The sequence below is a fragment of the Limimonas halophila genome (assembly GCF_900100655.1).
GTDB lineage: Bacteria > Pseudomonadota > Alphaproteobacteria > Kiloniellales > Rhodovibrionaceae > Limimonas > Limimonas halophila.
In genome coordinates, this window is sequence record NZ_FNCE01000007.1 from 1 (window position 1) to 55,021 (window position 55,021).

Below are 55,021 nucleotides of genomic sequence, written 5' to 3' on the forward strand. Positions count from 1 at the left end.
GATGCTGGGCAGCCCCGACCCGGCCAGCGTCATGGCCGTGGGCGACAGCCTGCCCACCGACATCGCGGGCGCCACCGCCGCCGGCATCACGGGCGTGCTCGTGACGGGCGGCATCCACGCCGGCGATCTGGGCGTGCGCATGGGCGAGGCACCCGCGCCCGAGGCCCTGGCCCGCCTGTGCGACGCCAAGGGCATCTGGCCCAGCGCCGCCATCCCGGCGTTCCGGTGGTGACACCTTAGAGCATCGTGCGTGAAATCGTGTCTGCCGAGAAGGCCGGAAACCTCACGCTAGGTTCCTGTCTTTCCTGTGCGAGCAGATTCCGCGCCTGCGGCGCGGGACACGTCAGTCCCACGCCCTTCGGCGTGGTAGCCGTGTGGCTGTCCACGCACGAGCAAGCAGAATCACTCGCGTGATTCTGCTTTACGGCGATCTGCTCTAACCGGCGGCGGCGATGCCCGCCCTGGCGCGCTGCATCAGCTCCGCAAAGCCGGGGAAGGAGGTGGCGATCGCCCCGGCGTCGTCGATCGCCGTGCCGTGGCGGCTGGCGAGCCCGAGCACCAGGAAGCTCATGGCGATGCGGTGGTCCATGTGCGTCGCCACGGTTTCGCCGCCGGGCACCGGGCCGCCGCAGCCGTGGACGGTGAGCCAGTCGTCGCCGGCCTCGACCGGGACGCCGCAGGCCGTGAGCCCCTCGGCCAGCGCCGCGAGCCGGTCGCTTTCCTTCACGCGCAGCTCGCCCACGCCGTGCATCGTCGTCGGCCCGTCCGCGCACGCGGCGGCGACGGCGAGGATGGGGTACTCGTCGATCATGCTGGGCGCGCGCTCGGCGGGCACCGCGACGCCGCGCAGCCGGCTGGTCCGGGCGGTGATGTCGGCGATGGCCTCACCCGCCTGTTCGCGCTCGTTCGCGACCTCGATGGCCGCCCCCATCTCGCGCAGCGTGGTGAACAGCCCCGTGCGGTGCGGGTTCATGCCGATGGCCGGCAGGTGGACCTCGGAACCCGGCACCAGCAGCGCCGCCACCAGCGGGAAGGCGGCCGACGAGGGGTCAGCCGGCACCTGCACCGGCCGCGCGTCAAGCTCCGCTTCGCCCGTCAGGCGGATCTCGCGCCCGGCGTCGGTATCCTGCACCGAGAGGTCCGCACCGAAGGCGCGCAGCATGCGCTCGGTGTGGTCGCGCGTGGGCGCGGGCTCGACCACGCGCGTCTCGCCCGGCGCGGCCAGCCCCGCCAGCAGGATCGCCGACTTCACCTGCGCCGAGGCCACGGGCAGCGCCCCGTCGTAGGGCAGCAGGTCGGGCCGCCCCGTGATCGCCAGCGGCAGGCGCCCGCCGCTGCGCGCCAGGAATTGGGCGCCCATGCGCGACAGCGGCTCGATCACGCGGTTCATGGGCCGCCGGCGCAGCGAGGCGTCGCCCGTCATAAAGGCCGTGAAGGGCTGCCCCGCGAGCACGCCGAGCATCAGGCGCGCCGCCGTGCCGGCGTTGCCCATGTCCAGCACGTCGGCCGGCTCCGCGAGGCCGCTCACGCCGCGGCCCCAGACCCGTGTGGAGTCGCCCCGTTCGACGGTGGCGCCCAGGGCCTCCACGGCCGCGGCGGTGGCCTGCACGTCTTCGGCGTCCAGCAGGCCGGTGATCGCCGTCTCGCCGACGCTGAGCGCACCCAGCATGAGCGCGCGGTGGGAAATGGACTTGTCGCCCGGCACGCTGAGCGTGCCGGTCAGCGGACCGCCCGGCCGGGCGGCCATGGCGCGCGGGCCGGTGACCATGCGGCGTGATCCTCGTCGTCGTGCGGGAAAGGGCTGAGCCAGCGATTTCCCTTTTGACAGGGCTGGCCTGGGCGTGGCAATCGCCGAACCCCCGGCGATGCCGGAAGGGACGCGACCACTGAGAGAGGGGGATCGCCGTGGCGAAGCCCGAGTGGGGCAAGAAGCGTCAGTGCCGCTCCTGCGGCACGAAGTTCTATGACCTGCGCCGCGACAAGCCCACGTGCCCGAACTGCGGCGCGGTCTTCGAGCCGGAGGGTCCGGCCAGCGGGGGTCGCCGCTCCCGCAAGAGCCAGCAGCCGGCTGCCGCCCCGGCGCCTGCTGCGGCCGCCGAGCCCGAGGCGGAAGCCGAGGAGCTCGAGCCGGAGGCCGAGGCCGCCGGCGAGGAAGAACCCTTGGAGGAAGACACCGGCAACGACACCGAGGAAAGCGACGTCCTCGGCGAGGACGACACCCTGGCCGGCGACCAGGACCTGTCCGAGGTCGTCAGCGGCGAGGAAGACCCGGAAACCTGACATCCGGGCGCAAAAAGCCCCTTGCCAGCGCCGCTCACGGTGACTAGGTTCCGGGCTAGCAGCGGGGCGTTTCCCCGCGATCCCAGCACACCGCGGCGCCAGCCGCCGCGGTGCCCTTCGGTGGGGCCGTAGCTCAGCTGGGAGAGCGCTACAATGGCATTGTAGAGGTCACGGGTTCAAGTCCCGTCGGCTCCACCAACATCGCCCCAGATTAAATTAAGACAAAACGCGTTCACCGGAATTCCGAGTTCTAGCATCGTGGATTTGACCTCGTGTGTGCGCTCGCCGTGTGTTCGGCGGCGGGTAGCCGGTTCCTTCAGTGACCCGGCTGGCTTTCCACGATGATGGTGAGCTTCAGCGGCGGCTGGTCGGCGAAGTGCAGCGTCAGCGGGAAGCGGTCCCCCTTGCCCAGCGCGCGCGTCAGCCCGGTCAGGCGGATGTGCTCGCGCCAGCGCGCCAAGTTGGCAAAGCCGCCGGCGTCGATGCGCAGGCTTTCAAGCCGTTCCGCGTCCGAACCGGTTCCGTTGCGCAGGAAGGCTTCGGCTGCCACGGGCGTGGTCACGCGCACCAGTTCGCGCGGCGCGTCGCCGTCGTTGGCCAGCGGCACGAACACCATCGTGGCGCCGTCCGCCGCCGGCGGCGCCCAGGCGTGGCCGGCCTGAATGGCCCCTTCCTTCGCCGAGTGCGCGAGCGCGGCGGCGGGCAGCATCAGCGCCAGGGCGAGGGCGGCGAAACGCGGCACGGCGGACCTCCATCCATACTGGCCGTCAGGTCCTTGAGATTAAGCACGCGCGGGCGGGCGCGCACGGCGTCACGATGTCCCAGCGCCGCCGCACACGGTCCGGTCAGTCGGGGTCGGTATCCTCGCTACGCGCCAGCTCGCGGCGCTCTTTCTCCTTGCGCCACTGCTCGGCGCGGTGGCTGCCCCAGATGCGGAAGCCGAAATAGGTCACGCCCGCGACGATGGCGATGGCGAAGCCGCCGTGCTTCATCGCGGCGTTGTCGAAGTAGAGGTCGCCGGAAAGCGAGATCACGGCGGCGATCGTCACCGTCGCCATCAGCGCGTTGAGGATGCCCGCGTAGACGGGCTCCTGGCGGGGATCGCCGTTCTTGCCGTCGGCCATGGTGCGTGTCCTCAGGCTTGCGGGGACCCGCGAGCGTGCCGCACCCGCCGCCCGCAGCCAAGCGCCGGCGCGCCCGACGCCTCCCCCGGGCGTGGCGGCCGCGCGCCCGCCCGCTCCGTCGAAATCGGGATTCTGACCCGCCTCCCCCTTTATGGCGTCACGCGGGTGCTTATATGGCCGTGCGAAACGTACGGAATTCGCGCGGCGGGACGTGCCGGCGGGCCACCACCTCGCGCGCGCCCGCCGGCCTTCGCGACCAGCACGGCGGGCGGGCGATCCCCGGCGATCGCCGCCCCACAGCAGACCATCACCAGGGACCCTGGCGGCGCTTGCACAGGCCGCCGGCGCGTTCGCTGAAAGGGAGAGAGACAGGCCATGAGCAAAGTCATCGGCATCGACCTCGGCACCACGAACTCCTGTGTCGCGGTCATGGAAGGCCAGCAGGCCAAGGTCATCGAGAACGCCGAGGGCAACCGCACCACGCCCTCGATGGTCGCGTTCACCGACGAGGGCGAGCGGCTGATCGGGCAGGCCGCGAAGCGTCAGGCGGTCACCAACCCCACGAACACGCTGTTCGCCATCAAGCGCCTCATCGGCCGCCGGTTCGACGATCCGACGACCAAGAAGGACATGGATCAGGTCCCCTACAAGATCGTCGAGGCCGACAACGGCGACGCCTGGGTCGAGGCGCAGGGCGAGAAGTACAGCCCCTCGCAGATCTCCGCCTTCATCCTGCAGAAGATGAAGGAAACCGCGGAGAACTACCTGGGCGAGACGGTCGAGAAGGCCGTCATCACCGTCCCCGCCTACTTCAACGACAGCCAGCGCCAGGCCACCAAGGACGCCGGCCGCATCGCGGGCCTGGAGGTCGAGCGCATCATCAACGAGCCCACGGCCGCCTCGCTCGCCTACGGCCTGGACAAGAAGCAGACCGGCACGGTCGGCGTCTTCGACCTCGGCGGCGGCACGTTCGACATCTCCATCCTGGAGATCGGCGACGGCGTCTTCGAGGTGAAGGCCACCAACGGCGACACCTTCCTGGGCGGTGAGGACTTCGACCAGCGCCTCATCGACTACCTGGCCGACGAGTTCAAGAAGGAGCAGGGCATCGACCTGCGCCAGGACAAGCTCTCGCTCCAGCGCCTGAAGGAGGCCGCGGAGAAGGCCAAGATCGAGCTGTCCGGCGCCCAGCAGACCGAGATCAACCTGCCCTTCATCACGGCGGACCAGACCGGGCCCAAGCACCTCAACATGAAGCTGACGCGGGCCAAGCTGGAGAGCCTCGTCGAGGACCTCGTCCAGCGCACGATCGACCCGTGCAAGCAGGCCCTCAAGGACGCCGGGATGTCCGCCGGCGAGATCGACGAGATCATCCTGGTCGGCGGCATGACGCGCATGCCCAAGATCCAGGAGCAGGTGAAGCAGTTCTTCGGCAAGGAGCCGCACAAGGGCGTCAACCCGGACGAGGTCGTCGCCATGGGCGCGGCCATCCAGTCCGGCGTGCTCCAGGGCGACGTGAAGGACGTGCTGCTGCTCGACGTCACGCCGCTCTCGCTGGGCATCGAGACGCTCGGCGGCGTGATGACCAAGCTGATCGAGCGCAACACCACGATCCCGACCAAGAAGTCCCAGACCTTCTCCACGGCCGAGGACAACCAGACCGCCGTGACCATCCGCGTCTACCAGGGTGAACGCGAGATGGCCCAGGACAACAAGATGCTGGGGCAGTTCGACCTGGTGGGCATCCCGCCGGCCCCGCGCGGCGTGCCGCAGATCGAGGTCACTTTCGACATCGACGCCAACGGCATCGTCAACGTCTCGGCCAAGGACAAGGCCACCGGCAAGGAGCAGGCGATCCGCATCCAGGCCTCCGGCGGGCTCTCGGAGGAAGACATCGAGCAGATGGTCAAGGACGCCGAGGCCCACGCCGAGGAGGACCGCAAGAAGCGCGAGCTGGTGGACGCCAAGAACCAGGCCGAGGGCCTGATCCACACCACCGAGAAGACGCTGAGCGAGGTCGGCGAGAACGTCTCCGCCGAGGACAAGCAGGAGGTGGAGAACGCCGTCTCCGCCCTGCGCACCGCGGTGGAGAACGAGGATCTGGAGGACATTAAGGCCAAGACCGAGGCCCTGTCCCAGGTCTCCTCGAAGCTCGGCGAGGCCATGTACCGCAACGCCCAGGGCGGCGAGGACGCGGCCGGCGCGGCGGCCGGCGGCGACGGCGCCTCGGCCGGCGGCGAGAGCCAGTCCTCGAGCCAGGACGAGGGCGTCGTCGACGCCGACTTCGAGGAAGTCGACGAGAACCAGAAGGGCGGCAGCCAGTCCCAGTAAGGGACGGCCGCCACGCCAGGCCGGAGCGGGCGGGTGCCAGGGGCGCCCGCCCGCTTCGCGGTATTTCCAGGGGCCCGCGCCCGGCGTCCGCACCGGGAGATTCAGGGCCGCTTCATCATTGTATGCGACAACAGGGCCGCTGAGACGACTTCGCTCACGCCAGGAACAGCGCGCAGGTCGGCGTAATGGCTGAAAAGCAGGACTATTACGAGATGCTCGGCGTCTCCAAGGGCGCCAGCAAGGACGAGATCAAGAAGGCCTACCGCAAGCTGGCCATGAAGTACCATCCGGACCGCAACCCGGATGACGCCGAGGCCGAGCAGAAGTTCAAGGAAATCGGCGAGGCCTACGAGGTCCTGGGCGACGACGACAAGCGCGCCGCCTACGACCGCATGGGCCACGCCGCCTTCGAGCAGGGCGGCGGCATGGGCGGCGGCTTCGGCGGCGCCGGCATGGGCGGCATGGGCGGCTTCGGCGACATCTTCGAGGAGATGTTCGGCGACATGATGGGCGGCCGCCGCGGCCGGCAGCGCGGACGCGGCGCGGACCTGCGCTACGACATGGAAATCTCCCTGGAAGACGCCTTCTGGGGCAAGGACACCGAGATCCGCGTCCCCGCCGCCACCACCTGCGAGACCTGCGAGGGCTCCGGCGCCGAGCCCGGCTCCAAGCCCACCACCTGCGGCACCTGTCAGGGTGACGGCCGCGTGCGCGCCCAGCAGGGCTTCTTCACCATCGAGCGCACCTGCCCCGCCTGCGGCGGCCAGGGCCAGGTCATCGACCGCCCGTGCAAGACCTGCCAGGGCGCCGGCCGCCGGCAGGAGGAGCGCACGCTCCAGGTCTCCATCCCCGCCGGCGTCGAGGACGGCACCCGCATCCGCCTGGCCGGCGAGGGCGAGGCCGGCATGCGCGGCGCGCCCTCCGGCGACCTCTACATCTTCCTGGGCATCGAGCCCCACCGCATCTTCGAGCGCGACGGCGCCAACATCTACTGCCGCGTGCCCATCAAGATGACCACCGCCGCGCTCGGCGGGCAGATCGAGGTGCCGGCCATCGACGGCTCGCGCGCCCGCATCTCCGTGCCCGAGGGCACGCAGCCCGGCCAGCAGTTCCGCCTCAAGGGCAAGGGCATGCCCATCCTGCGCACCGAACGGCGCGGGGACATGTACGTCGAGGTGGACGTCGAAGTGCCGCGCAACCTCTCCAAGAACCAGAAGGAGCTGCTGCGCCAGTTCGACGAGGAAAGCACCGGCGAAAAAACCAGCCCCAACTCCGAGGGCTTCTTCTCCAAGATCAAGGAATTCTGGGAAGACCTCACCGAATAAACACGAGCGTGTTAGCGCGCCGCTGGCGCGCGAGCTGAAGCTGTCAATCGCGTATGTCTTTCGACACCAGCGTCACGCCGAAATGGACGGTTTTCTCAATTCCAACATACCCGCCGGCCTCCGGGTCGGCGGGTAAACACGTGGGTGTTTAATCCCATTCGTCATTCGACACCGGCATCTCGCGGCGATGAATGGGTCCCTCTAGCTCTCACACCCACCAGCCTTCGGGTCGGCGGGTAAACGTTTGGACGTTTCATTCCATCCGCATCCCTGTGCGACAGCGCGGCATGCCGCCGGACTGAATTTTCCGGCATGTCGGCACCGTGCACGCCTGTCAGCGTGCCGCGCGCCTTCGTCGTCCTCTGCGTCATGCCCGGGCCCCGATCCGGGCATCCAGCATTGCCCTCGGGCGCGTAACCAATTAATCCCCTGTTCAGCGCCGGGTGATATGGTTCTCCAAACGATGCATCAGCGCGACCCGTGCCGCCCATGACCGACGACGAGACCCGGCGCCTGCCGGAACTCTTCGACGCCAACATCCTGGACACGGCGGCCGAACCGGCGTTCGACCACGTCACCCGCGTGGCGGCGCGGCTGTTCCGCACCCCCATCGCCCTGGTGTCCCTGGTCGACGCCGAGCGCCAGTGGTTCAAGGCGCACGTGGGGCTGGATTGCAGCGAATACCCGCGCGAGCACGCCTTCTGCGCCCACGCCATCCAGCACGATGCCGTCTTCGTCGTGCCGGACGCCTGTGCCGACCCGCGCTTCGCCGAGAATCCCCTGGTCACGGGCGAGCCGCACATCCGCTTCGACGCGGGCGCGCAGCTCCGCACCTCGCTGGGCGCCAAGCTGGGTACGCTGTGCATCATCGACAGCGAACCGCGCCACCACTTCGGCCCCGAGCCGCTGACCCTCGGCGCCGATCATACCGGGGGCGACATGATCCCCGGCGCGGCCGCGCACCAGCTCCACGCCTTCGTGGAGACGACGCAGGACGCCGTCATCACGGCCGACAGCAGCGGCCGGGTGACGAGTTGGAACCGCGGCGCCGCCCTGATCCTCGGCTATCCCGCCGCCGAGGCCGTCGGGCCGTCGCTGAGCGACCTCATGCCGGAACGCTACCGCGCCGCGCACGAGGCCGGGATGGATCGCGTGACACAAAGCGGCCATTCCCAAGGACGGCACCGTCGTCTTCACCGTGGCCGACACCGGCACCGGCATGCGCGCCGAGGACATCCCCAAGGCGCTGGAGGCCTTCGGCCAGCTGGACGATCCGCAACAGCGCGCAGGAGGGGACGGGCATGGGCCTGCCGCTCGCCAAGCAGCTGGCGGAAACCAAGGGCGGAACGCTGACCGTCCACAGCACCCCCGCCGAAGGCACCCGCGTCCGTGTCGCCCTGCCCGCCGCCGGGGCGGGCTGACACGGCCGGCCCGATGCAACCCATTGGTGCAATTTTGAGTGGTTTTTGGTCGCCGAATGGTGTATCCGCCGGTGTCGCCGAGGACCACAGCGGACCCAGCGATGACCGACGAAACCAGCCGACTCGCTGCGCTCGCCGACACCCAGCTTCTCGACACCCCGGCCGAACCGGCCTTCGACCAGGTGGCGCGCCTGGCCGCACGGCTGTTCGACGTGCCCATCGCGCTGGTTTCCCTGATCGACGCCGAACGCCAGTGGTTCAAGGCGTGCATCGGCCTGGACGCGGCTGAGACACCGCGCGAGCACGCCTTCTGCGCGCACACGATCCAGCAGGACGGCATCATGGTCGTCCCGGATGCGCGCGTGGACCCGCGATTCGCCGACAACCCCCTGGTCACGGGCGAGCCGCACATCCGCTTCTACGCCGGCGCCCCGGTGCGCGCGGCCACGGGCGAAAAGCTGGGCACGCTCTGCCTCATCGATGACACGCCGCGGGCGCCGCTGTCGGAGGCCGAGCTGTCGCTGCTGCGCGAGCTGGCGAAGCTCGCGGAAGAACAGATCCGCGTGCGCAGCGCCGCCGCCTCGGCGTCCGCTCAGCCCACGCCCGACGGCGACCGGCTCGTGCAGGCCGCCCCCGACGCGCTCATCCAGGTCGACGCCACGGGCGGGGTGGTGGCCTGGAACGCCGCCGCCGAACGGCTCTTCGGCTGGTCCGCGGCGACGCTGCGCGGCATGCCGCTGCCCTTCCTGGACGGCGTCGCCGGGGACGCCTGGTGCGCCCTGCACCGGCGCGCTGGCTCGGGAGAAACGGTGCACGGCTGGCACAGCCACGCCGACGCCCGCGACGGCACGGTTCACCCCGTTCGCGTTGATGCCGCGCCCGGGCCCGATGCCGGCGGCGCGGTCTTCACCGTGGCGCCCGATCCCGACGCCACGGCCGAGGTTCCCGCCGAACCCGGGGGCGGGTCCACGGTGGGCGAGGCCCGTGCCCTGAACGCCTTCGTCGAGATGACGCGGGACGGCGTCATCACCGCGGACCTGAGCGGGCGTATCACCAGTTGGAACCCCGGCGCGGCGCAGATGTTCGGGCGCTCGGCCGACGACGCCGTGGGCCGCCGGCTCAGCGACCTCATGCCGGCGCGCTACCGCGCCGCGCACGAGGCGGGCATGGCGCGCGTGGCCCGCGAGCGCCGCTCGCGCCTGGCCGGGCAGCAACTGGAGATGACGGCGCTGCACCGCGACGGCACGGAATTTCCGATCGAGCTGGCGGTCACGAGCTGGCTGGAGGACGGCGAGATGAAGTTCGGCGCCGTCGTCCGCGACATCAGCCGCCGCCGCCAGGCCGAGCAGGAGCGCCGCGCGGTCATGGAGGCCCTGCACGCCGAGAAGGAGCGCGCGGAGGCCGCCAGCCACGCCAAGAGCCGCTTCCTGGCCAACGTCAGCCACGAGCTGCGCACGCCGCTCAACGCCATCGTCGGCTTCGCCGAGATCCTCGCCGACCCGGCGATGGCGGCGGTCGTGCAGGCGAACCACCGCACCTACGGCCAGGACATTCTGGACAGCGGGCGCTACCTGCTCTCCGTCATCGACACCCTGATGGACCTGAGCCGCGCCGAAGCCGGGCTGGCGAGCTTCGACCCCGGCCCCGTGGCGGTCGCGCCGGTGGTCCAGCGTGTCGCCCGCATGGTGCGCGAGCGCGCGCGGCTGGCGAACCAGGATCTGCGCGTCGAGGCCGCGGACACCCTGCCGCCGGCCCACGCCGACGAGACGGCGCTGCGCCGCATCCTGCTGAACCTGGCGACGAACGCGGTGCAGTTCACCGGGGAAGGCGGCGCGATCGTGCTGCGCGCAACGCCCGGCAGCGACGGCGTAACCATCACCGTCGCCGACACCGGACCGGGCATGGACCCGGCCGAGATCCCGCGCGCGCTGGAGCCCTTCGGCCAGCCCGGTCACCCCTTCAGCGCGCCGACCGAGGGCACGGGCCTGGGCCTGCCCATCGCCAAGCAGCTTACCCGCACACTGGGCGGCGAGCTGCACGTGGACAGCGCGCCGGGCGCGGGCACCCGCGTGACGGTCACGCTCCCCGCCGCCGAAAGCGCGGAGGCCAGCGCGGCCTGACCGCGCCGCGCGGCGGCGCCGATCCGTGCGACTCCCGTGGATGCTTGGGTTCGCCGCGCGCGCGTGCTATCCGCCGGCCACCACCGCAGTCGGCGGCGGCAACCAGCAGCGCGGGGCGGCGCGTGCAGACCAGCGACTTCGACTTCGAGCTTCCCGAGCACTTCATCGCCCAGCGCCCGGCGCGGCCGCGCGACAGCGCGCGCCTGCTGGAGGTGCGCGCGGACGGACTCAACGACCGCACGGTGCGCGCGTTGCCCGAGCTGCTCGGCCCCGACGACCTGCTGGTGTTCAACGACACGCGCGTCATCCCGGCGCAACTGACCGTGCGGCGCGGCGAGGCGCGCGTGGGCCTGACGCTGCACAAGCCCGACCCGGAGGACGACGCCGTCTGGCACGTCTTCGCCCGGCCCGCCAAGCGCCTGCGCCCCGGCAACACCGTCCACGCGGGTGATACGCTGTCCGCCGAGGTCCTGGCCCGCGACGGCGGCGAGGTCACGTTGCGCTTCGACCGCGGCGGCGCGGCCCTGCGCGAGGCGCTGGAGGAGGTGGGGCAAACGCCCCTGCCGCCCTACATCGACCGCCCCGAGGGCCCGGACGAAGCCGACCGGGACGACTACCAGACCGTCTTCGCGCGCGAGCCGGGCGCGGTGGCGGCGCCGACGGCGGGGCTGCACTTCACCGACCGCCTGCTCGCCGAGCTGGACGCGCGCGGTGTGCGCCGGGCGGGCGTGACGCTGCACGTGGGCGCGGGCACCTTCCTGCCGGTCAAAAGCGACGACCCGCGCGAGCACCCCATGCACGCGGAACACGGTCATCTCGATGCCGGAACGGCCGAGGCGGTCAACGCTACGCGCGCGGCGGGCGGGCGCGTCGTCGCCGTGGGCACGACGGCGCTGCGCCTGCTGGAAACGGCGGCGGCGGATGATGGCACGGTCCACCCCTTTGCCGGCGAGAGCGACCTCTTCATCCTCCCCGGCTACCGCTTCAAGGCCGTGGACTGCCTGATGACCAACTTCCACCTGCCGCGCTCCACGCTCTTCATGCTGGTGTGCGCCTTCGCGGGCACCGCGCGCATGCAGGCCGCCTACGCCCACGCCAAGGCGGCGGGCTACCGCTTCTACTCCTACGGCGACGCCTGCTTCCTGCACCGGCAGGAGGCGGCGGCGTGAGCATCGGCTTCCAACTTCAGGCGCGCGACGGCGCGGCGCGGCGCGGCGTGGTCGAAACCGCGCACGGCCGCGTGGACACCCCGGCCTTCATGCCCGTGGGCACGGCCGCGACGGTGAAGGCCATGCGCCCGCAGGACGTCGCGGCGACGGGCGCGCAGATGGTGCTGGGCAACACCTACCACCTGATGCTGCGCCCGGGCGCGGAGACGGTGGCCGAGCTGGGCGGTCTGCACCGCTTCATGGCCTGGCCCGGGCCCATCCTGACCGACAGCGGCGGCTACCAGGTCATGTCGCTGGCGAAGCTGCGGAAGATCGACGAGCGCGGCGTGCGCTTCCGCTCGCACATCGACGGCAGCAAGCACGAGCTGACCCCCGAAGGCGCGGTGGAGATCCAGGACCTGCTGGACGCCGACATCGCCATGCAGCTGGACGAATGCCCCGCCGCCGGGCGCCCGCGCGACGAGGTCGCCGACTCCATGCAGCTCTCGCTGCGCTGGGCGGAGCGCTGCCGCGCGGCTTTCCGCGAGCGCGCGGGCTACGGGCTGTTCGCCATCGTCCAGGGCGGGATGCACGACGACCTGCGCCGCGAGTCGGCCCATGCGCTGACCGGGATGGATTTCCCCGGCTACGCCGTCGGCGGGCTCGCGGTCGGAGAGGGGCAGGCCGAGATGTTCCGCGTGCTGGACGTCACCGTGCCCGAGTTGCCCGAGGCCAAGCCGCGCTACCTCATGGGGGTGGGCCGGCCGCTGGACATCGTGGGCGCGGTGGAGCGCGGCATCGACCTCTTCGACTGTGTGCTGCCCACGCGCTCGGGCCGCACGGCGCAGGCCTTCACGCACGGCGGCGCGGTCAACATCCGCAACGCCCGCCACCGCCGCGACCCGCGCCCGCTCGACCCCGCGTGCGGCTGCGGGGTGTGCAGCACCTTCTCGCGCGCCTACCTCCACCACCTGATCCGCGCGGGCGAGATGCTGGGCCCCATGCTGCTGACGGAGCACAACGTCTTCTTCTACCAGACGCTCATGCACCGCCTGCGCGACGCGATCGCGGCCGGTGCGCTGGCGGACGAGGCCGCGCGCATCCGCGCCGAACAGGCGGCGGGCGACATCGCGCCCATGGAGGCCAAGGCATGAGCACGGACGAGCCGTCGCATCTCGGCCGGGCGAGCGGCATCCCGGCGCGGCCGGAGGACGCCGTGCTGGACGTCGTGGCCGACCCGCACCCGGACGAGACCTATCTGGTGCGCTTCACCTGCCCGGAGTTCACCTCGCTCTGCCCCATCACGGGCCAGCCGGACTTCGCGCACCTCGTCATCGACTACGTGCCCGACCGGCACCTGCTGGAGAGCAAGGCGCTCAAGCTCTACCTGCACAGCTTCCGCAACCACGGCGCGTTTCACGAGGCGTGCACCGTCGGCATCGCCAAGCGCCTCATGGCCGCCGCCAACCCCGTGTGGCTGCGCCTGGGCGGCTACTGGTACCCGCGCGGCGGCATCCCCATCGACATCTTTTACCAGTCGGGCGAACCGCCCGCCGGGCTGTGGCTGCCGGAGCCGGGCGTGCAGCCGTATCGGGGTCGGGGCTAGGGCACCGCCACTGGCGTCATCCCCGAACCGTCATGCGCGTGCTCCGTCACGCGCATCCACGTCACGGGAGGCAGCGATCCGCTTCACCGCCGAAGGAGATGTTTGAGCGTGGGTGGCCGTGACCACCTGAACGGGGTCAGGTGGCAGGCTCGGTGCGGCCACGACGGTTTGGGGCGAGCACAGCGCTGCGAGGACAATGCCCCGATCCCACCCAATGAAAAAACCGTGCACCATCGACGGCATCCACCTCTCGACACGGCCGCGATCATGCCGCCACATCCCCAGTGTCATGGCTGACACCGACCCCAAGGCCGCCATCCGTACCCAGGCGCTGGAGCTGGGCTTCGACGCCGTCGGCTTCACCGAGGCCGACCTCGGCGAGCAGGCGCGCGAGAACCTGCACGCCTATCTGGCGCGCGGGCACCACGGCGACATGGGCTGGCTGGCGGACACGGCCGAACGGCGCGAGCATCCGCGCGCGCTGTGGGACGACGCGCGCTCGGTGGTGGTGCTGGGGCTCAACTACGGGCCGGCGCACAACCCGCTGACGGTGCTGGAGCTGCCGGACCGCGGCGCCATCTCGGTCTACGCGCAGAACCGCGACTACCACGACCTCGTCAAGAAGCGCCTCAAGCGCCTGGCGCGCTGGATGCACGAGACCCTGGGCGCGCAGGTGAAGGTCTTCGTCGACACCGCGCCCGTCATGGAAAAGCCGCTGGCCGAGCGCGCGGGCGTGGGCTGGCAGGGCAAGCACACCAATCTCGTCTCGCGCCCCCTCGGCTCGTGGCTCTTCCTGGGGGAGGTCTTCACCGACCTCGACCTGGAGCCGGACGCGCCGGAGGGGGATCACTGCGGCTCCTGCCGGCGGTGCCTGGACGTCTGCCCCACGAACGCCTTTCCGGCCCCGTATCGATTGGATGCGACGCGCTGCATCTCCTACCTGACGATCGAGCACAAGGGCCATATTCCGCGCGAGTTCCGCGCGCCCATGGGCAACCGCATCTACGGCTGCGACGACTGCCTCGCCGTGTGCCCGTGGAACAAGTTCGCCAAGCCCACGGACGAAACGGCGCTCTGGGGCCGGGTGGAGTTGCGCGCCCCGCGCCTGCGCGATCTGGTGAACCTGGACGACGCCGGCTTCCGGCAGGTCTTTTCCGCCAGCCCCATCAAGCGCCTGGGCCGCAACCGCTTCGTGCGCAACGTCCTGATCGCCATCGGCAACTCGGGCCAGCCGGCGCTCGTTCCCGAGGTGCGCGCCCGCCTGGACGACAACAGCGCGTTGGTGCGCGCCATGGCCGTGTGGGCGCTGGCGCGCTTGGCCGACGCCCGGACGGTCGAGCAGGAGGCCCGGCGCCGCCTCGCCGTCGAGGATGACGCCGAGGTTCGCGCGGAGTGGCGGATGGAGCTGGGCGAGCCGGTCTGATACAGAGCACCCAAAGAGCGCAAGGCAGCGCCTCATTCTGTCTTTCTCCTCAAGGAGAAAGAACCCTGCCGCGCTCCCGCTGATACATCTTCGGCTCACCGGCCGTGCCGATCACCGAGCCGGTCTGAACCGCCGCGCCGCCCCGCTTCAGATCACCCCGAACACCACGGGGACGAGCAGGGCATAGACCAGCACGCCGGCGACGATGATGCCGACCTGGGTGACCGGCGCGAGCGTGGTCAGCGCCTTGGTGCGGACCTGCTGCCACAGCTCCGGCCACGTGTAGGAAACGAAGTCGCCCTGCGACATCATCTTCAGCGGGCGGCCGTCGTCGTCGACGACCGGCACATGGCGGAAGCGTTCGTTGGACATCTGGCGCAGCCAGTCCACAACCTCGTCACCCGCCCGCGCGACGCGCACCTGCGGCGTCATGACATCGCCCACGCGCGTGGTGTTGGGATCGCGGCCCTCGTTCACGACGCGCTTCATGAGATCGCGCTCGGTCATGATGCCGGCCATGGCGCCGTCGCCATCCACCACCATGACGGCGCCGTAGTTGTGATCCGACATCCGCCGCACGGCGGCGGCCACGGTTTCGTCCGCGGTGGCGGTGACGGGGGCGGGTTTCTGCGCGTATTCGGGGCGCTCGTCGATGCGCATGGCGGGGCTCCGTTCCGGGCTTGCAATCGTTGTGTCCCGAAATACGTGCCCACCGCTGCGATGGATCGCCGCACCGCCGAAAATATCCGTTTTCGCGAAGCGTTGGCCCGTCGGGGCTACCCCGTCCGCGCCTTGCCGCCCGTCTCCGTCACGCAGCGGAAGGTGGCGCGCTTGGGCTGGAGCAGGGGGCAGCCGCTCCAGAAGCTGCCGGTGCCGATGCGCTTCACCGAGCGGGTGCCGTCCGGACACAGCTCGTGCGCCTTGTTGGCGACGGCGGAGGCCGCGTTCACGAGGTCGCCGTAGCACACCTGCACGACCGGGTTGCTCGGCGGTGCGGCCCAGGGGTTCTCGCCGTCCTGCGCCCCGTCCCCGTCGGCCGGCTTGGTCGCGGCGGCGCCGGTTGGCTCGGGCTGCGCGCCGCCGGCGTAACTCGTGATGGCGCCGGTTCCGCCCGGGCGCCACTGGGCGTTGGAATCGAAGGGCTCGGGCGAACAGCCGGCCGCGGCCAGCGCCAGCAGCCCGCCGAGCACGGCGACCTTGGCACGCATGCAACCCCCTGGCTCTACCCCGGGATGGGAATGGGGCGGCGCCCCGGCGAGGCGTATCGTGCCGACCCGTAGCCCACAAGACAAAACCCGCGACACCCTGGGGAGGTTGCCATGGAAGCCGTTGCCCGCATCACCGAACTCACGGCCGCGTCCAGCACCAGCTTTCAGGACGCCATCGACAAGGCGGTCGCTCGCGCCAGCAAAACGCTGCGCAACATCTCGGGCGTCGAGGTCGTCTCCCAGAAAGCCAAGGTCGAGAGCGGGCGCATCACGGAATACCGCGCGACCGTGAACGTGACCTTCCTGCTGGACGACTGACCGGCCGACATCCTGGTTCGGCGCCAACCCCCGCTGTGTCTCCCCCTTCCATTTGGAAGGGGGAGATGGCTTGCGTCCCACGGGCGCGCAAGCCAGCGGGGGATGGCCCATTCAAATAGCTGCCGCACCATATTGGCTGTGCAGCGTTCTTGACCCACCGCGCGGACGGCGGCCAAATCCGCGCGCCATGGCCCGTCCCGCTCCCGTCAAGCGCGTCACCTCGCCCGCCAACACGGCCATCAAGGCCGTGCGCGCGCTCGCGTACAAGAAGCAGCGCCGCACCACGGGCCGCTTCATGGCCGCCGGGGAGCGCATGCTTCAGGAGGCGCTCGACTGCGGCCACCGCCTGGAAACCCTCGTCATCCATCCCGACACGCGCGACACCGGACCGGGGCGCGCGCTGGAAACGGCGTGCCGCAACGCCGGCGGCGAGGTGATGGAGGCGACCGAGGCCGTGCTCGCCAAGCTGGTCGGGCGCGAGAACCCGCCGGGCGCGGTGGGCGTGCTGCCGCAGCCCTGGCAGCAGCTCGACGACCTGCCGCGCGAGGCGGCCCGCACCTGGGTGGTGCTGGACGGCCTGCGCGATCCCGGCAACGTCGGCGGCATCATCCGCTCCGCCGAGGCGGCGGGGGCGAGCGGCGTCATCGCCCTGGGCGAGACCTGCGACCCCTTCGCGCCCGAGGCCGTGCGCGCCTCCACCGGCGCCATCTTCGCCCAGCGCCTGGTGCGCTGCCGCTGGCGCGCGTTCACCCGCTGGCGCCGGGGGCAGGGCGGCAGCCTGGTGGCGACGGCGATGCACGCGCGCACCGATTACCGCGCCGCCGCCTACCCCGGCCCCGTGTTCCTGCTGGTGGGCGACGAGCACGAAGGCATCCCGGCCGAGCACACGGCCGCGTGCGATCAGGCCGTGCGCATCCCCCTGCACGGACGCGCCGAATCCCTGAACGTGGGCGTGGCCACCGCGCTGCTGCTCTACGAAGTCGATCGGCGGAGGGCCGGCCCGTGACCCCCGATCCCACGCTCCTGGTCGCCGACGGCTGGCGCGACTACGAATTGCTCGACAGCGGCGGCGGGCGCAAACTGGAACGGTACGGCGTCGTCACGGTCATCCGTCCCGAGCCGCAGGCCATCTGGCGCCCGGCGCTGGACGACAGCGCGTGGCGGGCCGCCGACGCCTGGTTCGAGGGCGGCGAGGACAGCACGGTGCGCTGGCAATACGCCCGCCCCGATGTGCCCGCCACCTGGCCCATGACCTACGCCGGCGTGGCCTTCGACGCCGGCTTCACCGCCTTCCGCCACCTGGGCGTCTTTCCCGAGCAGGCCGTCCACTGGGACTGGCTGGCCGCGCGCATCGCCGGTGCCGGGCGGCCGGTGTCGGTGCTCAACCTCTTCGCCTACACCGGCGTCGCCTCGCTGGTGGCGGCGCGGGCGGGCGCGCACGTCACCCACCTGGACGCCTCGAAGAAGGCGATCACCTGGGCCAACGCCAACCAGCACCGCGCCGGCCTGGAGGACGCGCCCATCCGCTGGATCTGCGACGACGCGCGCAAGTTCCTGAAGCGCGAGGTGCGCCGGGGCCGGCAGTACGACGTCATCCTGCTCGACCCGCCCAAGTACGGCCGCGGCACCAAGGGCGAGGTCTGGCGCCTCTACGACGATTTGGGCGAGCTGCTGGGCCTGTGCCGCGACGCGCTGACGCCGGACGCGCTCGGCCTCGTCGCCACGGTCTACGCCATCCGCCTGTCCAGCGTGAGCCTGCACACCGCGCTGGCGGCGGCGCTCGACGGCCTGCCGGGCGCGATCACCAGCGGCGAGATGGGCGCGCGCGACGGGGCCGGGCGCGTGCTTTCCTCCGCCGTCTACGCCCGCTGGGACAGCGCGGGCTGACGCCGCCATCGTTGGCCGGCCGCGCCCACGGCCCCATATCCCCTTGCAGGACGGTTCGGGGTCGCAAGCCATGTGGATGCGCGGTGTCTGTCTCGTCGCCGGGATGCTGGCGCTGGCCGCCTGCGCCCAACCGACGCCCTACCAGCCCGCCAACGGCGGCGACGGCTACAGCGAGCAGGAGCTGGAGCCCGGCCGCTACCGCGTGACCTTCACCGGCAATGCCATGACCCCGCGCGAGCGCGTGGCCAATGGCCTGCTGCTGCGCGCGGCGGAGATCACCAAGCGCGCCGGCGGGGAGCACTTCATCGTCGTGAACCGGGATGTCGAACGCGCCACGACCTACCGGTCGAGCTTCAGCGGCTTCACGCGCACGGGCTTCCACCGCTTCCACGACCCCTACGGTTTCGGTGGCGGCATCACCACCAGCACGGCGCGCCCGATCGACCGCTACGCGGCCTACGCCAACATCGTCGTCCGCGACGGCCCCAAGCCCGCCGACCAACCCAACGCGTACGCCGCCGACGCGCTTATCGAGCGTCTGAAGCCCTCGTTCACGGAGCCGGACGCGGATTAGGCGTCCCCCGGCTTCCGCGCCACCAGCTCGATCAGCGCCGACAGGCCCGCGTGGCCCGGGCCCTCGCGCACCTCGGCGTCGTACGCCGCAAAATGCAGCCATTCGAGGCCGGCGAACTGTTCGCGCAGCAGCGCTTCCGTGTACATGTGCTCCGGGTAGGGCGGCCCGCCGGTGCCGTAGTCGACCTGCTCCGGCCGGTAGCCATGCAGGAACAGCAGCCCGCCCGGCTTGAGCGCCCGCACCATGCGCCGGAACAGGTCCTCGCGCGTGCCCGGCGGCGCGAACTGGATGAAGATCGCCACCACCGCGTCGAACGCCGCCTCGCCCATGTCGAAGGTTTCCACGGCCGCGTTGTGGATCTCGGGCGAAACGCCGCGCGCGCCGGCCAGCGCCCGCGCCTTCGCCGTCGCGCGCGGGGAAACGTCAACGCTCACCACATCCATGCCCCGCTCGGCCAGCCAGACGCCGTTGCGCCCCTCGCCGTCGGCCACCGCCAACACCCGCGCGCCGGACAGCAGGCGCCACGCCTCCCGCGCCAGGAAGGCGTTCGGTTCGGTTCCGAAATGATAACGCTCGTCCGCGTACTTGGCGTCCCAGAAGCTGGCGGCGTCGTCGAACTCGGGCATGGCGGAGGCTCCCCCCGGGCGCTGATGCATGAACGCCCCATGTGGGACGCCGGCAAAGCCGCGTGAAGCCGCGGCTTCGCGCCCCGTTTCAAGCGCCGCGCCCGGGCGATTGACAGCGCACACCCCGAGTGCGAAGCATGCTCCAAACACACGCGCGCGCGAATACGCGCGATGGTCGCGAAACCCCGCGGCGGAACGCCGCCACCACCCCGCCTGAGACAAAGGGACAGACGACGATGGCCGATTCCCAGAACACCGGCACCACGCGCGGGCTGCTCGAGCGCCTCAACGAGGGCCCCGTGGTGTGCGCCGAGGGCTACCTCTTCGAGCTGGAGCGCCGCGGCTACCTCCAGGCCGGCAGCTTCGTGCCGGAGGTCGTCCTGGACCACCCCGAGGTCATGGAGCAGGTCCACCGCGACTTCACCCACGCCGGCTCCGACATCCAGCAGGCCTTCACCTACAACGGCACGCGCGAAAAGATGCGGATCATGGGCAAGGAGGACAAGCTGGAGCCCCTGAACCGCAACGCCCTGCGCATCGCCCGCAAGGTCGCCCGCGAAACCGACACCCTGCTGGCCGGCAACATCTGCAACAGCAACGTCTACGACCCCGAAAACCCGGACAGCGTGCGCGAAGCGCGCGAGATGTTCGAGGAGCAGGTTCAGTGGGCCGCCGAGGAAGGCGCCGACATGGTCATCGCCGAAACCTACTCCTGGACCGGCGAGGCCAAGATGGCCCTCGACATCATCAAGAAGCACAACCTGCCGGCCGTCGTCACCATGGCCATGCACCGCGCGCCCCACACGCGCGACGGCGACACCCTCCCCGACGCCTGCAAGAAGCTGGAGGACGCCGGCGCCGACGTCGTGGGCCTGAACTGCATGCGCGGCCCCTGGACCATGCTGGAAACCATCAAGGAAGTCCGGCAAAAGTGCTCCGGCCACGTCGCCGCCGTTCCGGTGCCCTACCGCACCAACGAGGAAGAGCCCACCTTCATGGCGCTGCGCGACCACGTGTGCCCGCACCACGTGCCGGAAGGCCGTCCCTTCCCCACTGCCCTCGATCCCTTCCTCTGCAATCGCTACGAGGTCGAGGACTTCACGCGCCAGGCGCACGAGGCGGGCGTCGACTACTTCGGCCTGTGCTGCGGCTGCCAGCCCCACCTGCTGCGCTCCATGGCCGAGGCCCTGGGCCGCCGCCCCGAGGCCAGCAAGTACAGCCCCGACATGTCCAAGCACGCCTGGTTCGGCCAAGCCGCTCGCGACATCAACAAATCCTTCGCCGACGAACTTTAACCAAAGATGATCTTTGGAAACGTGTGTCACTCGACACCGGCGTAACGTCGAAGCGAATGGGTTTCTCAAGCCCGGATACCCGCCGGCCTTCGGGTCGGCGGGTAAACTGTGGCAGTTTAATCCCATCTGTCACTCGACACCGGCGTAAACTCGAGGGTGTTTAATCCCCTCTATCATTCGAAACCGGCGTTCCGTCGAGATGAATGGGTCTCTCACGACCTGTTGGCAGGTCGAACCCATTCGTCTCTCGACACCGACGTCGCGCCGAACCGGATGGGTTTCTCACGTTGAAGCGCCCGCCGACCTCAGGGTTGGCGGGCGCGAAGGTTTGGACGTCGCCGTCGGGCGGATGAGCCACGCCGGCGGCAATCCGACACCAGCTCGGGTCGGTGTCGAATCCTTGGGCTCCGCCTTGACCGCCCCTGCCTGCGGCTCTACCAACCGCCTGCATCCGTCCGTCAGCGCGAGGCGCCGTCATGGCCGACACGCAGCCCGTTCGCCGTGCGCTTCTGTCCGTGTGGGACAAGCGCGGTCTGGTCGATTTCGCCCGCTTTCTCAGCCAGCAGGGGGTGGAGCTGCTCTCCACCGGCGGCTCCGCGCGCGCCCTGCGCGAAGCGGGGCTGCCCGTCACCGACGTCTCGGCCGTCACCGAGTTCCCCGAGATCATGGACGGGCGCGTGAAGACGCTGCACCCGCGCATCCACGGCGGGCTGCTGGCGCGCGCGGACCACGCGGACGACGCGGCCGCGCTGGCCGAGCACGGCATCCCCGCGATCGATCTGCTGGCGGTGAACCTCTACCCCTTCGAGGCGGCGGTCGCGCGCGGCGCGGATGACGCCGAATGCATCGAGACGATCGACATCGGCGGCCCCGCCATGGTGCGCGCGGCGGCCAAGACGCACGACCGCGTCACCGTCGTCACCAGCCCCGACGACTACGAGGTCGTCTGCGCCGGCATGGAGGCGAACGCCGGCGCCGTGCCGGCCGAGCTGCGCCGGCGCCTCGCCGCCGACGCCTTCGCCCACACCGCCGCCTACGACGCCGCCGTGGCGGAGTGGACGGCCCAGCGCGCGGGGCTGACCTGGCCGCGCGAAATCTCGTTCGCCGGCCGTCGGCAGCAAACGCTGCGCTACGGCGAGAACCCGCACCAGCAGGCGGCCTTCTACGCCACCGTGGGCCGCGACGGCGCGCGCCCCGGCGTCGCCACCGGGCGCCAGCTCCAGGGCAAGGCGCTGAGCTACAACAACCTCAACGACACCGACGCCGCCTACGAAACCGTGGCGGAGTTCGCGGAGCCGGCGTGCGTCATCGTCAAGCACGCCAACCCGTGCGGCGTCGCCGTGGCGGACGACCCCGTCACAGCCTACCACGACGCTTTCGCTTGCGACCCCACGAGCGCCTACGGCGGCATCATCGCGGTGAACCGCGCCGTGGACGCCGAGCTGGCCCGCGCCGTGACGGGCGCCTTCGCCGAGGTGGTGATCGCGCCCGAGATCACGGACGACGCCGCCGCCGTCTTCGCCGCCAAGACGAACCTGCGCGTCCTGGCGGCGGGCGATGTGCCGGACCCGGCCAGTCCGGCGCTCACGACGCGCACGCTCTCGGGCGGGCTGCTGATCCAGTCGCGCGACAACGCGGCGGCCGGCGAGGGCGACCTGGAGATGGTGACGGATCGCCGGCCCGACGCGCGCGAGCTGCGCGACCTCCTGATCGCCGAGCGCGTGGCCAAGCACGTCGCCTCCAACGCCATCGTCTATGTGCGCAACGGCGCCACGGTCGGCATCGGCGCCGGACAGATGAGCCGCGTCGATGCCGCCGCCATCGCCGCCCGCAAAGCCCGGGCCGCCGCCGAGCAGGCGGGCGAAACCGGCTCGCGCACCGAGGGGGCGGCCGTCGCCTCCGACGCCTTCTTCCCCTTCGCCGACGGCCTCATCGCCTGCGCCGACGCGGGCGCGTCCGCCGTCATCCAGCCGGGCGGCGGCAAGCGCGATCAGGAGGTCATCGCCGCCGCCGACGCGCGCGGGCTCGCCATGGCGCTCACCCACATGCGCCACTTCCGGCACTGACAGCGCCAACTGAAAGAACGAAACCGAACGTGACAATCTGACTTCGGGGCATCCCCACCCCCTCACATCTCCCCCTCCCCTTCGGTGGTGAAGGGGAGGGGGAGAAGGCGGCGCGAGCCAACAGGCCGCGCCGGCAGAGGGGGAGGGGTTGATCACGCGTTGGCAAAGCGCGTGGCAGCCGCCTCACGCCGGCTTCGGTTCGCCCATGTCCACCGCCGGTTTGAGCGGCCACAACAGCGCCAGTCCTACCAGGAAAAAGCCCAGCAGCGTCGCCATCCCAGCGCGCTGGCTGCCCGCCAGGTAGGTCACCCAGCCCACCACGGCCGGCCCCGCGAACGCCGTGATCTTCCCCGACATCGCGTACAGCCCGAACATCTCCGTGCGCACGGCGTCCGGCGTGATGCGCGACATCAGCGAGCGGCTGGCCGCCTGCACCGGCCCCACGAAGGTGCCGAGCGCACACCCCGCCACGTACAGCCCTGTCGGTGTGCGCACCAGCAGCGCCGCGCCGCCGAACAGCATCAGCCCGAACAGCGAAATGACGATCGTTCGCTTGGAGCCCAGCCAGTCGTCCACCCACGCGAACCCGAACGCCCCGATCCCCGCCGCGACGTTCATCGCGATCCCGAACATCAGGATGTCGCGAAAGCCCATGTCGAAGGTCCCCGCCGCGTACACCCCGCCGAAGGCGAACAGCGTGTTCAGCCCGTCCGTGTAGATCATGCGCGCGATCAGGAAGTGCGCGATCCGCCGGTAGCGCCGCCGCAAGTCCGCCAGCGAACGCCGCAATTGCGCCACGCCCTCGCGCGCGGTCCGCCCGAACGGCTGGTCGCGCGCCGGCCGGTCCGGCGTCAGCAACAGGAAGGGAAGCGCGAACACGGCGAACCACACCGCCACCACGATCCCCGTCGCCCGCACCGGCTCGGCCGTCTCGGGGTCGAGCGGCAGCAGCGGCTGCGCCGGCAGCACCAGCAGCCCCAGGCAGGTGCCCAGGCACGCCAGCCCGCCGGCGTAACCCGTCGCCCACGCCCAGCCCGACACGCGCCCGAGCATGTGGCGCGGCGCCACGTCCGCCAGCATCGCGTTGTAGAAGACCTGCCCGATCTCGAACGCCGCGCCGCCGATCCCCGCCAGGATCACGGCCTGAAGCAGATACCCCGGCTCCGGCCGGATCGTGAACAGCGCCGCCGCCATCGCCACGGTCACGACCAGGAACCCGGCCACCCACGGCTTGCGCGGCCCCGCGCGGTCGGCGATCGCCCCCACCACCGGGCTGACCAGCGCGATCACCACTCCCGCCACGGCCGTGCCGGTGCCCCACCACGCCGTGCCCACGTCGCTGTTCGGCGCCACCTCGCGCGTGACGTACGCCGCGAACACGAACGACATCACCACCGTGGGCCACGCGCTCGACGCCCAGTCGAACAGGCACCACGCCGCGATCGCGACCCGGTTCATCTCGCTGGGGCGGCCTCGCACCATCGCCGGAACGCACACGGGCCGTCGGAAGGGCCGCCGAGGAAATCACATTTCCGCCCAAATTCCAACGTGCGTGCGTCACACCGGATTTGTGGTCTGGACCCTACGGAGATCCCCCCGATCGGCCAGTCCGTCCCTCCCTCCGCCCCGTGGACGACTGGCTGGCGCCGGCCCCGCTTCCGGCGCCACCGTCCCTCCTTCCCGCTTCGGGAAGATCGCCGCGGCCTGTTGCCCCCCGGCAGGCCGCGGCAACCTGTTGGCAGGTTGATCCCATCTGTCATTCGACACCAACGTCGCATCGGACATGAATGGGTCCCTCACGACCAAAGATGATCTTTGGACCAAGGATGATCCTTGGAACCATCTGTCATTCGACATCGGCGTCGCATCGCGACGACTGGGGAACTCACGACCAAAAGATCCTCTTCACGTGCAGCAAACATACCCAGGCATCGCCGACGACATAACGTGGCGTTGGACGTCGCCGCTCAGAACCTCGAACAGATGCGATCCAACGCGCTTGCGTTGGTTGATGGAACCCGCGGCCCAAGCCATCCTCCACCCGTCATGGCGGATCAGCACGACGAAACCTCCTCTGCGGGCGGCACCGGCGACGCGCCGGTGCGCCACCTCTATCTGGTGGACGGGGCGGGCTACATCTTCCGCGCCTACCACAAGCTGCCGGCGACGATGTCGCGCGCCGACGGCACGCCCACGCACGCGGCCTACGGCTTCACCAACATGCTGCTGAAGCTGCTGCGCGAGATCGGCGACCACGACGCCCTGGCCGTGGTCTTCGACGCCGACGGCCGCTCCTTCCGCAACGACATCTACGAGGCCTACAAGGCCAACCGGCCGCCCATGCCGGAGGATCTCAAACCCCAGATCGAGATCTGCCACGAGGCCGTGCGCGCCATGAACCTGCCCTGCCTGGAACAGCAGGGCTACGAGGCCGACGACATCATCGCCACGCTCGCCCGCCGCGCCCAGGCCGCCGGGGCCGAGGTCACGATCGTCTCCTCCGACAAGGATCTCATGCAGCTCCTCGCCCACGGCGTGCGCATGCTGGACCCCATGGACTTCCGCCCCATCGGCCGCGAGGACGTGGAAAAGAAGTTCGGCGTGCCGCCGGAAAAGGTCGTCGACGTCCAGGCGCTGTGGGGCGATTCCACCGACAATGTCCCCGGCGTCCCCGGCATCGGCCAGAAGATCGCCGCCCAATTGATCGAGGACTACGGCGACCTGGACACGCTTCTCACTCGCGCGGACGAGATCAAGCAAAAGAAGCGTCGCGAGAACCTGCTGGAAAACGCCGAGCAGGCGCGCATCTCCCGCCGCCTCGTGCAGCTGTGCGAGGACATGGACCTGCGCGTCGACCTGAGCGAGCTGCGCCTGCGCGAGCCCGACAATGAGGCCCTGCGCCGCTTCCTCGCCGAGAACGAGTTCCACTCCATCATCAACCGCCTGGGCCTCGACAGCGAGGACGCGGAAACCCCGCCCGCGGAGGCCGAGGCCAGCTACGAGCTGGTGCAGGACCGCGCACGCCTCGACGCCTGGATCGCCGAAGCCGACCGCACCGGCCGCGTCGCCGTGGACCTGGAAACCACCTCGCTGGACGCCATGCGCGCCCGGCTGGTGGGCATCTGCCTCGCCACCGCGCCGGGCCGCGCCTGCTACGTCCCCGTCGGCCACACCGCCTCGGGCCGGCTGGACGACGAGCAGGCCGCGCCGCAACAGATCGACCGCGACGCGGCGCTCAAAGCCCTCAAGCCGCTCCTGGAGGATCCCGGCGTCCTCAAGATCGGGCAGAACATCAAGTACGACCGCGTCGTGCTGCTGAACCACGGCGTCGCGGTCACGCCGATCGACGACACCATGCTGCTGTCCTACGTCCTCGAAGCCGGGCTGCACGGCCACGGCATGGACGAGCTGGCCCGCCACCACCTCAACATGGAAACCACGACCTACAAGGAGGTCGCGGGCACCGGGAAGAACCAGGTCACCTTCGACAAGGTGCCGCTGGACAAAGCGCGCGACTACGCCGCCGAGGACGCGGACATCACCTTCCGCCTGCACGCCGTGCTCAAGCCGCGCCTCGTGCCCGAGCACATGTGCACCGTCTACGAAACGCTGGAGCGGCCCCTCTCGGACGTGCTCGCGCGCATGGAGCGCGAGGGCATCAAGGTCGACCCGGCCGTGCTCAGCGAGATGTCGCGTGACTTCGGCGCGCGCATGCACGAGCTGGAGCAGGAGATCCACCGGCTGGCCGGGCACCCCTTCAACGTCGGCTCGCCCAAGCAGCTCGGCGAGGTGCTGTTCGACGAGCTGGGCCTGGAAGGCGGCAAGCGCGGCAAGTCCGGTACCTACTCCACCGACGCCGAGGTGCTCCAGGGCCTCGCCGCGCAGGGCCACGACCTGCCCGCGCGCGTGCTCGACTGGCGCCAGATCCAGAAGCTCAAATCCACCTACACCGACGCCCTGCAGGACGACATCAACCCCGAAACGGGGCGCATCCACACGGCCTATCAGCAGGCGGTCGCGTCCACCGGGCGGCTGTCCTCAACCGACCCCAACCTGCAGAACATCCCCATCCGCACCGAGGAAGGCCGCAAGATCCGCCAGGCCTTCATCGCCGAGGACGGGCACCAGCTTCTCTCGGTGGACTACAGCCAGATCGAGCTGCGCCTGGCCGCCCACGTCGCCGACGAGCCCAGCCTGAAGCAGGCCTTCCGCGACGACATCGACATTCACGCCAAGACCGCGTCCGAGGTCTTCGACGTGAAGCTGGAGGACATGGACGCGACCACGCGCCGCGCCGCCAAGGCCATCAACTTCGGCATCATCTACGGCATCTCGGCCTACGGCCTGTCGCAGAACCTGGGCGTCGACCAGAAGGCCGCGAAGCGCTACATCGACACCTACTTCGAGCGCTACCCGAACATCAAAGCCTACATGGACTCCATGCGCGCCTGGGCGCGCGAGCACGGCCACGTCACCACGATGTTCGGCCGGCGCATCCACATCCCCGAAATCCAGTCCAAGAGCTTCGCCCGCCGCAGCTTCGCTGAGCGCGCCGCCATCAACGCCCCCATCCAGGGCTCCGCCGCCGACATCATCAAGCGCGCCATGATCCGCCTGCCGGCCGCACTCGCCGACGCCGGCCTGTCCGCGCGCATGCTGCTCCAGGTCCACGACGAGCTGCTGTTCGAGGTGCCCGACGGCGAGATGGACGCCACGATCTCCGCCGTCCGCCGCGTCATGGAACACGCCCACGAACCCGCCGTGGACCTCACCGTGCCCCTCGAAGCCGAAGCCGGCACCGGCGCCTCCTGGGCCGCCGCTCATTAGAACGCTTGGGCGTTTTATCCCTTCAGTCATTCGACACCGGCGTCTCGCCGGGATGAATGGGTCACTCACGACCAAAGATGATCTTTGGAAACGTCCGTCGCTCGACACCCGCGTATCACAGGGATGATTGGGTCACTCACGACCGAGAGTGCTGTTGCGAAGCAAATACCTCCGCGGCTCAGGACACCTCGAAGGGCAAAATGTCGCGGCGGTCTTGGGCAAGGTGCCGGTCTTCGACAGCGGCCGGCTTCGCGTCTTCGCGTCACGCATTTATACCGAGTAGGCTGGCATCGCCGTGCGACAGCGCGGTATGCTGCCGCGACCGAACTGATCCGCGTATCCATCCCAAAACCACCGCCGTTTGCGCCGTGCGCGCGCCAATGGCATTCAGGTCGGACGGCGCAGGCAGTGCGGACGGGACGGGCATGACCGTAGAGCCGGGAACCAGGGCCCCCGTATCCTGGGAGGTACGCGACGCGCTCGTGGCGTGGCGGGCGTGGCTGGCGCACGAAAAGCGCGCTTCGGCCAACACGCTCGACGCCTATGCGCGCGATGTGGACGCCTTCCTGAGCTTCGCGGCCCGGCACACCGGCGGCGCGGTGGACTTCGCGGCGCTCGGCGCGCTCACCGTGGCGGATTTCCGCGCCTGGCTGGCTTCGCGCTCCACGGCGGGGCTGACGCGCAGCTCCACGGCACGCGCGGTGTCCAGTGTGCGCGGCTTCTTCCGCTGGCTGGCGCGCATGGGCTACGTGGAAAACGCGGCCGTCCACCATATGAAGGCGCCGCGCCGCCCGCGCCAGGTGCCCAAGGCGCTGAGTGAGGTGGAGGCCGGCGACGTGCTGCGCGCGGTGCAGGAGGTCGCGGGCACGCCCTGGATCGCCAAGCGCGATCTGGCGGTGCTGCTGCTGCTCTACGGCTGCGGGCTGCGCATCGGCGAGGCGCTGGCCCTCACCTGCGCCGAGGCCCCCGCGCCCGGACAGGAAGCGCTCACCGTCACCGGCAAGGGGAACAAGCAGCGCCAGGTACCGCTGCTGCCCATCGTGGGCGAGGCGGTGCAGACCTACTTGGCCGAATGCCCTTATGTCCTGCCGCAAGACGCAGTCTTGTTCCGCGGCGCGCGCGGCGGGCCATTGGGGGCGCGGCGCGTGCAGGAGCGCATGCAGCAGATCCGCGGCTGGTTGGGACTCTCGGCCTCGGCGACGCCGCACGTCCTGCGCCATTCCTTCGCCACCCACCTGCTGCAGCAGGGCGGCGACCTGCGCGCCATTCAGGACCTGCTGGGCCACGGCTCGCTGTCGACGACGCAGCAGTACACCGCCGTCGACAGCGCCGGCCTCAAGCGCGTCTACGACCGCGCGCATCCGCGCGCGGGTGGGGGATAGAAAAATATCGGACGGGGGATAGCGCAAAAAAACGCCCCCGCGCCGGATGACGCGGGGGCGGCAAAGGCCTCGGCTTGTGGCCGGTGGTTACGCGGCCACCTTCATGCTGTCGCGCAGCTCGTCGAAGCTCTCGCTCATGCGCGTGTTGAAGACCTCGAACGCCTTCTGCTGGACGCTGGCGTTGACCTCGGCCAGCTCGCGCAGGTTGCGCACCGTGGTCTCGTAGAAGGTCTTGGCCGCATCCGTCTGGGCGGCGAGATCGCCGCCGCCGTTCGGGCCGGCCGTCTGCGGCTGGGGCATCTGGCGCATCATCGCCATCTGGCGCTGGACGAGCTGCTGCGCGCCCGCGAGCGCCGTGCGCTGGATCTCGGTGACGGCGTCGATGTTCTTGCGCTGGCTCTCGGCGAGCTTGTCAGTGTCCACCCCCGGCACCTGGACGGCGTTCAGATAGGTGCGGGGATCGAACAGCGCGCTGACGTCGCCGTTAAAGAACGGATTGCCCTTGGTCTGACTCATGGAGTCGTCTCCGGGGGTTGTGGGGGAGCCTGGCGCGGGCGGTCGGGCCCGGCGCGGAATATTGTGCGCTGCACAACGCTGACCGGGATGTGAGGGCGGTTGCGGCATGTGTCAAGGCATCCGCGCGCCACGCACAAAAAAGCGGGGCGACCCGAAGGCCGCCCCGCGATGCGAGTCCAGCCGTGGGGCGCGGTTTACTCGCTCTTCTCGATCTCCTGACCGGTCTCCTGGTCGACCTGCTTCATGGACAGCTTGACCTTGCCGCGGTCGTCGAAGCCGAGACACTTGACGTAGACCATGTCGCCCTCGGCCACGAGATCGCGCGGGTGGTTCACCCGGTAGTCCGCCATCTGCGAAACGTGGACCAGGCCGTCGCGCGTGCCCAGGAAGTTCACGAACGCGCCGAAGTCCATGATCTTCACGACCTTGCCCTGATAGACCTCGCCGGCCTCCGGCTCCGCGGTGATGCCGCGGATGCGGTTGATGGCGGCGTCCGAGGCGGCCTTGTCCACGGCGGCGATCTTCACCGTGCCGTCGTCCTCGATGTCGATCTTGGCGCCGGTCTCTTCGCAGATCTCGCGGACGACCTTGCCGCCGGGGCCGATGATGTCGCGGATCTTCTCCTTGGGCACCTCAATCACGGTGATCGACGGCGCGCGCTCGGAGACGCCCTCGCGGGCGGCGGTGATGGCCTTTTCCATCTCGCCCAGGATGTGCATCCGCCCGTCGTGGGCCTGGTTCAAGGCCACCTGCATGATCTCGGAGGTCACCGAGGTGATCTTGATGTCCATCTGCAGCGAGGTGACGCCTTCCCGCGTGCCGGCGACCTTGAAGTCCATGTCGCCCAGGTGGTCCTCGTCGCCCATGATGTCGGAGAGGACGGCGTAGTTGTCGCCCTCCTTGATGAGCCCCATGGCGATGCCGGCACAGGAACGCGGCAGCGGCACGCCGGCGTCCATCATCGACAGCGAGGAGCCGCACACCGTGGCCATCGAGGAGGAGCCGTTGGACTCCGTGATCTCGGAGAGCACGCGCACGGTGTAGGGGAAGCTCTCCTTCGACGGCATGATCGGGTTGAGCGCCCGCCAGGCCAACTTGCCGTGGCCGATCTCGCGGCGGCCCGGCGCCATCATGCGGCCCGTCTCGCCCACGCAGTAGGGCGGGAAGTTGTAGTGCAGCATGAAGTGCTGGCGGTACTCACCCTCCAGCGCGTCGACGATCTGCTCGTCCTGGCCGGTGCCGAGCGTCGTGGTCACCATCGCCTGCGTCTCGCCGCGCGTGAACAGCCCGGAACCGTGCGTGCGCGGGAGCACGCCCACCTCCGCGGAGATCGGGCGGACGGATTCCACCGAGCGGCCGTCGATGCGCTTGCCGCTCTCGATGATGCTGCCGCGCACGATCTCCCGCTCCAGGTCCTTGAGCACGGACGGCGCGACGTAGAGCTCCATCTCGTTGTCGGCGAGCGCGTCCAGCGCCTCCTGGCGGATGGTGGACAGCTCCACCTGGCGCTGCTTCTTGTCCGCGATGGCGTAGGCCTCGCGCAGGCGGCCGCCGAACTGCTCGCGCAGCTTGGCGTGCACCGTCTCCTTTTCCGCCGGGTCCTCCGGCACGGACCAGGGCTCGTTGGCGCACTCCTCGGCCAGCTCGACGATGGCGTCGATGACCTTCTGGTACTGCTGGTGGCCCCAGTTCACGGCCTCCAGCATCGTGGATTCCGGCAGCTCGCTGGCCTCGGACTCCACCATCAGCACGCCCTCGCTGGTGCCCGCGACCACGAGGTCCAGCTCGGAGCTCGGCACGTCGGACTGCGCCGGGTTCAGCTCGAACTGCCCGTTGCGGTAGCCCACGCGGCAGGCGCCGATGGGGCCCATGAAGGGCATGCCGGACAGCGTCAGCGCCGCCGAGGCGCCGACCATCGCCACCATGTCCGGGTCGTTCTCCAGGTCATGGCTCAGGACGGTGCAGATGACCTGGGTCTCGTTCTTGAAGTTCTTGGCGAACAGCGGCCGGATGGGCCGGTCGATCAGGCGGGAGGTGAGGGTTTCCTTTTCCGTCGGCCGGCCTTCGCGCTTGATGAAGCCGCCGGGGATCTTGCCCGCCGCCGCGGTCTTTTCCTGGTAGTTGACCGTCAGCGGAAAAAAGTCGAGCCCCGCTTTGGGGCTCTTGTCACCGACCGCGGTGCACAGCACGACCGTGTCGCCGTAGCGGGCCATCACGGCGCCGTCGGCCTGGCGCGCGATCCGGCCGGTTTCCAGCACCAGCGGGCGTCCGCCCCAATCGATTTCCTTGCGGTGAACGTCGAACATCGTCTCTCGGTCCTTTCAGCTTGCCGCGGCCGGGCGTTTTGCTGGCCGGACCCGCGAAAAGCGCGTTTCCCCCGGCGCGCGGGTCGGGGAAACGCACCTTACGTCGGCCCGGCCGGGGATGATCTGCCGCCCGCGCGCCGGCCGCAGTCGCGCGAAACGGCGCACCCGTGTCATCGTGCGGCGTGAGGGGCGCCGCCCGCCGGGTGCCCGCGGGCGGCGCCGGCCGCACGGGTCTTTAGTGGCGCAGGCCCAGGCGCTTGATCACGTCCTGATAGCGCTCGCGGTTCGTGCGCTTCATGTAGTCCAGCAACCGCCGGCGCTGGCCCACCATCATGAGCAGCCCGCGCCGCGAGTGGTAATCCTTGTGGTGGCTCTTCATGTGGTCGGTCAGGTTCTGGATCCGCTCGGTGAGGATCGCGACCTGAACGGCCGTGGAGCCGGTGTCGTTCTCGTTGGCTCCGAACTCGTTGATGAGTTCCTGCTTGCGCTCGCTTGTGATCGACATCGGTTTTCGTGCCTCGCTCGGTTTGGGTCAGACGTGCAGGATGCGGACCGGGCGAATGGCCCCAGCCTCGAAGCGGGCGAGCGCGACGGCGCGGCCCTGCACCTTGGCGCAGACCACGTCGCCGTTCTCCAGCTCCCGCAGGCGCTCGAGGTTGGCGCGTTTGAGCAGCGACACGCTCTGGCCGCTGCGCAGGCGGTTCGCCTCGGCCTCGGTCAAGGCCAGCGCCGGGATGTCGGCCAGCGCGGTCTCGACCGGAAGCAGATAGTGCTGGAGGGCTTGCGGGTCGTCCATGGCCTCCAGCGCGTCCAGCGGGATCATCTCCTCGCTGTCGAAGGCGCCCACCCGCGTGCGCCGCAGCGCCGAGAGGTGGGCGGGGGTGCCCAGCGTCTCGCCCAGGTCGCGGGCGAGCGCGCGCACATAAAAACCCTTGCCGCAGGTGCAGACAAAGGTTGCGTGGTCCCGATCGTCGATCGAGACCAAGTCCAGCGATTCCAGATGGACGGGGCGGGGCTCGAGCTGCGGGTCGCCGCCTTCGCGCGCGATGTCGTAGGCGCGGCGGCCGTCCACCTTGATGGCGGAGTAGGTGGGCGGGGTCTGCTGGATCTCGCCCAGGAATTGCGGGATCGCGGCCTCGATGGCCTCGCGCGACGGGCGCGCCGCGCTTTCCTCGGTGATCTCGCCCTCGCCGTCGTCCGTGGTGCGCGCGATGCCCCAGCGCACGGTGAAGCGGTAGCTCTTCAGCCCCTCCATGATGTAGCCGACCGTCTTGGTCGCCTCGCCCAGGGCGAGGGGCAGGAGCCCGCTGGCGAGCGGGTCGAGCGTGCCGCCGTGGCCCATCTTGCGCACGCGCAGCTTCGCCTTGACGCGGTTGAGGGCCTGCGTCGAGGTCAGGCCGGCTGGCTTGTCCAGCACCAGCCAGCCGCTAAGCCGCGTGGCCTTGGCGTTATCGCTCGTCGTCATCGTGTTCATCGGACGTATCCGGGTCCGCGTCCGCCTCGCCCTCGTCGGCGATGTCGCGCTGGACGCGCGGGCTGCGCAGCAGGGCATCGATGCGCGCGGCCTCGTCGAACGAGGTGTCGGCGCGGAACCGCAGTTCGGGGGTGTGGCGCAAGTTGATCGCCCGCGCCAGCTGGTGGCGCAGGTGGGGCGCGGCCCGTTGCAGCCCGTCCACCACCGCCGCCTGGTCCTCGGCCGCGAAGGGCAGAACGTAGGCGGTGGCGAGCTTCAGGTCCGGGCTGACGCGGACTTCGCTGACGGTGATGGAGACCCCGGCCAGCGCCGGATCCTGCAGCTCGCTGCGGGCGAGGATGTCGGCGAGCGTGTGCCGGATCTGCTCGCCCACGCGCAGCTGGCGCTGGCTGGGGCCCTTTTCCTGACGTCGACTCATGATGCACCCGGCAATCGGGCCCGGGACGGGCGTTACAGCTCGCGCTCGACCTGCTGGGTTTCGTAGCACTCGATCAGGTCACCCTCGCGGATGTCCTGGTGGTTCTCCAGCGCGATGCCGCACTCGTAGCCGGCCTTCACCTCTTTGACGTCGTCCTTGAAGCGCTTGAGCGTCTTCAGCGTGCCCTCGTAGATCACGACGTTGTCGCGCAGCAGGCGCACGCCCGCGTTGCGGCGCACGACGCCCTCGGTCACGCGGCAGCCGGCGACGTTGCCCACGCGCGGCACCTGGAAGACCTGGCGGATGTCGGCGTAGCCGATGAAGTTCTCGCGCGCCGTCGGCGAGAGCTTGCTTTCCAGCAGGGCCTTCACGTCGTCCACGAGGTTGTAGATGACCGAGAAGTAGCGGATGTCGACACCGTCGCTCTTGGCCATCTGGCGCGCCTTGCCATTGGGCCGGACGTTGAAGCCCAGCACCAGGGCGTTGGACGCGGCCGCGAGCGTGATGTCGCTTTCGGTGATGCCGCCGACGCCCGCGTGCAGCACGCGCGGTTGCACTTCCTCGTTGCCCAGCTTTTGCAGGGCGCCGTTGACAGCCTCCAGGGAGCCCTGGACGTCGGCCTTGACCACCAGCGGCACCTCGGTGACCTGACCCTCCTTGATGCGGGCCAGCATCTGCTCCAGCGAGCCCGTGCTGGGCGCGGTCGACTGCGTCTCGCGCGCCTTCTCCTGGCGGTGCTCGGCGATCTCGCGGGCGCGCTGCTCGCTGTCCACCACGACGAAGCGGTCACCCGCCTGCGGCGTGCCGTGCAGGCCCAGCACCTCGACCGGCTCGGACGGGTACGCCGCCTCGACGTTGTCGCCGCGGTCGTTCACCAGCGCGCGGGCGCGGCCGTACTCGTTGCCGACGACGAAGGTGTCGCCCTTCTTCAGCGTGCCGCGCTGGACCAGGAAGGTCGCCACCGGGCCGCGCCCCTTCTCAAGCTTGGCCTCGACCACGGTGCCCTCGGCGGCGCGGTCGGGGTTGGCCTTGAGGTCCTGGATCTCCGCCTGGAGCGTCAGCGCCTCGGCGAGCTGCTCCAACCCCTCGCCGCTGGACGCGGAACACTCCACGGCGAGCGTTTCGCCGCCCATCTCTTCGGTGACGACGCCGTAGTTCAGCAACTCCTGGCGCACGCGGTCCGGATCGGCGTCCGGCTTGTCGCACTTGTTGATGGCCACGACCATCGGCACCTCCGCCGCCTTGGCGTGGTTGATGGCCTCGACCGTCTGCTGCTTGATGCCGTCGTCGGCGGCCACGACCAGGATGACGATGTCGGTGATGTTGGCGCCGCGCGCCCGCATCTCCGAGAACGCGGCGTGGCCGGGCGTGTCGATGAAGCTGACCTTGTTCCCGCCCGGCATGACGACCTGGTAGGCGCCGATGTGCTGTGTGATGCCGCCGGCCTCGCCGGCGACCACGTCGGTCTTGCGCAGCGCGTCCAGCAGGGACGTCTTGCCGTGGTCGACGTGGCCCATGACGGTGACCACCGGCGCGCGCGGCTGCATGTCCGCTTCGGCGTCCGGGGCCGTCTCCAGGCCCTCCTCGATGTCGCTTTCCGAGACGCGCTTGGGCGTGTGGCCGAACTCCTCGACGACGAGCTGGGCGGTTTCGCCGTCGATCGTCTGATTGACGGTCGCCATCGTGCCCAGCTTCATCAGCGTCTTCACGACCTGGCCGGCCTGGACGGCCATGCGCTGGGCGAGCTCGCCCACCGTGATGGAATCGGGGATAACCACCTCGCGAATCACCTTCTTTGGCGGCTGATGCGCCTCGCCGCGCTGGCGCTGCTTCTGGCGCTGGCGCTGGCGGCGCGTGGCGGACAGCGACGGGGCGCGCTCGCCCTCTTCGCTGTCGAGCGCCTGGGGAATGGTCAGCTGGCCCTTCTTGCGGCCGCGGTCGCCACCGCGCTTGCCGGGCGCCTGCTTGGGCGCGGGGGCCGCCTTCTGCTTCTTGATCCGGCCGCCGAGGTTCTCCTGAACCTCCTCGTCCAGATCGCGGCCCTTGCCCTTCTCCGCCGGCGCCTGCTCCTTCGCCTCGGGAGCCTCGGCCGCGGGGGCAGCCTCCTCGGCGGCCGGCGCGGCCTCGGCAGCCGCTTCGCCGGCGCCGGACTCGGCCCCAGCTTCCGCCTCGGCGGGCTGTTCCTTGGCCTTGGCGGCCTCTTCGGCCTCCTTCTGGCGGCGGCGCTCCTCCTCTTCGGCCTCGAGCTGGCGGCGCGCCTCTTCCTCGGCCTGACGGCGGCGCTCCAGCTCGGCCTGGCGCTCGGCTTCCTCCTGGCGGCGGCGCTCGTCTTCCTCCGCCTGACGGCGCTTGCGCTCCTCTTCCTGGCGCCGTGCCTCTTCCAGCGCGCGCTGGCGCGCCTGGCGCTCGCTCTCGGTGAGCTGGCGGCCGGAGCTGTCGCGCTCGATCGTCTGGGTCTCGGCCGTGCCGGTTTCCAGCGACTCGCCGTGCGCGGCGCGCTTGGTCTGCTCCACCGACTGATCCGCGCCGCGGCGCGCCGGGGCCTCCGCGGTCTCGCGCTGCGCCGTCTCCTGCCCGCGGCCGCTCTCGCCGCGCTGGTAGGTGCGCTTGCGCTTGACCTCGACGGCCACCTGCTTGGACCGGCCGTGGCTGAAGCTCTGCTTCACCTGGCCCTGCTCGACCTTCTTGTTGAGTTCGAGCGTGCCACGCTTCTTGCCGCTGAGCTTCAGCTTGCCGTCCTTGTTCTCGTCCGACTTCTTATCGTCCTTATCGTCGCTCGTCATCGCGCTCCGCCGTTCGATTCGTCGGCGTGTCCATCCAAGCCTCGTCCGCCTCGGGCACGAAGCCGACCAGCCGGCGGCAGTCCCGCAAAAGCCGATCGGCGTGGCCACCGTCCAGCACGGCCACGTGCACCGTGGGCCCGCGGCCGAGCGCGGTGCCCAGGTCGTCCGAGTCGAACAGGCCCACGAGAGCCAAGTCCGGCCGCGCGGCCCGCCCGAGGCGGCGCAGCCGCTCCACGCCGTCGACTGCGGCGTCGCGGGCCTGCACCAGCACGCACGCGTCGCCGCGCTCCAGGACCTCGCGGACCTTGGTGAATCCGGCCCGCGCCTGTCCGGCGCGCATCGCCAGCCCGATCCGGTCCAGGCACCGCTTGTGCAGCCGCGCCGCAACCTGCGCCGCCAGATCGTCCGGCACGCGCACAGCCTGCCGGGCTGCCCGGGCGAAGTGCCGCTGGCGCGCCTTTTCTAGCACATCGCGGGACGGCACACACCAGATTCCCCGACCGGGCAGCTCCTCGCCCGGATCGGGAACGATGGCGCCGTCCGGGCCCACCACGAAGCGCAGCAGCTCCGCCTTGGGCCGGACCTCGCCCGTCACGATGCATTTGCGCTCCGGCGTGTGCCGGCGCGTCTCCGTCATGGCGCGCGCGATCAGCCCTCGCCCGGCTCGGTGCCGCCGCTTTCGCCCTCGCCGGTCTCCTCGAACCAGTGGGCGCGCGCCGCCATGATGATGTTGTCCAGCTCGTCCTGGCCGGGCGCTTCGTCACCCAGGATCTCGGCGAGCTCGTCGCGCGCCAGATCGCCCAGGTCGTCCATCGTCTTGATGCCGTTGCGGCCGAGCCGGAGCACCATCTCCTGGGAGAGGTTGTCCAGGTTCGCCACCTCGTCGCTGACGCCGAGCGCGCGGCGCTGCTCGGTGAACTGGCGATCCTGCTCTTCCAGGTAGCTGCGGGCGCGGTCGCGGAGTTCCTCCGCGACGTCCTCGTCGAAGCCCTCGATCTCGGTGAGGTCCTCAATGGGGACGTAGGCGATCTGGTCCACCGCCGTGAAGCCCTCGGCCACCAGGAGATGGGCGATGACGTCGTCCACGTCCAGCGCGTCGATGAACATCTGGGAGCGCTGGTGGAACTCCTCGCTGCGCCGGCGCGACTCCTCGTCCTCGGTGAGGACGTCGATGTCCCAGCCGGTGAGCTGCGAGGCCAGGCGCACGTTCTGCCCGCGCCGCCCGATGGCGAGCGAGAGCTGGTCGTCGGGGACGACCACCTCGATGCGGCCCTGATCCTCGTCCAGGACCACCTTGGTCACCTCCGCCGGCGCCAGCGCGTTGACCACGAAGGTCGCCGGATCCGGGGACCAGGGGATGATGTCGATCTTCTCGCCGTGCAGCTCGTTGACCACGGCCTGCACGCGCGCGCCGCGCATGCCCACGCAGGCGCCCACGGGGTCGATCGAGCTGTCGTGGGAGAGCACCGCGATCTTGGCGCGGCTGCCCGGATCGCGCGCCACCGACTTGAGCTCGATGATGCCGTCGTAGATCTCCGGCACTTCCTGCGTGAACAGCTTCGCCATGAGCTGCGGGTGGCTGCGCGACAGGAAGATCTGCGGGCCGCGGTGCTCCTTGCGCACGTCGTAGATGTAGGCGCGGATGCGGTCGCCCACGCGGTAGGTCTCGCGCGGGATCGACTCGTCGCGGCGCAGGATGGCCTCGGCGCGGCCCAGGTCGATGTGCAGGTTGCCGAACTCGTTGCGCTTGACGATGCCGTTGACGACCTCGCCGACGCGGTCCTTGTACTCCTCGTACTGGCGCGCGCGCTCGGCGTCGCGCACCTGCTGCACGATCACCTGCTTGGCGGTCTGCGCGGCGATGCGGCCCAGGTCGATGGGCGGCAGCTCCTCGATCACGAAGTCGCCCACGTTGAGCGTGGAGTCCTTCGCGCGCGCCTCCTCCAGCCGGATCTGGGTGTGCTCGTCCTCGATCTCCTGCACCACCTGGCGGTAGCGGCGCAGCTTGATCTCGCCCGAGCGCCGCTCGATCTCGGCGCGGATGTCGTGCTCGTGGCCGTACTTGGCCCGGCCGGCCTTGGAGATCGCCGTCTCCATGGCCTGCAGGACCTCTTCGCGCTCGATGCCCTTTTCGCGGGCAACCGCGTCGGCCACCTGCAGCAGTTCCGCTTTGAACGCCGTCGCCGTGTCCATCGCCGTATCCGTTCCTGTCGTCCTGGCGGCCTCAACCGCCGGCCTCAGTTGTCGGTTCCGTCCTCGCGGGCCCGTGTCCAGTCGATCAGCTCGTCGGTGAGCACCAGCTTGGCCTTCGCGATCTCGTCGAAGGGCAGCTCGTGCTCGACCCCGTCCGCGCGGATGCGCACGTAGCCGTCGCGGATGCCGAGCAGCGGCCCCTTGTAGCGGCGCCGCCCGTCGCGCGGCGCCTCCAGTTCCACACGGGCATCGAATCCCGCCCAGTCGTGAAAGTCCGAGAGCCGCGTCAACGGGCGGTCGATGCCGGGGGACGACACCTCCAGCGTGTAGGCGGTGTCGATCGGGTCCTCGACGTCCAGGATGGCCTCGGCCGCGCGGGAAACCTCGGCGCAGGCATCCACGTCCATGCCGCTGCCGTCGGTGCGCTCGGCCATGATCTGGAGCGTCTTTTCCCGTTTGTTGCCCGCAAGCTGCACGCGCACGATGCGGAAGCCCATGGATTCCAGCGTGGGCTCCAGCATGGCCTCGATTTCCGCGGCCTTCCCGGTGCTGGTCTTGCGCCGGGCCGCGTCCGCGTCGCGCACGGCTTCGACCTCCCGATAACAAAAAAGTGGGCCCTCGGGCCCACCTTCCACGGCGCCCTGGGACGCGGGCGCACCCGCGTCCGATGTCAAGGGGGAACATAGGACCGCGTCACGCCTGGTGCAAGACCAGCCTCACCCCGCATCCGCGCCGCGCGCGCGGCGCCGGTAACGCAGGTAGATGGGCCGCCGGCCCTGCTCGACCGCTTTCTCCTCGTAGCGGGTGGGCGGCCAGTCGGCCGGACGCTCGCGCCAGTCGGCGGCGGTTTCGGCCGTCCAGGCGAAGGCGGGATGGCGTTGCATCTCCACCATCATCCAGCGCTGGTAGCTGGGATCGTCCGTGGCCAGGCGCAGCTCGCCGCCGTCGGCGAGCACGCGCGCGAGAGCGTCCAGCTGCGTCTGCTGGACGAAGCGGCGCTTGTGGTGGCGCGTCTTGGGCCAGGGATCGGGGAAGAGGACGAAGACCCGCTCCAGCGAAGCCTCGGGCAGGGCGGCGATGAGCTCGCGGGCGTCACCGTCGTGGACGCGCACGTTGTCGAGCCCGCGATCCTCGACCCGGCGCAGCAGCTTGGCGATGCCGTCCTGAAAGATGTCGGCGCCGATCAGGCCCACGTCGGGCCGGTTTTCGGCGTGCCAGGCCAGGTGCTCGCCCGCGCCGAAGCCGACTTCCAGCCAGACCGCGCGCGTACCCGCGGCGAAGAGGGACAACGGGTCGAGCGTGCCGTCCGGCTCGGGCATGGGCACGCGCAGGCGCGGCAACAGGCTGTCGAGAACCCGCTGCTGCGCCGGGCGCAGCTTGTGGCCCTTGCGGCGGCCGTGAAGCTTGCGGCCGCCGGATTGCGGCTGGCTGGAGTTGTCGATCGCCATCGCACGCCGTCCGTCCCCGAAGCGGCCCGGACGGTGCTCAGCGCGGGGCCGCGGGTCAAGCGCGGCACCCGCTGCGCGCTCGCGGGGGCGGCGGTCAGACCGGCTCGTCGCCGCCGTCGTCGCCCCCGGTCGGCGGCGGGATCTCCTCCTCGTCCTCGGACGGGGAGGCCAGCGCCTTGGTCAGCTCGAACAGCCGCCGGCGCACCTGCGGGTCCTGGACGCGGTAATAGGCGCGCACGAGTTCCAGCGTCTCCCGCTTGGCGAGGGGATCGAAGTCGTAGACCTCGCCTTCTTCCTGCAGCCCGCTGAGCTGCGCGGGTGAGCCGTGCTGCGTGTCCGTCGGCATCTCCTCGAAGAAGAACCCCACCGGAACGTCGAGCACGCGCGCCAGATCGAACAGCCGGCTGGCGCCGATGCGGTTGGCGCCGCGTTCGTACTTCTGCACCTGCTGGAAGGTGAGGCCGATGGCCTCGCCGAGCTTTTCCTGGCTCATTCCCAGCAGCGTCCGGCGCAGACGGACGCGTCCGCCCACGTGGACGTCGACCGGATTCGGCGCCCCGCCCCGACCCGTCGGTTGATCCCCATCGCCGCTCATGTCGTTGGCCCCATTTCGCGGTCCGGCGTGCGCTCACCCGTCTAGGCATACTTCTGTATGCGGTCAAGCGCAGTCTCGCGGGTGCAGTCCAGCACGGATGCAATCGAGAAACGTTGTCAAGCGGAAGTGCAGCTAGTGGTTGGAGGCGCCGGCGCCGGCCGATTTGCACGCGCGCGTATGTCGAGACCACGCCAGCGCGCCCGCCACGACCGCCAGGACGGCCAGCATCGCCGCAAATGTCCAGTCCCCGGCGCGGGCATACAGGGTCGGCGTCTCGCGCGGTGCGGGCAACGGGGCGTCGAGAATGCCGCGCGCGTTCAGGTCCAGCCGCGCCAGCGTGCGGCCGTGGGCGTCGATCACGACGCTGACCCCGGCGTTCGCCGCGCGCACCAGCGGCAGGCCCTGTTCCACCGCACGCAGGCGGGCGTTGGCGAGGTGCTGATACGGCCCCGCGCTGGTGCCGAACCAGGCGTCGTTGCTGACGTTCAACAACCAGCCGGGGCGCTCACCGGAGGGCACGATCTCGGCGGGGAAGATGGCTTCATAGCAGATCAGCGGCGAGACGGCCGGCGCGCCCGGTACGTCCATCACCCGCGGGCCGGGGCCGGGGGTGTAGCCGATGCCGCCGTGGGCGAGCTGCTCCAACGGCAGGAGGTCGTCCAGCGGCATGTACTCGCCGAAGGGCACCAGATGGTGCTTGTCGTAGCGTGCCCCCTGTGTGCCGTTGGGGCCGAGCGCGATCACGGAATTGAACAGGCGCGGCCGGGCCCCACCATCTTCCACGCGCGCGATGCCCGAGAGCAGGGCGCCGTCCGGCGGCGCGGCCGAGGTCATGGCTTCGCGCAATCCCCGCGCGCGACCCAGGAAGTAGGGAACCGCGCTCTCGGGCCAGATGACGTGCGTGCGCCCGGCGAAGCCGTCCTGCCGGCTCATCGACAGGTAGCGGTCCAGGTGGTCGCGGCGCAGCGCCGGGTCCCACTTGCGGTTCTGCGGGATCGCGCCCTGGACGAGGCGCAGCTTCACGCCCGGCACCGTGGCCTCGCCGGCCAGCGGCGCGGTCGCCAGCCGCACGGCGCCGCCGCCGAGCGCCAGGACCAGCAGCGCGAGCGCGGCGCCCGGCACACCCCAGCGCCGCAGCGGCGGCTCGTCCCGCCAGGCAAGCGCAGCGGGGGCGGCGGCGGCCAGCACGGTGACGAGGCTGAGGCCCCAGACGCCCCACCACGCCACGCTCTGCACGCTGAAATCGGCGAAGCCCCAGGCCGTGCCCAGCAGGTTCCAGGGAAAGCCGGTGAGCACGTGCCCGCGCACCCAGGCAAGCGCCGCCCAGGCGAGGGCGAAGACGGCCAGCCGCGCGCCACTGCGCGCGGGCGCGTGCCACGCCGCCGGCGCGGCCAGGGCCGGGAAGATCGCCAGCCCGCCGGCGAGCCCGAGCACCGCCAGCGGCATCACGGGCAGCAGGTGCGGCGCGCCCGCGTAAAAGGACAGCCCGACCCAGTAGAGCCCGGCGGCGAAATGCCCCAGGCCGAACAGCCAGCCGAGCGCGAAGGCGCCGCGCCGCGAGGCCGCGCCGTCGAGCTGCCACAGCAGCCCCGTGAACGCGGGGATCAGCACCGGCACGGCGTAGACCGGCGGCATGGCGAGCGCGCTCATCGCGCCCAGGACGAGCGCCGCCGCCGCCCGCCGCCAGCCCGTCAGGCCGGCGAGCCAGGCGGCCAAGCGCGGCAGCCATCCCGGCGCGCGCGCCGGGACGGTGTCAGTCATCCGGTTCCTCGGCCGTTTCGGCGCGCGGCTGGGGCGGCAGGTTGTCGCGGATGCGCAGCCGCTTCACGCGGCGGGGGTCGGCTTCCATGACCTCGAAGGTGAAGCCCCCCTCGTGGATAACGAGTTCCCCGCGCGCCGGCACGCGGTCGGCGATGAAAACGATCAGCCCGCCCAGGGTGTCGATGTCCTCCTCGCGCTCTTCCGGCGAGAGGAAAGGCCGCACCCGCTCCTCGAAATCCTCGATGGGCAGGCGCGCGTCGGCGACGAGGGAGCCGTCCGGCCGCTCGACGAGCTGCGGGCTTTCGTCGGTGTCGTGCTCGTCCTCGATCTCGCCGACGATCTCCTCGACCACGTCCTCGATTGTGACCAGGCCGTCGACGCCGCCGAACTCGTCCACCACGAGCGCCAGGTGCGAGCGCGACAGCCGCATCTCCAGCATCAGGTCCATCAGCGGCATCGAGGGCGCGACGAAGAGCACCTCGCGCGTGACCCGGGAGAGCTGGAAGCCGTGGCGGCTGCGGGCGTGGGCCAGCACGTCCTTGATGTGCACCAGCCCGATCACGTCGTCGAGCGACTCGCGGTAGACCGGCAGGCGCGAGTGGCCGCCGCGGCTCATCAGGTCCACGAGGTCGTCGAAGCCGGCGTCCGTGTGGATGGCGCGGATGTCCGCGCGCGGCACCATGATGTCGTAGGCCGTGAGGTGGCGCAGGTGGAGGATGTTGGCGAGCATCAGCCGCTCGTGGCTGGAGATCGGCTGCGCCGTGTCGTCCTCGCGCTCGCTCTCCTCGATGATCTCTTCCAGCGTTTCGCGCAGCCCGGCTTCGCCGTTGTGGCTCTTCACCAGCCCGCGCAACCACGAGCCGAGCGCCTGACGCAGACTGGGGCCGCCGCGCGTCAAGCGGGCGCCGCCCTGGCTGGCGGCGCCGCCGTTGGCGCGCACGGCCGTGTTGGCGATGCGCGGCGAGTCCTCGTTCACAGCGCACCCCCCGCCGCCTCGGCGTAGGGGTCGGCGACGCCCAGCCCGGCCAGGACGCGCACCTCCAGGCCCTCCATCGCCTCGGCCTCGGTGTCGTCCTGGTGATCAAGGCCGAGCAGGTGGAGCGTGCCGTGGACGGTCAGGTGGGTGAGGTGGTCGGCCGCCGTCTTGCCCTGCGCGCGCGCTTCCGCCAGCACGGTTTCCAGCGCGATGACGACGTCGCCCAGTTCGACCGGCTCGCCGGGGATCTCCGGGCTGTCGCCTTCCAGCGCGGCGAAGGCGAGCACGTTGGTGGGTTTGTCGGCGCCGCGGTAATCGCGGTTGAGGGTTCGGACGGTTTCGTCGTCCGCCAGCACCAGCGACAGGCTCAGCGGCCCGGCCGGCTTGTCCGCTTCGGGAATCGCCTCGACGGCGGCCACGGCGGCGCGCGCGACGAGGTCCTCGGCGTTGGGGATGTGGGTGGCCCAGGCCCCGGCGTGTGCCGCGACCTCGGCGCTGATAGGTCGATTCGGCGGTTCGTCGCTCATCGTCCCGCGTTCCCGGCCGGCCGGCGCGCGCGGCGCCGACAGCGGCTCATGCCTCGTTGTCCCGGTCGTGTTCCTGCTTGCTGCCACGCTCTTCGTAGGCGCGGACGATGCGCGTCACCAGCGGGTGGCGGACCACGTCGCCGTCGGTGAAGCGCACAAAGCCGATTCCATCCAGACCGGCAAGCAGATCGCAAGCGTCGCGCAAGCCGGACAGCTGGCCCCGGGGCAGGTCCACCTGCGTCGGGTCGCCGGTGATGGCCATGCGCCCATTCTCGCCCAGGCGGGTGAGGAACATCTTCATCTGCACGGGCGTGGTGTTCTGACCCTCGTCCAGAATGACGAAGGAGTTGGCCAGGGTACGCCCGCGCATGAAGGCCAGCGGCGCGACCTCGATCTCTCCGGATTCCAGCTTCCGGTTCACCTGCTCGCCCGGCAGCATCTCGTAGAGCGCGTCCTGCAGCGGGCGCAGGTAGGGGTCGACCTTTTCCTGCATGCCGCCGGGCAGGAAGCCCAGGCGCTCCCCGGCTTCGACGGCCGGGCGCGAGAGGATGATGCGGTCCACGCGGCCCTGGAGCAGCATCTCCACCGCCACCGCGACGGCGAGGTAGGTCTTGCCCGTGCCCGCGGGGCCCAGGCCGAACACCAGCTCGTTTTCGCGCAGGGCCTGGATGTAGGCGGCCTGGCGCTCGGAGCGCGGGGAGATGCGCCGGCGGCGCGTGCGGATCGCGAGATCGTCCGCGTGCAGCGCCGAGGGACCGTGGCGCGTGGCGCCGTTGCCGGCCGGCTCCGGCGCTGGCTCGGAGGCCTCCGCCATGCGGACGGCGGCGTCGACCTCGTTGGAATCCACCGAAAGCCCCTTTTGCAGCCGCTCGTAGAGCGCCTGGAGCGCACTCTGCGCCGCCGTCACCGAACTTTCCGAACCCGAAATGGTGACGTTGTTGCCGCGCACGGCGATCGACACCCCGAGCGCCTGTTCGATGCGGGCGAGGTGCTGATCGTGCTGGCCGAACAGAAGAGGCAACAGCCGGTTGTCGTCGAATTCAAGCAACGACGGCTGCTGCACGCGCTGACCGGTTGGCTCGCTCAAACGGCGGCTCGCTCCTCAAGGCTGTTCGGCGGACCCGCGCCGTGCACCCCGTGCGCCGACGCTCCGTCCCATGTGGATGTGGCGACCCGCCCGCGCAAGCTGTTGGGGTGGGCTTCCGTGATGTCGACCTCGACCATGCGGCCGATGAGGCGGTCGGGCGCGTCCACGTGCACCGGCTGCATGTAGGGGCTGCGCCCGATGAGCTGGCCGGGGCGCTTGCCGTGCCCGTCGAACAGAACGGGCAGGCGCATGCCCACGGTGCGGTGGTTGAAGGCGTGGCCCTGCTCGCCGAGCAATTGCTGCAGGCCGTGCAGACGCTCCGTCTTCACCGCCTCCGGCACGGCTTCCTCGGTGTTCATGGCCGCCGGCGTGCCCGGGCGCGGGCTGTACTTGAAGGCGTAGTTGTGGGCGAAGCCGACGTCGGCGATCAGGCGCAGGCTTTCCGCGTGGTCCTCGGCGGTTTCGCCCGGGTGGCCGACGATGAAGTCGGACGCCATGGCGATGTCGGGGCGCAGCTCGCGCACGCGCTCGACGATGCGGCGGTAGTGGTCCGCCGTGTGGCCGCGGTTCATGGCCTTGAGCACGCGGTCGGAGCCGCTCTGCACGGGCAGGTGCAGGAAGGGCATGAGCTGCGGCACGTCGCGGTGCGCGGTGAGCAGCTCGTCGTCCATGTCCTTGGGGTGGGAGGTGGTGTAGCGGATGCGCTGGACGCCCTCGATCTCCGCCAGCTCGCGGATCAGGCGGCCCAGGCCCCATTCGCGCCCGTCCGGGCCCTCGCCGTGGTAGGCGCTGACGTTCTGGCCCAGCAGCACGATCTCCTGGCTGCCCGAGGCGACGAGCCCTCGCGCCTCCGCCAGCACGGTGTTCACCGGGCGGGAGAACTCGGCCCCGCGCGTGTAGGGGACGACGCAGAAGGTGCAGAACTTGTCGCAGCCCTCCTGCACCGAGAGGTAGGCACTCGGCCCCTGGGGCTGGCGCTCTTCGGGCAGGTGGTCGAACTTGTCCTCGACGGGGAAGTCGGTGTCGAGGATGCCGCGCCCCGGGCGCGAGCGTTCCGCCTTCGCAATGAGCTCGGGCAGGCGGTGGTAGGTCTGCGGGCCGACGACGACGTCCACCTGCGGCGCGCGCTCCAGGATTTCCTCGCCCTCGGCCTGGGCGACGCAGCCGGCGACGGCGAGCAGCGTGCGCCCGCCGTTGGCGGCCTTGGCGTCCTGGATGTGGCGCATGCGGCCGAGCTCGGAATACACCTTCTCCGCGGCCTTTTCGCGGATGTGGCAGGTGTTGAGCAGGATGAGGTCGGCGTCGTCGGGTTCGTCCGACAGCGTGTAGCCGAGCGGCGCCAGCACGTCCGCCATGCGGGCGGAATCGTAGACGTTCATCTGGCAGCCGTAGGTCTTGATGTAGAGCTTCCTGGTCACGGCGGTTCGTGTCCGCTCCCGACGGTCGTGCGTGGCAATGGTGTTGGCGTGCTGCCCGGAAGCCTAACACCGGCCTTCGATGGGTCCAATGAAGGGTTGGGTGACGGCGTTGGGACGCGCTGCTCACTTTCGCCGCCTTCGACGCCAATGTGAAGGAACTTCGCGGTGCAGGGGGTTACCGCCTACGGGTGGGAAATTACCGCGTACTCTTCACACGTCATGACGGTGAGCCCTACATCGTGTTCGTGTACGCCGCCGCGCATCGGAGAGACGTCTATGAGCACTGATGCAGCGCCGGTGTCGCGCGATCAATACGACGCGATGGTGGAACGCTTGGCCGACCTGGAGGATACGGTCGCGCTGTTGCAGGCGCGCTTGCAGGAAGATGGCCCCGGCATTCCGGCCGAGGTGCTGCGCGCGGAGTTGGACGGGGTGCATCTCCTCACGGCGTGGCGCGAAAACTTGGGGATGACGGCGCGTGATCTCGCCGCGCGGGCCGGTGTGAGCGCGACCTACCTTTCGGAAATCGAGACGGGGCGCAAGCCAGGGTCCACGAGCGCCTACCGGGCGCTTTCAAGCGCGCTGGACGTTCCGATGGACTATCTCGTGCCGGACGAGTGACGCTGGACGTCGCGGCCAGAGGCACCTGTGTCGGCTGGCACGTTCCCCAAGACAGCCCCGGTATCCCGGTTCGCACCTGCTGTCCGCCTGACAGGTGCGATAAAACACGCTGTGTTTTCCCAAGACAGCCCCGATATCTCGGTTCGCACCCGCAGTCCGACTGACTGGAGCGATAAAACACGCTGTGTTTTAGGCGGCTTTTTTGAGGGAGGCGTCGATGTCGGCTTGGCGGCCGGCGAGGGATTCGGAGACGCCGCGGGCGACGGTCTGGTGGCAGGCCTGGGACATGGCCTTGCGGGAGCTGAAGTCGTCGATGGTGACGGGGGCGTGGAAGGTCACTTCGACGGTGATCGTGCCCAGGCCGAGCATGTTCCACATGTGCGGGGCGATATCCATGTCGCCGTACCAGGCGACGAAGGGGCGCAGGTAGCGGCCCATGGGGACACCGTCGAGCTTGGTGTAGGCGACGGAGACGGGCTGGACGGTGACGGGCCGGCCGTGCGGGCGCTTTTCGGCCACGGAGAAGAGGGCGCTGCGGAAGGGCAGCACGCGGTTGCCGTCGTCGCTGGTGCCTTCGGGAAAGAGGATGAGACGGTCGCCGGCTTCCAGGCGGCGGGTCATCTCGTCGCGCTGGCTGGCGGTGCGCCCGCGCCGGCGGTCGACGAAGACGGTGCGCTGGAGCTTGGCGAGCCAGCCGAAGAAGGGCCAGTCGGCGATTTCCGCCTTGGCGACGAAGGAGCCCTCGATGAGGGCGCCGAGGACGGTGATGTCCAGGTAGGAGGTGTGGTTGCTGACGATCAGGGCGGGCCGCGTGTCGACGGGCTGGCCGTGCTGGACGAGCTTGAGCCCGAGCAGGCGCAGGCAGCGCTGATGGTACCAGCGCGGCAGGCGGTGCATCAGCGGCATCTGCAGCGCGACGGCCGCGGCCTGGACCACCATGAGCGGCAGGGTGAAGCCGGCATAGACGAGGAGCCGGAAGAACGCCCGCGTCGGCGAGCCGAAGGCGACCTGCATGGCGCCCTCACCCCTCCGATTTGTCGTCGCGCGTCAGGTGGCGGACGTAGCGGTCGGTGACGAGGTCGGTCTTCACCACCACGCAGACGTCGGTGGTGTTGAAATCTTGGTCCACCACGGCGCCGTCGCCGACGAAGCCGCCCAGGCGCAGGTAGCCCTTGAGGAGCGGCGGCAGCTTGGCCGCCGCGCGGCGCGGCTTGAAGGCGTCCGGGTCCAGGCGGTTCATGTCCACGTAGAGATCCGGCCGCGCGACGGGGCGCAACGCGGGCGGGGCGAGGTGATGGTGGTAGAGGTAGGCGAGCTGCTCGCCGAGCGCGTCGGGGTCGGTGCCCAGCATGGACGCGCAGCCGAACATCAGGTGCACGTCGAAGTGCAGCACGTAGGCGGCGATGCCGCGCCAGAGCAGCTGCATCGTGGCGCCGGTGCGGTGATCGGCGGCGACGCAGGAGCGGCCGAGCTCCATGATCTCGCCGGGATAGGCCAGCAGCGCGTCGATGTCGTATTCGTCGCTGGTGTAGAACTGCCCGGCGCGCTCGGCCTGCTCGCGGCGCATCAGGCGGTAGGTGCCGATGACGCCCTCGGGCCCGTCGGCGATGGCGGTGTCGAAGACGAGGAGATGGTCCGCGTGAGCATCGTAGGCGTCGAACTCGCGCCCGGTTTCCCGCTGCTCCGGCGTGGGCGTGGCGTTGCGCTCGGTCACGAAGACCGCATAGCGCAGCCGCTGCGACGCCTGGATCTCCGCGTCGGTTTCGGCAAGGCGGATGCGCAGGTTCCCCGATTCAACCTGAACGGGCCGCTGCGCGTCCTCGTGCGATGCCTGCATGGGGACCATCTCCGGCTTCGACACCGGCCGGGGCCGGTCCGTCGCCCCGCCGCCGGGGTTAGCTGTTGGCGCCGCTGCGGCGCTTGCCCAGGCCGATTTCCTTGGCCAGGCGGCTGCGCTCGGCGGCGTAGTTGGGCGCAACCATGGGGTAGTTGGGCGACAGGCCCCACTTCTCCCGGTACTGCTCGGGCGTCATGTTGTAGGCGGTCTTGAGATGCCGCTTGAGCATCTTGAGCTTTTTGCCGTCTTCCAGGCAGACGATGTAGTCGGGCGTGACGGACTTGTTGATCGGCACGGCCGGGGTGGGGCGCTCGGCCTGCTGCTGCGGCGCGCCGCCGTTCTCCACCTGGGACAGCGTGGTGTAGACGTTGCGGATCAGCTTGCGCAGATCGTCCACGGCCAGGGTGTTGTTGGCGACATGCGCGGCAACGATGTCGGTCGTCAGGTTGAGAAGGGTATCGCTCGTCGTTTGTTCGGCCATCGTCGCGCTCCTGGCGTTCTCGGTCGCTGGCGGGTGTATTAGCGCCGGTTCACGGAACGCGCAATAGAAAACCGTTTTTTACTGGACATACGCTTGGGACAACGGCCGCGACCGCAGACACGTCGCGACGGAACGGCGTCGAGGCGCGGTCGGCCGATCGTGCCAGGCCGATCAATTTGAAGGGACAACAGCCCGGCGCGCCGCCATCCGGCCAGCGAATGGACGGCGGACCGGCTCAGCCCGCGTCGACGTCGCGGGCGAGGCACACGGCCTCGATGCGGCTGCCGTCGCGGCGCTGGTAGTAGCCGGGGCGGCGGCCCGTTTCGGTGAAACCGGCCTTGGTGTAGATGTGCAGCGCGGCCGTGTTGTCGGCCGCCACCTCCAGGTGAACGCGGCGCGCGCCCTTGGGCCGCGCGCGGTCGATCGCGGCTTCCAGCAACTCCGTGCCGAGACCGTTGCCGCGCGCCTCCTCCAGCACCGCAAGCGACTGAATCTCGAGCTCGTCGGCGGCGGCGCGGGCGAGGACGTAGCCCTGCGGCATGGTCTCGCCGAAGGCGCGGCCCGTGGCGATCCACGCGATGCAGCCGCTGTGCTGCATGAGAGACTGGACCGCCTGCTGGGACCACTGCTCGTCGGGGAAGCAGGTGTTCTGCATGGCCGCGATCAGCGGCGCATCCAGCAGGCCGGCGGGATGGATCTGGGCTTCATCGGACGGGCGGCGCATGGATCGCCTCCTCAGCGCGGCAGGGTGATGTCGGGTTGGCGCAGGTAGACCGGCCGGGGCGGCGGCGCGTCGGGACCCGGCATGGGCCGGGCCGCGATCAGGGCCGCCAGGAGGGCCGGGTCGGGGCGTGGCGGGGCATCGGCGCGCGTCACCTCGCGGCCCGCGTTCCGCAGCGCCGGCTCCGCTTGATCCGCGCCGTCGCCCGCCAGGCACACGGGGCCGGGCGGCAGGTGCGCGGCGAGCGCGTCGGGCGGCATGGCGGCGCCCTCGGTGACGGGCTGGCCGTCGGCGCCGACGAGCTGCACGTAGATGTCGGTCAGCTTGGCGTCGACGATCACGGCGACGGGGTGCTGGGCCGCCGGCACGCCCGCGGCGATGGCGGCGAAGCTGGTGACGCCGATGGCGGGGATACCCAGCGCCAGCGCGAAGCCGCGCGCCGTCGCCAGGCCGATGCGAACGCCGGTGAACGCGCCGGGGCCGGTGGTGACGCCGACGGCATCCAGGTCCGCGTAGGCCAGGCCAGCTTCGGCCATCGCGTCTTCGATCATGGGGACGAGGCGTTCCGCCTGCCCGCGGCGCATGGGCTCGTCGCGGACCGCGGCCAGCTCGCCCGCGCGCCGCACGGCGACGGCGCAGCCGCCGCCGGCGACATCGAACGCGAGCAGCGTTTGCGGCGTGGCGGCGTGTTCGGTCATGACGTTGCGCACCCGGAACGGGGGTCCGCCTTGCGGCGGGCGGCCGGCTGCGTCAGCCTTCCCCGCCCGCTGCCCCGAATGGAGGACCCATGGATCTGGTGGAGATCGCGCCGCCGGCCTTCGACGTCGAGTTGGACCTGCGCTACGCCACGGCGGACAACGTGACGGGCGCGCCCATCTACACGCGGGCCGCCGCTTATCTGCACGCGGAAGCCGCGGATAAGCTGGCCCGCGCCATCGAGTTGGCGCGCCCGCTGGGCTATCGCTTCAAGATCTTCGACGCCTTCCGCCCGCCGGAGGCGCAGTGGAAGCTGTGGAATGCCTACCCCTCGGACGAGTTCGTCGCCGACCCGCGCCGCGGCTCGCCGCACTCGCGTGGGGCCGCCGTGGACCTGACGCTGATCGACGGCGCGGGGCGCGAGCTGGCCATGGGCACGGACTTCGACGCCTTCACGCCGCAGGCGCATCACGCCCGCACGGACATCGCGGTCGAGGCCCAGCGCAACCGCGCGCTGCTGCTGGGCCTGATGACGGCCGCCGGGTGGGACTGCTTCATGAACGAGTGGTGGCATTACCAGCTCTTCAATCCGCGCCATCGCCTGCCGCTCATCTCAGACCGCGCGCTGGCCCGGCCGTTGATGGCGTGACCGCGGTGGGTCACGCGATCCAGCAGGCTTCGTCGAAGGTGAGGCGCCGGTCGCGCGGCGGCAGCTTCGAGGGGTCGCCGTAGCCGACGTTGCACAGGAAGTTCGACTTCCATGTGCCCTCGGGGAAGAACTCGGCGTCCACCTTCTCCTTGGAGAAGCCGGACATCGGGCCGCAGTCCAGACCCAGCGCGCGGGCGGCGATGATGAAGTAGGCGCCCTGCATGCTGCCGTTGCGGAAGGCCGTCTCCTCGATGAACTTGGGCTTGCCCTCGAACCAGGAGCGCGCGTCGGCCTGCTGGAACAGCTCCGGCAGCTTTTCGTGGAATTCCAGGTCGTGGGCGATGATGGCGGTGGCGGGCGCCTGCATCGTCTTGGTGACGTTGCCCTCCATCAGCGCGGGCTTCAGGCGCTCCTTGGCCTCCTGGGACTTCACGAAGACCACCCGCATCGGGCTGCAGTTGGCGCTGGTGGGGCCCATCTTGCACAGGTCCCAGATGCTCTGCAGCAGGGTGTCGCTGACGGGGGTGTCCTGCCACCCTTTGTGCGTGCGGGCCTCGCGGAAAATCAGGTCCATGCCTTCGTCGGACAGCATCGTGCGCTCCCTTGCCTGTCCGGGCAGTGCTTCACGGCGGACGGACTGTGGCGCGCCCGCCGGAGCACGGCAAGCCCTCTTGCCGTGGGGGTATTCGGGGGCCTACCGTCGGTCGCCACGGTTATGACGAGAGGATCGATCGGGGATGGCAAAATCGACTGGTGTGGCGCGCGCGCTCGCGGCCGGGCTTGTGAGCGGGGTGCTCGCGGCGGGCACGGCGCCGGCCGCGGCCGAGGAAACCGGCGGAACCGATGACGGCCCGGCCGTGGACAACGGTGCCGTCGTGCTGATGTACCACCGCTTCGGCAACGAGAAGTACCCCAGCACCAACGTCCGCATGGAGCAGTTCAAGAACCACGTCGCCGAGCTGTCCAAGGACACCTACACCGTCCTGCCGCTGCCGGCGATCGTGGACGCGCTCGAGAACAACGAGCCGCTGCCCGATCACGCCGTCGCCATCACGGTCGACGACGCCTACGAGAGCTTCTTCACCAAGGCATGGCCGCTGCTGAAGGAGGCGGGCCTGCCGGTGACGCTCTTTGCAGCGACCCAGCCGATCGAGGACGACTACAAGACGATCATGTCCTGGGATCAGCTGGAGACCTTCGCGCAGCACGAACTGGGCACCGTGGGCAACCACACGCATACCCACGCCCACATGCCCGAGCAGTCGATCGACACCAACCTGGAGGAGATCGAGCGCAGCCAGGCGCTTTTGAAGAAGCACCTGGGCGAAAAACCCGACCTCTTCTCCTATCCTTACGGCGAGTATTCCACCGACATCGCCAAGCTTGTCGCGGAAAAGGGCTTCCGCGCGGCGGTGGGTCAGCACTCGGGCGCCATCGGCCGGACCAAGGATCTGCTGACGCTGCCGCGATTCGCCATCAACGAAGCCTACGGCGGCATGGACCGCTTCACCCTGGTGACCAACAGCCTGCCGCTGCCCGCCGAGCAGGTGACGCCGAGGGAGCGCGTGCTGACGCCCGACACCAACCCGCCGATCTACGGCTTCACCGCGCACGACACCGTGGAACACCTGGACAGCCTGAGTTGCTACGCCTCCGGCCGCGGCAAGGTCACCCACAAGCTGCTGGGCCAGCGCGTGGAAATCCGTCTGGACAAGCCGCTGCGCGAGGGCCGCTCGCGCATCAACTGCACGATGCCGACCCCGAGCGGGCGCTGGCGCTGGCTGGGCGCGCAGTTCCTGGTGCCGACGGACTGACTCAGGCGATCGAGTCCACGTCCTCGCCTTCCAGGTTGCCGGGCACGACCGTCACCGGCACGCGCAGCTTGCCCATCATCTTGCTGGTCAGCGCGGACACCAGCGGCCCGGGGCCCCCCTGGCCGGTGTTCGCGCCCAGCACGAGAATGGAGATGCTCGGGTCCTGCTCGATCAGCTTGAGCAGGGTTTCGCGCGGCGAGCCTTCCTTGAGATAGAGCGTCGCGATCCGCCCCGACAGCTCGTAGGCCTCGGCCGCGGCGCGCTGGAGCAGCTTTTCGGCTTCTCCGCGCGCTTCCTGGCGAATCAGGTCGCCGACGGTCATCCAGTGCTGGAAATCGTTCGGCTCCAGCACATAGAGCAGCGCCACGCGCCCGCCGGTGTGCATCGCCCGGCGGCAGGCGAAGCGCAGGGCCACGCGCATCTCGTCGGTGTCGTCGACCACGACGAGAAAAACACGCTGGCTCTCCTGCCCGGGCGTCTCCGCACGCGCGTCCGTTTCAGCCATCACGACCGCATCCGTTTCGGGAAACCGGGGCAGGATGCCAGGACGCGGTGCGGCCGTGCAACGGGCGCCGAAGCTGTTGGCGGCTCACGCGGGCCCACCGAGCGTGTAAAGGTCGACGGGGACGCTGACGAGTTCATAGACCAACCGGCCGCAGGTGGCGATGACGATGATGCCCAGCAGGATGCGCAGCATATCGCCGGGCACACGCGTGGCCATGTGGCTGCCGTACTGCGCGCCCACCACGCTGCCCAGCAGCAGCAGCAGCGCCAGCACGATGTCCACGGTCTGGTTCTGCACGGCCTGCAGGAAGGTGACGTTGGCGGCGACGAAGATGATCTGGAACAGCGAGGTGCCGATGACCACCGAGGTCGGCATGCCGATCAGGTAGATCATTGCCGGCACCAGGATGAAGCCGCCCCCCACACCCATGATCGCGGACAGCACCCCGATGGCCACGCCCACGGTCAGCGGCAGCAGCGCCGAGATGTACAGCCGCGAGCGCGGAAAGCGCACCTTCAGCGGCAGGCGATGCGCCCAACCGTGAAAATGGGGCGAGCGCTGCGGCATCTCGCGCCGGCGGCGGATGATGGCGCTGGCGCCTTCCCAGCTCATCAGGATGCCGACGACGGCGAGCATCACCGCATAAGACAAGTTGATGACGACGTCGATCTGACCGATTTCGCGCAACAGCTTGAAGATGCGCACACCCGCGGTGGAGCCGACGAGCCCGCCCGCCAGCAGCACCACGCCCATGCGCACGTCCACGTTGCCGCGGCGGAAGTGGCCGATCACGCCGGAAATCGAGGACGCGACGACGTTGTTAGCCTGCGTCGCGACCGCCACCGGCGGCGGCACGCCGATGAAGATCAGCAGCGGCGTCATCAGGAAGCCGCCGCCCACGCCGAAAATGCCCGAAAGGAATCCGATCAGCCCGCCGAGGCCAAGCAACAGCAGCACGTTCACGGAAAGCTCGGCGATCGGCAGGTAGATCTGCATGCGGTTGGCGGCGGTTTCGGGCGGACGAAGGGGCTGCTGGAGCCAGCCTAGCGCACGTCACCGAAAAACGACAATCACGGTGGCCCGAATTTCCGCGCAAGAACGTCGCGCAATCACGCTTGCCGCGGGAGCGCCAAACCAGCGAACGCGCGCGTCCCATTCCCACGGCACGCTGCCGCCGCGGCCCCGAACCCTCGACGCGCTCGGGCGAGGCGTCAGGCGCCCGCCGTGACGTCTT

54 protein-coding genes and 1 tRNA gene (1 of these 55 cut by a window edge) are annotated in these 55,021 nt (G+C 70.2%); 23 read left to right on the forward strand and 32 right to left on the reverse strand.

Annotated elements, in window-relative coordinates; genetic code table 11:
• Nucleotides 1-232: HAD hydrolase-like protein (locus BLQ43_RS09760; protein WP_090020284.1), on the forward strand; the 232-nt coding region annotated here is incomplete at its 5' end.
• Nucleotides 233-436: 204 nt separating this feature from the next.
• Here BLQ43_RS09760 and aroA read toward each other — a convergent pair.
• Nucleotides 437-1,768, reverse strand: coding sequence for a 3-phosphoshikimate 1-carboxyvinyltransferase (aroA, locus tag BLQ43_RS09765; RefSeq protein ID WP_090020286.1), 1,332 nt, complete (start codon nt 1,766-1,768; stop codon nt 437-439).
• A 137-nt stretch (nt 1,769-1,905) separates the two neighbouring features.
• Here aroA and BLQ43_RS09770 point away from each other — a divergent pair, with 137 nt between their 5' ends.
• Both BLQ43_RS09770 and BLQ43_RS09775 read left to right on the forward strand, forming a co-directional pair.
• Nucleotides 1,906-2,280 carry a TIGR02300 family protein gene (locus BLQ43_RS09770; RefSeq protein WP_090020289.1) on the forward strand — a complete coding sequence of 125 codons (375 nt, stop codon included), beginning with the start codon at nt 1,906-1,908 and terminating at the stop codon, nt 2,278-2,280.
• 122 nt (nt 2,281-2,402) lie between these two features.
• A tRNA-Ala gene (locus BLQ43_RS09775) sits at nt 2,403-2,478 on the forward strand.
• Between the two features lie 118 nt (nt 2,479-2,596).
• Here the strand turns inward: BLQ43_RS09775 and BLQ43_RS09780 are convergent.
• Together BLQ43_RS09780 and BLQ43_RS09785 are read right to left on the reverse strand one after the other, a co-directional pair.
• A complete protein-coding gene (locus tag BLQ43_RS09780) occupies nt 2,597-3,022 on the reverse strand; it encodes a copper chaperone PCu(A)C (RefSeq protein WP_090020291.1) in 426 nt (141 codons plus the stop codon).
• Nucleotides 3,023-3,125: 103 nt separating this feature from the next.
• Nucleotides 3,126-3,404 carry a hypothetical protein gene (locus BLQ43_RS09785; RefSeq protein WP_090020293.1) on the reverse strand — a complete coding sequence of 93 codons (279 nt, stop codon included), beginning with the start codon at nt 3,402-3,404 and terminating at the stop codon, nt 3,126-3,128.
• A 375-nt stretch (nt 3,405-3,779) separates the two neighbouring features.
• Between BLQ43_RS09785 and dnaK the strand changes: the two genes are divergently transcribed.
• The 9 genes from dnaK (at nt 3,780) to queG (ending at nt 14,778) form a co-directional block, all read left to right on the forward strand.
• On the forward strand, nt 3,780-5,735 hold the full coding sequence (dnaK, locus tag BLQ43_RS09790; RefSeq protein ID WP_090020295.1) for a molecular chaperone DnaK: 1,956 nt from the start codon (nt 3,780-3,782) through the stop codon (nt 5,733-5,735).
• A 185-nt stretch (nt 5,736-5,920) separates the two neighbouring features.
• On the forward strand, nt 5,921-7,060 hold the full coding sequence (gene dnaJ / locus BLQ43_RS09795; RefSeq protein WP_090020298.1) for a molecular chaperone DnaJ: 1,140 nt from the start codon (nt 5,921-5,923) through the stop codon (nt 7,058-7,060).
• A gap of 489 nt (nt 7,061-7,549) precedes the next feature.
• A complete protein-coding gene (locus tag BLQ43_RS14415) occupies nt 7,550-8,413 on the forward strand; it encodes a PAS domain S-box protein (protein WP_143006243.1) in 864 nt (287 codons plus the stop codon).
• Entirely contained in the window at nt 8,362-8,481 is a 120-nt protein-coding gene (locus tag BLQ43_RS14915) for a HAMP domain-containing histidine kinase (protein WP_090020304.1), read from the forward strand. Before BLQ43_RS14415 ends, BLQ43_RS14915 begins: the two co-directional genes overlap by 52 nt.
• 101 nt (nt 8,482-8,582) lie before the next feature.
• Entirely contained in the window at nt 8,583-10,601 is a 2,019-nt protein-coding gene (locus BLQ43_RS09815; RefSeq protein ID WP_218119174.1) for a sensor histidine kinase, read from the forward strand.
• A 122-nt stretch (nt 10,602-10,723) separates the two neighbouring features.
• Complete coding sequence (queA, locus tag BLQ43_RS09820; RefSeq protein ID WP_090020308.1) at nt 10,724-11,770, forward strand: tRNA preQ1(34) S-adenosylmethionine ribosyltransferase-isomerase QueA; 1,047 nt, start codon at nt 10,724-10,726, stop codon at nt 11,768-11,770.
• Nucleotides 11,767-12,903, forward strand: a complete 1,137-nt coding sequence (tgt, locus tag BLQ43_RS09825; RefSeq protein ID WP_090020311.1) for a tRNA guanosine(34) transglycosylase Tgt — start codon at nt 11,767-11,769, stop codon at nt 12,901-12,903. The genes queA and tgt overlap by 4 nt, the downstream gene beginning before the upstream one ends.
• Nucleotides 12,900-13,355, forward strand: coding sequence for a preQ(1) synthase (gene queF / locus BLQ43_RS09830; protein WP_090020313.1), 456 nt, complete (start codon nt 12,900-12,902; stop codon nt 13,353-13,355). The genes tgt and queF overlap by 4 nt, the downstream gene beginning before the upstream one ends.
• 289 nt (nt 13,356-13,644) lie before the next feature.
• On the forward strand, nt 13,645-14,778 hold the full coding sequence (queG, locus tag BLQ43_RS09835) for a tRNA epoxyqueuosine(34) reductase QueG (protein ID WP_090020315.1): 1,134 nt from the start codon (nt 13,645-13,647) through the stop codon (nt 14,776-14,778).
• 147 nt (nt 14,779-14,925) lie between these two features.
• On the opposite strand, the gene BLQ43_RS09840 is transcribed toward queG, so the two are convergent.
• Nucleotides 14,926-15,438 carry a CBS domain-containing protein gene (locus BLQ43_RS09840; RefSeq protein WP_090020317.1) on the reverse strand — a complete coding sequence of 171 codons (513 nt, stop codon included), beginning with the start codon at nt 15,436-15,438 and terminating at the stop codon, nt 14,926-14,928.
• Between the two features lie 116 nt (nt 15,439-15,554).
• Nucleotides 15,555-15,986, reverse strand: coding sequence for a hypothetical protein (locus tag BLQ43_RS09845; RefSeq protein WP_090020319.1), 432 nt, complete (start codon nt 15,984-15,986; stop codon nt 15,555-15,557).
• 111 nt (nt 15,987-16,097) lie between these two features.
• Between BLQ43_RS09845 and BLQ43_RS09850 the strand changes: the two genes are divergently transcribed.
• The 4 genes from BLQ43_RS09850 (at nt 16,098) to BLQ43_RS09865 (ending at nt 18,765) form a co-directional block, all read left to right on the forward strand.
• Entirely contained in the window at nt 16,098-16,304 is a 207-nt protein-coding gene (locus tag BLQ43_RS09850) for a dodecin family protein (RefSeq protein ID WP_090020321.1), read from the forward strand.
• A 187-nt stretch (nt 16,305-16,491) separates the two neighbouring features.
• A complete protein-coding gene (locus BLQ43_RS09855; RefSeq protein WP_090020324.1) occupies nt 16,492-17,310 on the forward strand; it encodes a TrmH family RNA methyltransferase in 819 nt (272 codons plus the stop codon).
• Entirely contained in the window at nt 17,307-18,191 is an 885-nt protein-coding gene (locus BLQ43_RS09860) for an RsmD family RNA methyltransferase (protein WP_090020326.1), read from the forward strand. The genes BLQ43_RS09855 and BLQ43_RS09860 overlap by 4 nt, the downstream gene beginning before the upstream one ends.
• Before the next feature lie 76 nt (nt 18,192-18,267).
• Nucleotides 18,268-18,765 carry a CC0125/CC1285 family lipoprotein gene (locus BLQ43_RS09865; protein ID WP_143006244.1) on the forward strand — a complete coding sequence of 166 codons (498 nt, stop codon included), beginning with the start codon at nt 18,268-18,270 and terminating at the stop codon, nt 18,763-18,765.
• Here BLQ43_RS09865 and BLQ43_RS09870 read toward each other — a convergent pair.
• Entirely contained in the window at nt 18,762-19,391 is a 630-nt protein-coding gene (locus tag BLQ43_RS09870) for a class I SAM-dependent methyltransferase (protein WP_090020330.1), read from the reverse strand. The genes BLQ43_RS09865 and BLQ43_RS09870 overlap by 4 nt on opposite strands.
• Before the next feature lie 236 nt (nt 19,392-19,627).
• On the opposite strand from BLQ43_RS09870, the gene BLQ43_RS09875 reads away from it, so the two are divergent.
• Together BLQ43_RS09875 and purH are read left to right on the forward strand one after the other, a co-directional pair.
• A complete protein-coding gene (locus BLQ43_RS09875; protein ID WP_090020566.1) occupies nt 19,628-20,686 on the forward strand; it encodes a homocysteine S-methyltransferase family protein in 1,059 nt (352 codons plus the stop codon).
• A gap of 476 nt (nt 20,687-21,162) precedes the next feature.
• Nucleotides 21,163-22,752 carry a bifunctional phosphoribosylaminoimidazolecarboxamide formyltransferase/IMP cyclohydrolase gene (gene purH, locus BLQ43_RS09880; RefSeq protein ID WP_090020332.1) on the forward strand — a complete coding sequence of 530 codons (1,590 nt, stop codon included), beginning with the start codon at nt 21,163-21,165 and terminating at the stop codon, nt 22,750-22,752.
• A 183-nt stretch (nt 22,753-22,935) separates the two neighbouring features.
• Here the strand turns inward: purH and BLQ43_RS09885 are convergent, their stop codons facing one another.
• Nucleotides 22,936-24,234, reverse strand: a complete 1,299-nt coding sequence (locus BLQ43_RS09885; RefSeq protein WP_090020335.1) for an MFS transporter — start codon at nt 24,232-24,234, stop codon at nt 22,936-22,938.
• A gap of 564 nt (nt 24,235-24,798) precedes the next feature.
• Between BLQ43_RS09885 and polA the strand changes: the two genes are divergently transcribed.
• The gene (gene polA, locus BLQ43_RS09890) at nt 24,799-27,579 is read left to right on the forward strand and encodes a DNA polymerase I (protein ID WP_090020337.1); all 2,781 of its coding nucleotides are present in this window, start codon (nt 24,799-24,801) and stop codon (nt 27,577-27,579) included.
• A gap of 425 nt (nt 27,580-28,004) precedes the next feature.
• Nucleotides 28,005-28,961: a tyrosine recombinase XerC gene (locus tag BLQ43_RS09895; RefSeq protein WP_090020339.1), complete on the forward strand. Its 957-nt coding sequence runs from the start codon at nt 28,005-28,007 to the stop codon at nt 28,959-28,961.
• A gap of 87 nt (nt 28,962-29,048) precedes the next feature.
• Here BLQ43_RS09895 and BLQ43_RS09900 read toward each other — a convergent pair whose 3' ends face one another.
• The 16 genes from BLQ43_RS09900 to miaB all read right to left on the reverse strand — a co-directional run bounded on the left by BLQ43_RS09900 (nt 29,049) and on the right by miaB (nt 46,463).
• Entirely contained in the window at nt 29,049-29,477 is a 429-nt protein-coding gene (locus tag BLQ43_RS09900; RefSeq protein ID WP_176758624.1) for a phasin family protein, read from the reverse strand.
• A 194-nt stretch (nt 29,478-29,671) separates the two neighbouring features.
• Entirely contained in the window at nt 29,672-31,783 is a 2,112-nt protein-coding gene (gene pnp / locus BLQ43_RS09905) for a polyribonucleotide nucleotidyltransferase (protein ID WP_090020343.1), read from the reverse strand.
• A gap of 235 nt (nt 31,784-32,018) precedes the next feature.
• The gene (rpsO, locus tag BLQ43_RS09910; RefSeq protein ID WP_090020345.1) at nt 32,019-32,288 is read right to left on the reverse strand and encodes a 30S ribosomal protein S15; all 270 of its coding nucleotides are present in this window, start codon (nt 32,286-32,288) and stop codon (nt 32,019-32,021) included.
• Nucleotides 32,289-32,315: 27 nt separating this feature from the next.
• Nucleotides 32,316-33,248, reverse strand: a complete 933-nt coding sequence (gene truB, locus BLQ43_RS09915) for a tRNA pseudouridine(55) synthase TruB (protein WP_090020347.1) — start codon at nt 33,246-33,248, stop codon at nt 32,316-32,318.
• Nucleotides 33,232-33,675 (reverse strand): 30S ribosome-binding factor RbfA, encoded by a 444-nt coding sequence (gene rbfA / locus BLQ43_RS09920; RefSeq protein ID WP_090020348.1) that lies wholly within the window; start codon nt 33,673-33,675, stop codon nt 33,232-33,234. The genes truB and rbfA overlap by 17 nt, the downstream gene beginning before the upstream one ends.
• Before the next feature lie 32 nt (nt 33,676-33,707).
• On the reverse strand, nt 33,708-36,458 hold the full coding sequence (gene infB / locus BLQ43_RS09925; protein WP_090020350.1) for a translation initiation factor IF-2: 2,751 nt from the start codon (nt 36,456-36,458) through the stop codon (nt 33,708-33,710).
• Nucleotides 36,442-37,095: an RNA-binding protein gene (locus tag BLQ43_RS09930; RefSeq protein ID WP_090020352.1), complete on the reverse strand. Its 654-nt coding sequence runs from the start codon at nt 37,093-37,095 to the stop codon at nt 36,442-36,444. The genes infB and BLQ43_RS09930 overlap by 17 nt, the downstream gene beginning before the upstream one ends.
• A gap of 11 nt (nt 37,096-37,106) precedes the next feature.
• Nucleotides 37,107-38,651 carry a transcription termination factor NusA gene (gene nusA / locus BLQ43_RS09935; protein ID WP_090020354.1) on the reverse strand — a complete coding sequence of 515 codons (1,545 nt, stop codon included), beginning with the start codon at nt 38,649-38,651 and terminating at the stop codon, nt 37,107-37,109.
• A gap of 44 nt (nt 38,652-38,695) precedes the next feature.
• Nucleotides 38,696-39,235, reverse strand: a complete 540-nt coding sequence (gene rimP, locus BLQ43_RS09940) for a ribosome maturation factor RimP (protein WP_090020356.1) — start codon at nt 39,233-39,235, stop codon at nt 38,696-38,698.
• Nucleotides 39,236-39,367: 132 nt separating this feature from the next.
• Complete coding sequence (trmB, locus tag BLQ43_RS09945) at nt 39,368-40,099, reverse strand: tRNA (guanosine(46)-N7)-methyltransferase TrmB (RefSeq protein ID WP_090020358.1); 732 nt, start codon at nt 40,097-40,099, stop codon at nt 39,368-39,370.
• 94 nt (nt 40,100-40,193) lie between these two features.
• Nucleotides 40,194-40,694, reverse strand: a complete 501-nt coding sequence (locus tag BLQ43_RS09950; RefSeq protein ID WP_090020360.1) for a helix-turn-helix domain-containing protein — start codon at nt 40,692-40,694, stop codon at nt 40,194-40,196.
• Nucleotides 40,695-40,826: 132 nt separating this feature from the next.
• Entirely contained in the window at nt 40,827-42,455 is a 1,629-nt protein-coding gene (lnt, locus tag BLQ43_RS09955) for an apolipoprotein N-acyltransferase (RefSeq protein ID WP_090020363.1), read from the reverse strand.
• Nucleotides 42,448-43,431, reverse strand: a complete 984-nt coding sequence (locus BLQ43_RS09960) for a hemolysin family protein (protein WP_245659543.1) — start codon at nt 43,429-43,431, stop codon at nt 42,448-42,450. The genes lnt and BLQ43_RS09960 overlap by 8 nt, the downstream gene beginning before the upstream one ends.
• A complete protein-coding gene (gene ybeY / locus BLQ43_RS09965) occupies nt 43,428-43,958 on the reverse strand; it encodes an rRNA maturation RNase YbeY (protein ID WP_090020365.1) in 531 nt (176 codons plus the stop codon). Before ybeY ends, BLQ43_RS09960 begins: the two co-directional genes overlap by 4 nt.
• A gap of 46 nt (nt 43,959-44,004) precedes the next feature.
• Nucleotides 44,005-45,045, reverse strand: a complete 1,041-nt coding sequence (locus BLQ43_RS09970; RefSeq protein ID WP_090020367.1) for a PhoH family protein — start codon at nt 45,043-45,045, stop codon at nt 44,005-44,007.
• Nucleotides 45,042-46,463 (reverse strand): tRNA (N6-isopentenyl adenosine(37)-C2)-methylthiotransferase MiaB, encoded by a 1,422-nt coding sequence (gene miaB, locus BLQ43_RS09975; RefSeq protein ID WP_176758625.1) that lies wholly within the window; start codon nt 46,461-46,463, stop codon nt 45,042-45,044. The genes BLQ43_RS09970 and miaB overlap by 4 nt, the downstream gene beginning before the upstream one ends.
• A 276-nt stretch (nt 46,464-46,739) precedes the next feature.
• On the opposite strand from miaB, the gene BLQ43_RS09980 reads away from it, so the two are divergent.
• Nucleotides 46,740-47,084, forward strand: coding sequence for a helix-turn-helix domain-containing protein (locus tag BLQ43_RS09980; RefSeq protein ID WP_176758626.1), 345 nt, complete (start codon nt 46,740-46,742; stop codon nt 47,082-47,084).
• Between the two features lie 189 nt (nt 47,085-47,273).
• On the opposite strand, the gene BLQ43_RS09985 is transcribed toward BLQ43_RS09980, so the two are convergent.
• From BLQ43_RS09985 to tsaB, 5 genes are all read right to left on the reverse strand, one after another.
• Entirely contained in the window at nt 47,274-48,098 is an 825-nt protein-coding gene (locus BLQ43_RS09985) for a lysophospholipid acyltransferase family protein (protein ID WP_090020372.1), read from the reverse strand.
• A 7-nt stretch (nt 48,099-48,105) separates the two neighbouring features.
• Nucleotides 48,106-48,921, reverse strand: a complete 816-nt coding sequence (locus tag BLQ43_RS09990; protein ID WP_090020374.1) for a GNAT family N-acetyltransferase — start codon at nt 48,919-48,921, stop codon at nt 48,106-48,108.
• Between the two features lie 58 nt (nt 48,922-48,979).
• Nucleotides 48,980-49,402 (reverse strand): Ros/MucR family transcriptional regulator, encoded by a 423-nt coding sequence (locus BLQ43_RS09995; protein ID WP_090020375.1) that lies wholly within the window; start codon nt 49,400-49,402, stop codon nt 48,980-48,982.
• A gap of 235 nt (nt 49,403-49,637) precedes the next feature.
• The gene (locus BLQ43_RS10000) at nt 49,638-50,126 is read right to left on the reverse strand and encodes a GNAT family N-acetyltransferase (RefSeq protein WP_090020377.1); all 489 of its coding nucleotides are present in this window, start codon (nt 50,124-50,126) and stop codon (nt 49,638-49,640) included.
• An 11-nt stretch (nt 50,127-50,137) separates the two neighbouring features.
• Nucleotides 50,138-50,821 (reverse strand): tRNA (adenosine(37)-N6)-threonylcarbamoyltransferase complex dimerization subunit type 1 TsaB, encoded by a 684-nt coding sequence (gene tsaB / locus BLQ43_RS10005; RefSeq protein WP_090020572.1) that lies wholly within the window; start codon nt 50,819-50,821, stop codon nt 50,138-50,140.
• Between the two features lie 89 nt (nt 50,822-50,910).
• On the opposite strand from tsaB, the gene ddpX reads away from it, so the two are divergent.
• Complete coding sequence (ddpX, locus tag BLQ43_RS10010; RefSeq protein WP_090020379.1) at nt 50,911-51,468, forward strand: D-alanyl-D-alanine dipeptidase; 558 nt, start codon at nt 50,911-50,913, stop codon at nt 51,466-51,468.
• Between the two features lie 10 nt (nt 51,469-51,478).
• Here ddpX and BLQ43_RS10015 read toward each other — a convergent pair whose 3' ends face one another.
• Complete coding sequence (locus BLQ43_RS10015) at nt 51,479-52,060, reverse strand: malonic semialdehyde reductase (protein ID WP_090020381.1); 582 nt, start codon at nt 52,058-52,060, stop codon at nt 51,479-51,481.
• A gap of 145 nt (nt 52,061-52,205) precedes the next feature.
• Between BLQ43_RS10015 and BLQ43_RS10020 the strand changes: the two genes are divergently transcribed.
• Nucleotides 52,206-53,282 (forward strand): polysaccharide deacetylase family protein, encoded by a 1,077-nt coding sequence (locus BLQ43_RS10020; protein ID WP_090020384.1) that lies wholly within the window; start codon nt 52,206-52,208, stop codon nt 53,280-53,282.
• A gap of 1 nt (nt 53,283) precedes the next feature.
• Here BLQ43_RS10020 and BLQ43_RS10025 read toward each other — a convergent pair whose 3' ends face one another.
• The 3 genes from BLQ43_RS10025 to BLQ43_RS10035 form a co-directional block, all read right to left on the reverse strand.
• Complete coding sequence (locus BLQ43_RS10025; RefSeq protein ID WP_090020386.1) at nt 53,284-53,787, reverse strand: universal stress protein; 504 nt, start codon at nt 53,785-53,787, stop codon at nt 53,284-53,286.
• A gap of 84 nt (nt 53,788-53,871) precedes the next feature.
• A complete protein-coding gene (locus BLQ43_RS10030; protein ID WP_090020387.1) occupies nt 53,872-54,783 on the reverse strand; it encodes a sulfite exporter TauE/SafE family protein in 912 nt (303 codons plus the stop codon).
• A gap of 215 nt (nt 54,784-54,998) precedes the next feature.
• Nucleotides 54,999-55,021: the 3' portion of a helix-turn-helix domain-containing protein gene (locus BLQ43_RS10035; protein ID WP_090020390.1), read on the reverse strand. 358 nt of this gene lie beyond the right edge of the window; only the last 23 of its 381 coding nucleotides appear in the window; its start codon lies off the right edge, out of view; the stop codon is at nt 54,999-55,001.

What these genes read in the sequence shown, in the direction of transcription:
- aroA (WP_090020286.1), bottom strand. Translation starts at nt 1,768, where the DNA reads ATGGTCACCGGCCCGCGCGCCATGGCCGCCCGGCCGGGCGGTCCGCTG.
- BLQ43_RS09785 (WP_090020293.1), bottom strand. Translation starts at nt 3,404, where the DNA reads ATGGCCGACGGCAAGAACGGCGATCCCCGCCAGGAGCCCGTCTACGCG.
- dnaK (WP_090020295.1), top strand. Translation starts at nt 3,780, where the DNA reads ATGAGCAAAGTCATCGGCATCGACCTCGGCACCACGAACTCCTGTGTC.
- dnaJ (WP_090020298.1), top strand. Translation starts at nt 5,921, where the DNA reads ATGGCTGAAAAGCAGGACTATTACGAGATGCTCGGCGTCTCCAAGGGC.
- BLQ43_RS14415 (WP_143006243.1), top strand. Translation starts at nt 7,550, where the DNA reads ATGACCGACGACGAGACCCGGCGCCTGCCGGAACTCTTCGACGCCAAC.
- BLQ43_RS14915 (WP_090020304.1), top strand. Translation starts at nt 8,362, where the DNA reads ATGGGCCTGCCGCTCGCCAAGCAGCTGGCGGAAACCAAGGGCGGAACG.
- BLQ43_RS09815 (WP_218119174.1), top strand. Translation starts at nt 8,583, where the DNA reads ATGACCGACGAAACCAGCCGACTCGCTGCGCTCGCCGACACCCAGCTT.
- queF (WP_090020313.1), top strand. Translation starts at nt 12,900, where the DNA reads ATGAGCACGGACGAGCCGTCGCATCTCGGCCGGGCGAGCGGCATCCCG.
- queG (WP_090020315.1), top strand. Translation starts at nt 13,645, where the DNA reads ATGGCTGACACCGACCCCAAGGCCGCCATCCGTACCCAGGCGCTGGAG.
- BLQ43_RS09840 (WP_090020317.1), bottom strand. Translation starts at nt 15,438, where the DNA reads ATGCGCATCGACGAGCGCCCCGAATACGCGCAGAAACCCGCCCCCGTC.
- BLQ43_RS09845 (WP_090020319.1), bottom strand. Translation starts at nt 15,986, where the DNA reads ATGCGTGCCAAGGTCGCCGTGCTCGGCGGGCTGCTGGCGCTGGCCGCG.
- BLQ43_RS09850 (WP_090020321.1), top strand. Translation starts at nt 16,098, where the DNA reads ATGGAAGCCGTTGCCCGCATCACCGAACTCACGGCCGCGTCCAGCACC.
- BLQ43_RS09855 (WP_090020324.1), top strand. Translation starts at nt 16,492, where the DNA reads ATGGCCCGTCCCGCTCCCGTCAAGCGCGTCACCTCGCCCGCCAACACG.
- BLQ43_RS09865 (WP_143006244.1), top strand. Translation starts at nt 18,268, where the DNA reads ATGCGCGGTGTCTGTCTCGTCGCCGGGATGCTGGCGCTGGCCGCCTGC.
- BLQ43_RS09870 (WP_090020330.1), bottom strand. Translation starts at nt 19,391, where the DNA reads ATGCCCGAGTTCGACGACGCCGCCAGCTTCTGGGACGCCAAGTACGCG.
- BLQ43_RS09875 (WP_090020566.1), top strand. Translation starts at nt 19,628, where the DNA reads ATGGCCGATTCCCAGAACACCGGCACCACGCGCGGGCTGCTCGAGCGC.
- purH (WP_090020332.1), top strand. Translation starts at nt 21,163, where the DNA reads ATGGCCGACACGCAGCCCGTTCGCCGTGCGCTTCTGTCCGTGTGGGAC.
- BLQ43_RS09885 (WP_090020335.1), bottom strand. Translation starts at nt 24,234, where the DNA reads ATGGTGCGAGGCCGCCCCAGCGAGATGAACCGGGTCGCGATCGCGGCG.
- polA (WP_090020337.1), top strand. Translation starts at nt 24,799, where the DNA reads ATGGCGGATCAGCACGACGAAACCTCCTCTGCGGGCGGCACCGGCGAC.
- BLQ43_RS09895 (WP_090020339.1), top strand. Translation starts at nt 28,005, where the DNA reads ATGACCGTAGAGCCGGGAACCAGGGCCCCCGTATCCTGGGAGGTACGC.
- BLQ43_RS09900 (WP_176758624.1), bottom strand. Translation starts at nt 29,477, where the DNA reads ATGAGTCAGACCAAGGGCAATCCGTTCTTTAACGGCGACGTCAGCGCG.
- pnp (WP_090020343.1), bottom strand. Translation starts at nt 31,783, where the DNA reads ATGTTCGACGTTCACCGCAAGGAAATCGATTGGGGCGGACGCCCGCTG.
- rpsO (WP_090020345.1), bottom strand. Translation starts at nt 32,288, where the DNA reads ATGTCGATCACAAGCGAGCGCAAGCAGGAACTCATCAACGAGTTCGGA.
- truB (WP_090020347.1), bottom strand. Translation starts at nt 33,248, where the DNA reads ATGACGACGAGCGATAACGCCAAGGCCACGCGGCTTAGCGGCTGGCTG.
- rbfA (WP_090020348.1), bottom strand. Translation starts at nt 33,675, where the DNA reads ATGAGTCGACGTCAGGAAAAGGGCCCCAGCCAGCGCCAGCTGCGCGTG.
- infB (WP_090020350.1), bottom strand. Translation starts at nt 36,458, where the DNA reads ATGACGAGCGACGATAAGGACGATAAGAAGTCGGACGAGAACAAGGAC.
- BLQ43_RS09930 (WP_090020352.1), bottom strand. Translation starts at nt 37,095, where the DNA reads ATGACGGAGACGCGCCGGCACACGCCGGAGCGCAAATGCATCGTGACG.
- nusA (WP_090020354.1), bottom strand. Translation starts at nt 38,651, where the DNA reads ATGGACACGGCGACGGCGTTCAAAGCGGAACTGCTGCAGGTGGCCGAC.
- trmB (WP_090020358.1), bottom strand. Translation starts at nt 40,099, where the DNA reads ATGGCGATCGACAACTCCAGCCAGCCGCAATCCGGCGGCCGCAAGCTT.
- BLQ43_RS09950 (WP_090020360.1), bottom strand. Translation starts at nt 40,694, where the DNA reads ATGAGCGGCGATGGGGATCAACCGACGGGTCGGGGCGGGGCGCCGAAT.
- lnt (WP_090020363.1), bottom strand. Translation starts at nt 42,455, where the DNA reads ATGACTGACACCGTCCCGGCGCGCGCGCCGGGATGGCTGCCGCGCTTG.
- ybeY (WP_090020365.1), bottom strand. Translation starts at nt 43,958, where the DNA reads ATGAGCGACGAACCGCCGAATCGACCTATCAGCGCCGAGGTCGCGGCA.
- BLQ43_RS09980 (WP_176758626.1), top strand. Translation starts at nt 46,740, where the DNA reads ATGAGCACTGATGCAGCGCCGGTGTCGCGCGATCAATACGACGCGATG.
- BLQ43_RS09985 (WP_090020372.1), bottom strand. Translation starts at nt 48,098, where the DNA reads ATGCAGGTCGCCTTCGGCTCGCCGACGCGGGCGTTCTTCCGGCTCCTC.
- BLQ43_RS09990 (WP_090020374.1), bottom strand. Translation starts at nt 48,921, where the DNA reads ATGCAGGCATCGCACGAGGACGCGCAGCGGCCCGTTCAGGTTGAATCG.
- BLQ43_RS09995 (WP_090020375.1), bottom strand. Translation starts at nt 49,402, where the DNA reads ATGGCCGAACAAACGACGAGCGATACCCTTCTCAACCTGACGACCGAC.
- BLQ43_RS10000 (WP_090020377.1), bottom strand. Translation starts at nt 50,126, where the DNA reads ATGCGCCGCCCGTCCGATGAAGCCCAGATCCATCCCGCCGGCCTGCTG.
- tsaB (WP_090020572.1), bottom strand. Translation starts at nt 50,821, where the DNA reads ATGACCGAACACGCCGCCACGCCGCAAACGCTGCTCGCGTTCGATGTC.
- ddpX (WP_090020379.1), top strand. Translation starts at nt 50,911, where the DNA reads ATGGATCTGGTGGAGATCGCGCCGCCGGCCTTCGACGTCGAGTTGGAC.
- BLQ43_RS10015 (WP_090020381.1), bottom strand. Translation starts at nt 52,060, where the DNA reads ATGCTGTCCGACGAAGGCATGGACCTGATTTTCCGCGAGGCCCGCACG.
- BLQ43_RS10020 (WP_090020384.1), top strand. Translation starts at nt 52,206, where the DNA reads ATGGCAAAATCGACTGGTGTGGCGCGCGCGCTCGCGGCCGGGCTTGTG.
- BLQ43_RS10025 (WP_090020386.1), bottom strand. Translation starts at nt 53,787, where the DNA reads ATGGCTGAAACGGACGCGCGTGCGGAGACGCCCGGGCAGGAGAGCCAG.
- BLQ43_RS10030 (WP_090020387.1), bottom strand. Translation starts at nt 54,783, where the DNA reads ATGCAGATCTACCTGCCGATCGCCGAGCTTTCCGTGAACGTGCTGCTG.